This is a genomic window from Moorena sp. SIO3A2, from assembly GCF_010672265.1.
Lineage (GTDB): Bacteria > Cyanobacteriota > Cyanobacteriia > Cyanobacteriales > Coleofasciculaceae > Moorena > Moorena producens.
This window is the reverse complement of sequence record NZ_JAAHHC010000023.1, coordinates 57,672-115,342: the sequence shown is the minus strand read 5'-3', so window position 1 is coordinate 115,342 and position 57,671 is coordinate 57,672. Positions and strand designations below refer to the sequence as shown.

The 57,671-nt window shown below is 43.6% G+C and carries 49 protein-coding genes and 1 pseudogene (2 of these 50 cut by a window edge); 31 read left to right on the top strand and 19 right to left on the bottom strand.

The annotated features are described in order from the left end of the window. The 6 genes from F6K64_RS23530 to ispE all read left to right on the top strand — a co-directional run. Nucleotides 1–369 carry the final stretch of a DUF3086 domain-containing protein gene (locus F6K64_RS23530; RefSeq protein WP_008178445.1) on the top strand. The gene continues 873 nt to the left of window position 1, outside the view, so 369 of the gene's 1,242 nt are visible here — the last part of the coding sequence; its start codon lies beyond the left edge, outside the window; the stop codon is at nt 367–369. A 221-nt stretch (nt 370–590) separates the two neighbouring features. Beyond that, nucleotides 591–1,262 carry a glycerol-3-phosphate 1-O-acyltransferase PlsY gene (gene plsY / locus F6K64_RS23525; protein WP_044492085.1) on the top strand — a complete coding sequence of 224 codons (672 nt, stop codon included), beginning with the start codon at nt 591–593 and terminating at the stop codon, nt 1,260–1,262. Nucleotides 1,263–1,579: 317 nt separating this feature from the next. Beyond that, nucleotides 1,580–1,945, top strand: coding sequence for a dihydroneopterin aldolase (gene folB, locus F6K64_RS23520; RefSeq protein ID WP_008178448.1), 366 nt, complete (start codon nt 1,580–1,582; stop codon nt 1,943–1,945). A gap of 37 nt (nt 1,946–1,982) precedes the next feature. Then, nucleotides 1,983–2,948, top strand: coding sequence for a CBASS cGAMP-activated phospholipase (locus tag F6K64_RS23515; RefSeq protein WP_008178450.1), 966 nt, complete (start codon nt 1,983–1,985; stop codon nt 2,946–2,948). Nucleotides 2,949–3,347: 399 nt separating this feature from the next. Next, nucleotides 3,348–4,196 carry a 16S rRNA (adenine(1518)-N(6)/adenine(1519)-N(6))-dimethyltransferase RsmA gene (gene rsmA, locus F6K64_RS23510; protein ID WP_008178456.1) on the top strand — a complete coding sequence of 283 codons (849 nt, stop codon included), beginning with the start codon at nt 3,348–3,350 and terminating at the stop codon, nt 4,194–4,196. Next, nucleotides 4,165–5,115: a 4-(cytidine 5'-diphospho)-2-C-methyl-D-erythritol kinase gene (gene ispE, locus F6K64_RS23505; RefSeq protein ID WP_008178458.1), complete on the top strand. Its 951-nt coding sequence runs from the start codon at nt 4,165–4,167 to the stop codon at nt 5,113–5,115. The genes rsmA and ispE overlap by 32 nt, the downstream gene beginning before the upstream one ends. 212 nt (nt 5,116–5,327) lie before the next feature. Here ispE and mrdA read toward each other — a convergent pair whose 3' ends face one another. Continuing rightward, nucleotides 5,328–7,106 carry a penicillin-binding protein 2 gene (gene mrdA, locus F6K64_RS23500; protein ID WP_008178460.1) on the bottom strand — a complete coding sequence of 593 codons (1,779 nt, stop codon included), beginning with the start codon at nt 7,104–7,106 and terminating at the stop codon, nt 5,328–5,330. A 540-nt stretch (nt 7,107–7,646) separates the two neighbouring features. Here mrdA and F6K64_RS23495 point away from each other — a divergent pair. The 4 genes from F6K64_RS23495 (at nt 7,647) to F6K64_RS23480 (ending at nt 12,487) form a co-directional block, all read left to right on the top strand. After that, complete coding sequence (locus tag F6K64_RS23495; protein WP_008178464.1) at nt 7,647–8,801, top strand: ABC transporter ATP-binding protein; 1,155 nt, start codon at nt 7,647–7,649, stop codon at nt 8,799–8,801. Between the two features lie 221 nt (nt 8,802–9,022). Further along, nucleotides 9,023–10,147, top strand: coding sequence for an ABC transporter substrate-binding protein (locus tag F6K64_RS23490; protein WP_008178466.1), 1,125 nt, complete (start codon nt 9,023–9,025; stop codon nt 10,145–10,147). 327 nt (nt 10,148–10,474) lie between these two features. Continuing rightward, nucleotides 10,475–11,338 carry an ABC transporter permease gene (locus tag F6K64_RS23485; RefSeq protein ID WP_044492088.1) on the top strand — a complete coding sequence of 288 codons (864 nt, stop codon included), beginning with the start codon at nt 10,475–10,477 and terminating at the stop codon, nt 11,336–11,338. A gap of 300 nt (nt 11,339–11,638) precedes the next feature. After that, nucleotides 11,639–12,487 (top strand): ABC transporter permease, encoded by an 849-nt coding sequence (locus F6K64_RS23480; protein ID WP_008178470.1) that lies wholly within the window; start codon nt 11,639–11,641, stop codon nt 12,485–12,487. On the opposite strand, the gene F6K64_RS23475 is transcribed toward F6K64_RS23480, so the two are convergent. The 5 genes from F6K64_RS23475 to F6K64_RS23460 all read right to left on the bottom strand — a co-directional run bounded on the left by F6K64_RS23475 (nt 12,441) and on the right by F6K64_RS23460 (nt 15,646). After that, entirely contained in the window at nt 12,441–12,629 is a 189-nt protein-coding gene (locus F6K64_RS23475; RefSeq protein WP_131826969.1) for a hypothetical protein, read from the bottom strand. The two genes, F6K64_RS23480 and F6K64_RS23475, sit on opposite strands and share 47 nt — an antisense overlap. A gap of 36 nt (nt 12,630–12,665) precedes the next feature. Continuing rightward, complete coding sequence (locus tag F6K64_RS23470; RefSeq protein WP_008178472.1) at nt 12,666–13,607, bottom strand: polysaccharide pyruvyl transferase family protein; 942 nt, start codon at nt 13,605–13,607, stop codon at nt 12,666–12,668. Nucleotides 13,608–13,659: 52 nt separating this feature from the next. After that, entirely contained in the window at nt 13,660–14,052 is a 393-nt protein-coding gene (locus tag F6K64_RS38370; RefSeq protein WP_008178474.1) for a Uma2 family endonuclease, read from the bottom strand. Beyond that, nucleotides 14,040–14,372: a Uma2 family endonuclease gene (locus F6K64_RS38365; protein WP_008178476.1), complete on the bottom strand. Its 333-nt coding sequence runs from the start codon at nt 14,370–14,372 to the stop codon at nt 14,040–14,042. The genes F6K64_RS38370 and F6K64_RS38365 overlap by 13 nt, the downstream gene beginning before the upstream one ends. Nucleotides 14,373–14,584: 212 nt before the next feature. Next, complete coding sequence (locus tag F6K64_RS23460; protein WP_008178477.1) at nt 14,585–15,646, bottom strand: hypothetical protein; 1,062 nt, start codon at nt 15,644–15,646, stop codon at nt 14,585–14,587. A gap of 476 nt (nt 15,647–16,122) precedes the next feature. On the opposite strand from F6K64_RS23460, the gene F6K64_RS23455 reads away from it, so the two are divergent. The 3 genes from F6K64_RS23455 (at nt 16,123) to F6K64_RS23445 (ending at nt 21,537) form a co-directional block, all read left to right on the top strand. Further along, nucleotides 16,123–17,637 carry a hypothetical protein gene (locus F6K64_RS23455; RefSeq protein ID WP_202799137.1) on the top strand — a complete coding sequence of 505 codons (1,515 nt, stop codon included), beginning with the start codon at nt 16,123–16,125 and terminating at the stop codon, nt 17,635–17,637. Beyond that, a complete protein-coding gene (locus F6K64_RS23450; protein WP_008178479.1) occupies nt 17,630–18,964 on the top strand; it encodes a DUF1822 family protein in 1,335 nt (444 codons plus the stop codon). Before F6K64_RS23455 ends, F6K64_RS23450 begins: the two co-directional genes overlap by 8 nt. A 95-nt stretch (nt 18,965–19,059) precedes the next feature. Continuing rightward, nucleotides 19,060–21,537 (top strand): CHASE2 domain-containing protein, encoded by a 2,478-nt coding sequence (locus F6K64_RS23445; protein WP_008178480.1) that lies wholly within the window; start codon nt 19,060–19,062, stop codon nt 21,535–21,537. Nucleotides 21,538–21,938: 401 nt separating this feature from the next. Here the strand turns inward: F6K64_RS23445 and F6K64_RS23440 are convergent, their stop codons facing one another. Continuing rightward, nucleotides 21,939–22,070 carry a hypothetical protein gene (locus tag F6K64_RS23440; protein ID WP_267871970.1) on the bottom strand — a complete coding sequence of 44 codons (132 nt, stop codon included), beginning with the start codon at nt 22,068–22,070 and terminating at the stop codon, nt 21,939–21,941. Nucleotides 22,071–22,258: 188 nt separating this feature from the next. On the opposite strand from F6K64_RS23440, the gene F6K64_RS23435 reads away from it, so the two are divergent. Then, nucleotides 22,259–22,831: a helix-turn-helix transcriptional regulator gene (locus F6K64_RS23435; protein ID WP_008178483.1), complete on the top strand. Its 573-nt coding sequence runs from the start codon at nt 22,259–22,261 to the stop codon at nt 22,829–22,831. 251 nt (nt 22,832–23,082) lie between these two features. On the opposite strand, the gene hpsE is transcribed toward F6K64_RS23435, so the two are convergent. Further along, nucleotides 23,083–24,030: a hormogonium polysaccharide biosynthesis glycosyltransferase HpsE gene (hpsE, locus tag F6K64_RS23430; protein ID WP_008178484.1), complete on the bottom strand. Its 948-nt coding sequence runs from the start codon at nt 24,028–24,030 to the stop codon at nt 23,083–23,085. Nucleotides 24,031–24,186: 156 nt separating this feature from the next. Next, nucleotides 24,187–27,501 (bottom strand): choice-of-anchor I family protein, encoded by a 3,315-nt coding sequence (locus F6K64_RS23425; RefSeq protein ID WP_287266407.1) that lies wholly within the window; start codon nt 27,499–27,501, stop codon nt 24,187–24,189. Between the two features lie 1,899 nt (nt 27,502–29,400). Here F6K64_RS23425 and F6K64_RS23420 point away from each other — a divergent pair. Continuing rightward, nucleotides 29,401–29,583, top strand: a complete 183-nt coding sequence (locus F6K64_RS23420) for a hypothetical protein (RefSeq protein ID WP_131826968.1) — start codon at nt 29,401–29,403, stop codon at nt 29,581–29,583. Here the strand turns inward: F6K64_RS23420 and F6K64_RS23415 are convergent. Both F6K64_RS23415 and F6K64_RS23410 read right to left on the bottom strand, forming a co-directional pair. Continuing rightward, on the bottom strand, nt 29,573–32,404 hold the full coding sequence (locus F6K64_RS23415) for an esterase-like activity of phytase family protein (RefSeq protein ID WP_287266404.1): 2,832 nt from the start codon (nt 32,402–32,404) through the stop codon (nt 29,573–29,575). The two genes, F6K64_RS23420 and F6K64_RS23415, sit on opposite strands and share 11 nt — an antisense overlap. Nucleotides 32,405–32,659: 255 nt before the next feature. Next, the gene (locus tag F6K64_RS23410) at nt 32,660–35,584 is read right to left on the bottom strand and encodes an esterase-like activity of phytase family protein (RefSeq protein WP_287249301.1); all 2,925 of its coding nucleotides are present in this window, start codon (nt 35,582–35,584) and stop codon (nt 32,660–32,662) included. Between the two features lie 843 nt (nt 35,585–36,427). Here F6K64_RS23410 and F6K64_RS23405 point away from each other — a divergent pair. Continuing rightward, nucleotides 36,428–36,850, top strand: coding sequence for a helix-turn-helix domain-containing protein (locus F6K64_RS23405; RefSeq protein WP_044492020.1), 423 nt, complete (start codon nt 36,428–36,430; stop codon nt 36,848–36,850). Between the two features lie 80 nt (nt 36,851–36,930). Here the strand turns inward: F6K64_RS23405 and F6K64_RS23400 are convergent, their stop codons facing one another. Then, nucleotides 36,931–37,182, bottom strand: a complete 252-nt coding sequence (locus F6K64_RS23400) for a hypothetical protein (RefSeq protein ID WP_287266401.1) — start codon at nt 37,180–37,182, stop codon at nt 36,931–36,933. A gap of 167 nt (nt 37,183–37,349) precedes the next feature. Here F6K64_RS23400 and F6K64_RS23395 point away from each other — a divergent pair, with 167 nt between their 5' ends. Then, nucleotides 37,350–37,772, top strand: a complete 423-nt coding sequence (locus F6K64_RS23395) for a hypothetical protein (RefSeq protein WP_008178498.1) — start codon at nt 37,350–37,352, stop codon at nt 37,770–37,772. A gap of 33 nt (nt 37,773–37,805) precedes the next feature. Here the strand turns inward: F6K64_RS23395 and F6K64_RS23390 are convergent, their stop codons facing one another. Beyond that, nucleotides 37,806–40,022: a caspase, EACC1-associated type gene (locus F6K64_RS23390; protein WP_287266398.1), complete on the bottom strand. Its 2,217-nt coding sequence runs from the start codon at nt 40,020–40,022 to the stop codon at nt 37,806–37,808. A gap of 28 nt (nt 40,023–40,050) precedes the next feature. Between F6K64_RS23390 and F6K64_RS23385 the strand changes: the two genes are divergently transcribed. Further along, nucleotides 40,051–40,218 carry a hypothetical protein gene (locus F6K64_RS23385; protein ID WP_154659651.1) on the top strand — a complete coding sequence of 56 codons (168 nt, stop codon included), beginning with the start codon at nt 40,051–40,053 and terminating at the stop codon, nt 40,216–40,218. Nucleotides 40,219–40,318: 100 nt separating this feature from the next. Here F6K64_RS23385 and F6K64_RS23380 read toward each other — a convergent pair whose 3' ends face one another. Continuing rightward, nucleotides 40,319–41,251 (bottom strand): hypothetical protein, encoded by a 933-nt coding sequence (locus tag F6K64_RS23380; protein ID WP_287266396.1) that lies wholly within the window; start codon nt 41,249–41,251, stop codon nt 40,319–40,321. Between the two features lie 801 nt (nt 41,252–42,052). On the opposite strand from F6K64_RS23380, the gene F6K64_RS23375 reads away from it, so the two are divergent. The 3 genes from F6K64_RS23375 to F6K64_RS23365 all read left to right on the top strand — a co-directional run bounded on the left by F6K64_RS23375 (nt 42,053) and on the right by F6K64_RS23365 (nt 43,506). After that, nucleotides 42,053–42,220: a hypothetical protein gene (locus F6K64_RS23375; RefSeq protein WP_154659652.1), complete on the top strand. Its 168-nt coding sequence runs from the start codon at nt 42,053–42,055 to the stop codon at nt 42,218–42,220. Between the two features lie 399 nt (nt 42,221–42,619). Then, nucleotides 42,620–43,042 (top strand): helix-turn-helix domain-containing protein, encoded by a 423-nt coding sequence (locus F6K64_RS23370; RefSeq protein ID WP_044492023.1) that lies wholly within the window; start codon nt 42,620–42,622, stop codon nt 43,040–43,042. Nucleotides 43,043–43,242: 200 nt separating this feature from the next. Further along, complete coding sequence (locus F6K64_RS23365; protein WP_287266395.1) at nt 43,243–43,506, top strand: hypothetical protein; 264 nt, start codon at nt 43,243–43,245, stop codon at nt 43,504–43,506. Here F6K64_RS23365 and ftsY read toward each other — a convergent pair. The 3 genes from ftsY to F6K64_RS23350 all read right to left on the bottom strand — a co-directional run bounded on the left by ftsY (nt 43,414) and on the right by F6K64_RS23350 (nt 46,963). Beyond that, complete coding sequence (gene ftsY / locus F6K64_RS23360) at nt 43,414–45,333, bottom strand: signal recognition particle-docking protein FtsY (RefSeq protein WP_287266393.1); 1,920 nt, start codon at nt 45,331–45,333, stop codon at nt 43,414–43,416. The genes F6K64_RS23365 and ftsY overlap by 93 nt on opposite strands. 231 nt (nt 45,334–45,564) lie before the next feature. Further along, complete coding sequence (gene nusB / locus F6K64_RS23355; RefSeq protein ID WP_008178519.1) at nt 45,565–46,194, bottom strand: transcription antitermination factor NusB; 630 nt, start codon at nt 46,192–46,194, stop codon at nt 45,565–45,567. Nucleotides 46,195–46,234: 40 nt separating this feature from the next. Continuing rightward, nucleotides 46,235–46,963 carry a DUF502 domain-containing protein gene (locus F6K64_RS23350; RefSeq protein WP_008178521.1) on the bottom strand — a complete coding sequence of 243 codons (729 nt, stop codon included), beginning with the start codon at nt 46,961–46,963 and terminating at the stop codon, nt 46,235–46,237. Nucleotides 46,964–47,065: 102 nt separating this feature from the next. On the opposite strand from F6K64_RS23350, the gene F6K64_RS23345 reads away from it, so the two are divergent. Both F6K64_RS23345 and F6K64_RS23340 read left to right on the top strand, forming a co-directional pair. Next, nucleotides 47,066–47,206 (top strand): hypothetical protein, encoded by a 141-nt coding sequence (locus F6K64_RS23345; RefSeq protein ID WP_154659653.1) that lies wholly within the window; start codon nt 47,066–47,068, stop codon nt 47,204–47,206. Between the two features lie 152 nt (nt 47,207–47,358). Then, the gene (locus tag F6K64_RS23340) at nt 47,359–47,598 is read left to right on the top strand and encodes a hypothetical protein (protein WP_131827010.1); all 240 of its coding nucleotides are present in this window, start codon (nt 47,359–47,361) and stop codon (nt 47,596–47,598) included. A 420-nt stretch (nt 47,599–48,018) separates the two neighbouring features. Here the strand turns inward: F6K64_RS23340 and F6K64_RS23335 are convergent, their stop codons facing one another. Both F6K64_RS23335 and hpsJ-B read right to left on the bottom strand, forming a co-directional pair. Beyond that, nucleotides 48,019–48,918, bottom strand: a complete 900-nt coding sequence (locus F6K64_RS23335) for a glycosyltransferase family 2 protein (protein WP_287251762.1) — start codon at nt 48,916–48,918, stop codon at nt 48,019–48,021. A 52-nt stretch (nt 48,919–48,970) separates the two neighbouring features. Continuing rightward, nucleotides 48,971–49,789, bottom strand: a complete 819-nt coding sequence (hpsJ-B, locus tag F6K64_RS23330) for a hormogonium polysaccharide biosynthesis protein HpsJ (protein WP_008178528.1) — start codon at nt 49,787–49,789, stop codon at nt 48,971–48,973. Nucleotides 49,790–50,216: 427 nt separating this feature from the next. Here hpsJ-B and pgl point away from each other — a divergent pair, with 427 nt between their 5' ends. The 8 genes and pseudogenes from pgl to F6K64_RS23290 form a co-directional block, all read left to right on the top strand. Further along, the gene (pgl, locus tag F6K64_RS23325; RefSeq protein WP_008178529.1) at nt 50,217–50,939 is read left to right on the top strand and encodes a 6-phosphogluconolactonase; all 723 of its coding nucleotides are present in this window, start codon (nt 50,217–50,219) and stop codon (nt 50,937–50,939) included. Between the two features lie 293 nt (nt 50,940–51,232). Next, nucleotides 51,233–52,120: a double zinc ribbon and FHA domain-containing protein gene (locus F6K64_RS23320; RefSeq protein WP_008178531.1), complete on the top strand. Its 888-nt coding sequence runs from the start codon at nt 51,233–51,235 to the stop codon at nt 52,118–52,120. 272 nt (nt 52,121–52,392) lie between these two features. Continuing rightward, a complete protein-coding gene (locus F6K64_RS23315; protein WP_008178534.1) occupies nt 52,393–52,806 on the top strand; it encodes a hypothetical protein in 414 nt (137 codons plus the stop codon). 259 nt (nt 52,807–53,065) lie between these two features. Continuing rightward, nucleotides 53,066–53,536 (top strand): annotated as a pseudogene (locus F6K64_RS39055) (IS1 family transposase); the annotation flags it as partial. Nucleotides 53,537–54,072: 536 nt separating this feature from the next. Continuing rightward, complete coding sequence (locus tag F6K64_RS23305; RefSeq protein ID WP_229414261.1) at nt 54,073–54,549, top strand: FHA domain-containing protein; 477 nt, start codon at nt 54,073–54,075, stop codon at nt 54,547–54,549. Between the two features lie 894 nt (nt 54,550–55,443). Continuing rightward, on the top strand, nt 55,444–55,995 hold the full coding sequence (locus F6K64_RS23300; RefSeq protein WP_008178542.1) for a sterol desaturase family protein: 552 nt from the start codon (nt 55,444–55,446) through the stop codon (nt 55,993–55,995). A gap of 145 nt (nt 55,996–56,140) precedes the next feature. Beyond that, complete coding sequence (locus tag F6K64_RS23295) at nt 56,141–56,764, top strand: Crp/Fnr family transcriptional regulator (RefSeq protein ID WP_008178544.1); 624 nt, start codon at nt 56,141–56,143, stop codon at nt 56,762–56,764. 296 nt (nt 56,765–57,060) lie between these two features. Beyond that, a protein-coding gene (locus tag F6K64_RS23290) for a cyclic nucleotide-binding domain-containing protein (RefSeq protein ID WP_008178547.1) crosses the window boundary here: on the top strand, nt 57,061–57,671 show its start. It continues 1,084 nt past the right edge of the window; the window shows 611 of its 1,695 coding nt (coding positions 1–611); it begins with the start codon at nt 57,061–57,063; its stop codon lies off the right edge, out of view.

Here is a 57,671-nt window from a genome sequence, read left to right as displayed (position 1 = left end):
ATGGGCAGCCGCTTACAAAATGTTTTAATTGCCTCAGCGGTTATATCCGTGTTGCGGACACTATATGACAATCGCCTAAGTACTCTTGTGCTGGCCAACACCCCAGAACGACTGGGAGAATGGCGTAGAGGATTACAGGACTGTCTCGGAATCTCCCGCAGTGATTTTGGTCCAGAACGGGGAGTTGTTCTATTTGAAGATCCAATAGCCCTGGTTCAAAAAGCGGAACGACTGATCAAGCGGGATAAGTTAGCGTTAATCATTGTTGACGAAACCGAAGATAAGATCAGTTTGTCATTATTGCAATTTCCCCTATGGTTGGCTTTTGCACCTGATCCTCGGCAGATGTATACCTATGACGATTATTGAATTACTTAGTTTACTGGCTTGAATTTTAGCAAAACAGGCGCGAAACTGCTGCCAATCGGGAGGTTCAGCGAACTGAAAAATCGATGTAGTTGCTCCGACGGGGGTTTCCCCCACTTGCGCTTTACATCAAAACAGTTAGCAATGTTACAGCCGAGCTACCCGTCGCGGTGGTGATCGGGGAATTCTTGCCGGATCTTGTCACAATCTTCAACATGACACCAATGGTACTTAACTTAACTTGGAGTGGGCTACTAGTCATCTCAGCCTATTTATTAGGTTCCCTGCCTACTGGTTACCTAGCAGGACGCTGGCTTAAAGATATTGATATTCGCGAGCATGGCTCTGGATCAACTGGTGCCACCAATATATTGAGAACTGTGGGCAAAGGACCAGCAGTGGTGGTATTACTGATTGATGCCTTGAAAGGAGTAGCGGCTATTAGTCTAGTCAATGGCTTTTATACCCTGACAGACGTTTCCCTACTGCCACTAACCTGGCAACCCTGGTTAGTGGCATTAGCTGCGTTTGCTGCTATCTTTGGTCATAGTAAATCCATTTGGCTAAACTTCACCGGAGGTAAATCCGTTGCCACCAGTATAGGTGTTATCTTCACCATGTCTTGGCCTGTAGGCTTAGGAACCGTAGGTGTATTTGCAGTAGTCTTGGCAATTTCTCGTATTGTCTCTCTCAGTTCCATTGCTGGTGCGATCGCTGTTTCCCTACTGATGTACCTTACCAAAGCTCCTCTTGCCTATGAGTTATTTGGTATTGCTGCTGGCATATATGTCATCATCCGTCACCGCAGTAACATTCAGCGTATAGTTAGAGGTACCGAACCCCAAATCGGGAAACCCCTTTCTCCAGCAGTATCCTTAGAGACTGGAACAGACTAGAACTGTTAAACACAAATCCCTGGTCATGGATTGCTTGAGTAGAAATCTAATAAAGGAGCGGACTTACGCAGCGGTGCGACCCCGGTCGGGTTTACCGACAAGCGTGAACGCGCACCAATAGAGCGAAGCGTGAAAGCCAAGCAAGAGATATCTTTGTATGCTAGGGGTTGAATTGAGACAACAATTCTGGTAAAAGACTCCAGCAATTCTAATTTTTAAACATTAGCTTTGAAAAGCGATTAACCCAAAGTAGTAGCGCTAAGGACAATCGTTTACCTTGGTGATAAAGCATAGATGAGGGAAAACTTGACATAATGATGGACTGTATTAAACTAAGCAATATTCGCTGCTACGGCTACACTGGCTACCTACCCGAAGAACAGACCCTAGGACAGTGGTTTGAAGTAGACCTGACCATGTGGCTAGATCTAAGCCCTGCGGGAGAAAGTGATGACCTTAGCGATACCATGGATTATCGGCAAACTATTGATACTGTCAAGCATTTGGTTAAAACCTCAAAATGTGCCCTGATCGAAAAATTGGCAGTACAAATTGCTAATGCGATCCTAGAATTCGATCAGGTGCAGCAAGTCCAGGTGCAGTTAAGCAAACCTGGTGCCCCAATTCCGGATTTTGGAGGTAAGATCACCCTGGAAGTGACTAGAACCCGTCACAATAGTTAGGAGGATTAATTCAACATCGTGGGTTTTTAGGGGGATCATGACTTTTCGCATACTCAGCTTAGATGGCGGTGGTATTCGGGGCGTTATTGCAGCAGTAATCTTGGCAGAATTGGAAAAAGATATTAACCAGCCCCTCAACAAGTATTTTGATTTAATTGCAGGTACCTCCACTGGTTCAATTTTGGCTGCCGGCATTGCCACTGGCATCCCTAGCCGGGAGATGATTAAACTTTATGAACAGAAAGGGGAAAGAATTTTCCGCTACACCAGCCGTTTTTCACTAAAGCGGCTCAAGGTTATCCTTAAGTATGGTCTTTCTGCTCCTAAACACTCCAATCAGGGGTTAATTGAGGTGATGAAAGAGCAGTTTGGGACGACCAAGCTGTCGGATATCTACGATTCACCTCGGCTGTTGATCACAGCCTATGACACTATGAGTCGGATGCCGATTATATTTAAAAGCTGGCGTGAAGACAAAGATTATTTCCATGTTCCCTTGTGGGAAGCCTGTGTCTGTTCCGCATCTGCCCCCACCTATTTTCCAGCCCATCAGCTCAAGACTCAAAGCAAGACTTACTCAGCGATTGATGGTGGAGTTGGGGCGAATAATCCCTCAAGCTGTGCATTAGCTGAAGCGATCCGGTTAAATCATTCCCTTAAGGAAATTTCTATCATCTCGATTGGCACAGGAGAATCCAACCGCCCCATTCCTTGGGAAAAAGCTAGAGGCTGGGGATTGGGACAATGGGGATGGCAAGGACGATTGATTGAAGTGCTATTTGATGCTCCTTGTGACATTCACCGGTATATTACCAAAGAGTTGATCGGTAGCTTAGAATCTGAGGATGCAACAGTTTCTCGTTACCTGCGTCTACAACCGCAAATCACTAATGACACAATGGATGATGCGACTCGGAGCAATATTGCCCAGTTAAAGCGTGTTGCCAAGAATTACGCCTGGCAAAACCAAGGTTTGTTCCAGAACTTCCTGGAAATAAATTGATGAACCTTTGAGCTCCTGTTCGTCGGTTTACTACTGATAATTCAAGGAACTTGCTTACTTGTTACTGGTTAATTAAACACTAACATTTATGGGATAAACCTGATTAGACGTGATGTAAGCAGTCAGCAGTCAGCAGTCAGCCGTTGGCCGTTGGCAAAGCTAATTGAGGTGCTTTCCGTAACTCAGCATTATTCCAATGCTTACCTCTTTTATTCTAAAGACGTAACTCAGCATTATTCCAATGCTTACCTCTTTTATTATTAACGGTTTCCTACTCAATAAGCTTGCCCATAGCCCATAAGCTGAGAGCTGAGAGCTGATAGCTGTTGGCGTAGCCTGCGCGTAGGGCATATGCTTAACAATTGGGTACTGAATTGAGAAATGCTATAAAATTGGGCAATGACCTTAAAAGCTCGTAAAAAATTTGCTCAACATTGGCTGCGTAGCGAGGAGGCACTGAACCAAATCGTGACAGCTGCTAATTTACAAAAAAGCGATCGCATTCTAGAAATTGGTCCGGGTACTGGCATTCTTACCCAGCGCTTACTGCCTTTTGTTCAGTCTGTAGTGGCCGTAGAAATTGATCGAGACTTGTGCCGATTATTAGTTAAAAAACTCGGTAAAATAGATAATTTTTTACTGCTGCAAGGGGACTTTCTATCCCTAGACTTAGATACCTTGTTAGCTAACTTTTCCAATTTCCAAAAACCTAATAAAGTGGTTGCCAATATCCCCTATAATATTACCGGTCCGATTCTGGAAAAGTTACTAGGTACCATTACTCAGCCAGCTGTGCCAGGGTTTGATTTAATCGTGCTGCTAGTGCAAAAAGAAGTAGCTCAGCGGTTATATGCCAAACCCAGTTCTAGACAATTCGGGGCATTATCAGTGCGGGTGCAGTATCTCGCCGAATGTGAATTGATTTGCGATGTACCTGGGTCGGCCTTCTCTCCTCCCCCCAAGGTCGATTCCGCTGTCGTGCGGTTACATCCGAGCCTAGCCGAACCACCAGCTTCTGACCCCAGATGCTTAGAGACACTATTGAAACTGGGCTTTGGCAGCAAACGTAAAATGTTGCGCAATAATTTAAAATCTGTAATTGAACGCGATCGCATCACCCAATTGCTGGAACAATTAGAAATAAGCCCTCAAGCCCGAGCCGAAGACCTTAGTGTTGCTCAATGGATAGCCCTAGCTAATCAGATCACCATAAAGAATGCATTCTTATTCCCTAAATGCCCCAGCTAAAATCAATCTGTATTTGGAAATCATCGGTGATGCGGGTGATGGTTATCACGAACTCGCAATGATTCTCCAAAGCATCGAATTAGCTGATCAAATCGATATCCGTGCCATTGGTACACAGGAGATTAAAGTCCACTGTCATCATCCCGAAGTGCCAACGGATGAAAGCAACCTCGCTTATAAAGCAGCTGCCTTGATGTGGGAGGAGTTTCCTGAGTATTTTGCTAACTTGGGCGGTGTAGAAATTACTATCCACAAGCGAATTCCTGTAGCCGCTGGACTAGCTGGTGGCTCCACGGATGCAGCGGCTGTGTTAGTAGGAATCGATATGTTGTGGCAATTGGGATTAACCCACCCGGAATTAGAACAATTGGCAGCACAGCTTGGATCGGATGTGCCGTTTTGCCTTGCTGGTGGCACTGCTCTAGCTCTGGGCAGAGGTGAACGGCTGTCTGCCCTACCGGGACTGGATTCTCTATATGTCGTCTTGGGGAAATACCGCAGTCTGATGGTTTCTACTGCTTGGGCTTATCAGACTTATCGGGCTCAGTTTGGGGAAACCTATATCCGGGAGCTTGAGGACTTAGAATCCCGTGCTAATCGTTTTCATAGTGGTCCGATGGTTAAGGAAATCCTCAATAAGGATGGGGGAAAGATCGGAAAACTATTGCGCAATGATTTAGAGAAAGTGGTGTTACCCAATCACCCCCAAGTCTTGGAACTACGGAAAGCCTTTGAGAATAGCGGTGCCATAGGAACCATGATGTCTGGTTCCGGTCCGACGGTATTTGCCCTGTGCGAGTCCCAGGAGCAAGCCCAGGAAATTCAACAGAAAGTAAGCATTGATATTACTGACCCAGATTTGGAATTTTGGGTGACCAAGTTATCGACTCAGGGAATTCAGATAATGTCAACACCTTGAGTCAAGTCGCTTCGCTCCAATTCAAAATTATAAATTCAAAATTCAAAAATACCCCAGGAATTAATTCGGGGGTTTGAAACATCGCTTCGCTCCAATTCAAAAATAGGGGCTTGTATCCGGTGTCAACAATTCAAAATTATCAAGCTATTCATTTTGAATTCAAAAATGGTGGTTAGTCCTGATTCAAAAGTGACTAACCAGAGTTTCAATCACTAATTATGCTTGAAATAAGCCTCCATCACCTGGCGCACAATCGGTCCTGCCACTGAACCTCCACCGCCGCCGGAATGTTCCACAAAAGCAACAACCGCAATCTCGGGTTTATCATAGGGTGCAAAACCACCAAACCAAGCATGAGCTTTGCCAGGAGGAGCCTCTGCTGTTCCACTCTTACCAGCGGCAGGAGGTAACTCTGGCACCCTCAATGCCGCTCCTGTTCCCCCAGTAACCACAGCTCGCAATCCTCGGCGCAGGGTTTGAATCGTTGATGGCTTCATATTAATCGACACTCGCCCTTTGATGGCATCCTGATTGTTCTTGAGCAAGTGAGGTTTAACCCGATAGCCGCCATTGGCAACTACAGAAAACATCACTGAGGATTGTAAGGGTGTTCCTAGGGTAAACCCTTGACCAATAGACATATTGATGGTATCTCCCACGGTCCATCCCCAATTGTAGTTTTTCCGCTTCCAGGCATCATCCACTATCAAACCACGGGATTCCCCAGATAACTCAATACCAGTTTTTTCACCAAAGCCATATCTACGAGCCCATTCAATCAGGGTTTTCCCCCCAACCCCTCGACCGATTTGACCAAAGAAGGTGTTACTGCTCCAAGCCATAGCACCCACAAATCCCATTGGACCAAATCCGGCTCGGTTCCACTCCCCAAAGGCATGACCACCCACATAAAGGTAAGGATAAGTCTGTAAAACAGTTCTGGGAGAATACCGACCAGATTCCATACCCGCCGAAGCCGTGACTACCTTAAATGTACTGGCTGGAGGAAACCCTCGCATTGCCCGGTTGATAAACGGATTCCCTCTGCCTTGTAGCTTTCGCCAGGTTTCTGAGGTGATGCGAGTCGAGAAAATATTCGGGTCAAAGGTTGGACGAGAAACCATTGCGAGGACAGCACCGGTGTTGGGGTCTATAGCCACGACTGCCCCTTTGCGATCGCCTAATGCTGCCTCGGCTGCCTTCTGCACGTCTAGATCGATGCTTATATGGATAGGTTTACCCGGTTTTGCCTGTTTCTGACCCAGAACCCTGACGACTCGTCCAGCACCATCAACTTCTACTTGCTGACCGCCCCATTCTCCCCGTAGCAGATGCTCATAGGACTTCTCCACCCCCATTTTGCCAACCACATCACCGAGGCGGTAGCCGTCCGCTTTACGCCGTTGCAGCTCTTCATAGTCTAACTCTCCAGTATAACCTAGAACATGAGCCGATAGCTTCCCATGGGGATAGTACCGCACTGCATCAATATCCACCTCTATCCCCTGTAATTCATTGCTGTACTCAGCCAAGGCAGTAACTTGAGCGGGAGTAACACCACGGGCAATCCGAAGTAGGTAAGGAGAGTTATAGCCCGCTTGTTCCAGACGCTTTTGAATCTCAGCGTCTGGTATCTTCAAAATTTGGGACAGGCGTTTGCGAGTTTGGGGCCATTGCTCCTGCCTAAGAACCATCGGCCATACAAATACCGAGTGAGACAACCGATAGCTAGCTAATACTCTTCCCTTACGGTCAAAAATATTGCCCCGTATAGGGGGCTTGGGAATCAGACGAATCCGATTATTTTCTGCCAGCTTTTGGTTGCGTTCCCCTTGAACTAGCTGTAAATAAGCTAAACGGGAACCAATTCCCCCCAGCAAGAATAGGCTCATCAGTACCATAATCACTACGGATTGGTATTTGCGTCCGACAGTGCGGGAATTAGATCGATATACTGCAAATGGAGATAAGGAAGGCTGAATTAATGTCATCGTGAGAGGTCTGAGAATGGGGAATCGGACTTGGAGAACACGGGATTGGGCAATTAAGGCGAATAGTCACCTGATCAATGCAGTAACCTATTGGCTTGGATTCCCAATACGTCCCCCTTTTCAATTAAGAATTAAGGATTGACAATTGACAACAAAACAACAGGACTCACGCCCCAAGCTTGTCGGTTAAAACTGGATATGGGGTTTACGGTGACCGGGTGTAGTGAGCAAAATTGGAACATGCCCGATTAATTGCCCACACCGGTTAGCCTACAGCCGCCCCAAATCCTTGATTAAGGAGGCTCTGATTTGCCCCTGTTCAATAGCTCTTACCATTAGCCTAATATCTCCTAGTCAAGCCTAATACCCAGCAATTTACTTCCGCACCTCAGCTACTGGATCAGTGCAGATCTGTTTAGCTACTGCAGGAGTATTTTTAGGTTCGAGGATAAAATAAACCCAAGGAGAGAAACCGTGTTGCACAGATGCAGACAGACGAGGCATGACTCTGGGGGCATCACTACTGCTGAAATAACCACCATGTTTCAAACGACTGTTAAAGAACCACGTCCGACTGCTACGACTACAGCTAAACTTGATGTTGAACTCCGCAAGGTTTTTAAAGTGTTCGACACCGAGACCGTTGTCCGTGGTGTTGACTTAAGTATCCGTCAAGGAGAATTTTTTAGCATTCTTGGTCCGTCTGGCTGTGGCAAAACTACAACCTTGCGTTTAGTAGCAGGATTTGAGATGCCTTCAGCTGGGGAAGTAATGATTCAGGGACGCTCGATGAATCATATTCCACCACACCGCCGACCTGTCAATACGGTCTTTCAAAGTTATGCTCTATTCAATCACCTGAGTGTATCCGAAAATATTGCCTTCGGTCTACGGCTAAAAAAGCTACCCTCATTGGAGGTTGAGGAACGAGTCAAAGCAGCCCTCAAACAAGTGAAACTAGAGGGATTGGCGAATCGGTATCCCCCTCAACTGTCTGGGGGTCAACAGCAACGAGTGGCATTGGCCCGAGCGTTAGTTAATCGACCAGCGGTACTGTTGTTGGATGAACCCTTGGGAGCCCTAGATTTCAAGCTACGCAAACAGATGCAGGTGGAACTTTCAAATCTCCATCAAGACCTGGGGTTAACCTTTGTGATGGTGACCCACGACCAAGACGAAGCCATGAGTCTTTCTGACCGTATCGCTGTGATGCGTGCAGGTAAAATTGAGCAAGTTGGTTCCCCCAGAGAAATCTATGAAAATCCTCGGACAACCTTTGTGGCGGACTTTATCGGTGATACCAATTTATTTAAAGGTCGTCTGCAACGGTCCGATGCCGACTCACTCGAAATTACCACCAAGACTGGTATCAAGATTGTGGTTGAGTCTCCATCCGTTAGAGAAGTCCTGGATAATTCTAATCCTCAGGATATTGTAGTAGGTGTACGACCAGAGAAAATTCGCCTGAGTCTTTCCCCGCCAACAGTAACAACAACTACTACTACTATGAATTGCTTTGAAGGACGTCTCAAACACGCGATGTACCTGGGTACTCATATTCAATGTGTGGTGGAGTTACTCAGTGGCGACTGTCTCAGAGTCATACTTGCCAACACCAATAACAAGTTACCAGACCCTAACACGACAATTTATGCTCGTTGGGCACCCACGGATTGTCGCGTGTTGGCGGAATAATTTAAAGATTTCGGTAGTTTTTGAGCCTAGTTTGCTGGCAAAATAGTGCTCAGGAAAGCCAGATATTTTTAGTTGTTTACTAAATCAATTTTGGTGGATTAATTATCCTATCCATTTTGGGGTAATGGGTAATCGGTAATCGGTTTTGAATAACTTTATTAAACCTACCCTACTTCGGACGCCTGGGCAACAACAAACCTCAACCTTAAACCTTTTCAATCGTGCTTTCTAAGGATCGACAATCATTCCTAAAACGCCCTACAAGGCGCAACTTTTTACAGCTAGCCACTGTCGCTACCCTATCAGGTCTAACCCTGTCTGGATGTGGCTGGACTCTAGCTAAGGTGAAACCAACACCTCCTTCACCAGGTGACAGAAATAAACTATTTATCTACACTTGGACTAACTATACCGATGATGAGCTACTAGACCGCTTTACCGAAATAACTGGAATCAAAGCTTTAGTCGATGTCTTTGATTCCAACGAAGCTATGCTTGCTCGACTTCAGGCTTCTGGGGGCGGAGCCTATAGCATTATCTACCCGTCTGACTACATGGTGCGGAAGATGGTTGAGTTGGATCTGTTGCTCAAACTGGACTTTGAACGCATCATCGGAATGAATCGACTTTTTTCTAAGTTCCTCAATCCTATATATGACCCCAACAATTTGCACAGTATTCCTCTGAGCTGGGGAACAACGGGTTTGATTTACAACTCCAAAAAACTATCTAAAGTACCGGAGGATTGGAGCTATCTTTGGCAAGATAAAGACAAATTATCGAGACGGATGACTTTGCTCAACGATGTGCGAGAAGTGATGGGTGCCACTTTGAAAATGTTGGGTTACTCGTACAACTCTACCAATCCCCAGGAGATTAAAAAAGCCTATGAAACGTTGGTGGACTTAAAACCAAGTATTGCTTCATTTTCTTCTGATGCTTGGCGATCGCAAATTCTGAGTGGGGATTTATGGATTGCGATGTGTTACTCCTCGGATGCTGCTGAAATCATGGCAGAAAACCCAGATTTGCAGTATGTGCTACCGAAAAGCGGTTCTTCCTTGTGGACCGATACCTTGGCAATTCCTAAAACAGCTCCCAATCTTGAGGGTGCCTACGCTTGGATTAACTTTATGTTAGAAGCAGATGTTGCTGCTCAAATTTGTGAACGCTTGAGCTTCGCCACACCAAACCAAAAAGCCTTTAAGCTATTGTCCCGTGAAATCCAAGAGGATCAAAGTTTGTTTCCAGAATCATCAGCGTTAGAACGTTGTGAAGGTCTTGCACCTGTTGACGAAGTTAGCGAACTTTATGACCGCTACTGGACTAAGTTGACCAGTGGTTAGGAGTTAGGAATTAGCCCTTTTTAACACCCTAAAGTTTAGGAAACTAGTACGGAACGGCAGAAATAAACATACCATTCAAAATACCTCTAAAAAAGAGCGTAACGCTATTGATAATTGCTAGAGATAACAAATAACATTCCAAGAATTAGAGTGATAAAATCCTAAAGAATCAAGCACATTTTGAATAGTTTTCAATTTATATATCAAATATACCATTTTTATTAAAAAATGGTATATATCTTGGAATAATGACTAATAACTAATGACTAATAACTAATGATAAATAACACTGAAAGCGTTACTGATAACATTGCTGAGTCCCCAGTTATGCAAGATAAGAGACACTTACGATGGCAGTGGTTAGAACCCCTAGGATTGCTCAGTCCAGCAGGTATATGGTTAGCTTTGTTGTTGGTGCTGCCAACCCTAGTCATTTTTGAACTAAGTTTGGTACCCAACATTAGACCAGGAGATGTGGTCAATCCCTCTGGTATTGATAATTATTTGCGGGTATTTGATCCAGTAATCTTGCAAGTGATAGGGCGATCGCTTTTTTTGGCCATGGGAACCACTGTGATTTGTCTTCTGCTAGGATTTCCTGTGGCTTATTGGATTGCTCAGCTAGCACCCAAGCGGTGGCAAAATTTACTGCTGCTTGGTTTTATCTTACCGTTGTGGACATCTTCTCTACTGCGTTCTTATGCCTGGATTACCATTCTGCGACCGACTGGGGTTCTCAATACAGTCCTGACTAGTCTTGGACTACCAGGGTTGGATTTGCTCAATCGTAGTGCTGCTGTATTGATTGCCATGGCTTACAGCTTTCTGCCATATATGGTGTTGATTCTCTATGCGTCTATAGAAAAATTAGACAAACGTTTGTTAGAAGCGGCGGCAGATTTAGGGGCAAATCCCTATCAAACGTTTTGGAAGGTAACCGTACCCCAAACTCTACCAGGAATTGCTGCAGGTTCTTTGCTGGTATTTATCTCTGGATTAGGGGATTTTGTTAATCCGGAATTGCTAGGGGGAGCATCGAGTATGACTGGAGCAAGATTGATTTATAACCAGTTTTTAGGAGCTACTCAAAACTGGGGATTTGGGTCAGCTTTGAGTATGATGTTAATTTTGGTGGTGAGTATAGCGATCGCACTTTTGATTAAGTATGGTGATCCAAAAGCACAGCCCTAGCACTATAGTAAAGGGAGTAGGGAGTAGGGAGTAGGGAGTAGGGAGTAGGGAGTAGGGAGTAGGGAGTAGGGAGTAGGGAGTAGGGAGTAGGGAGTAGGGAGTAGAGAAATTCGGATCAACAATTCTCACAATTCCTACAGGGATCCCTATCAAAAGAAAATGTTTGCATTCATAAAAATGGAAAATTTTAACTATAAACTTAAAATTAATTAACAAGTAACAAGTAACAAGTAACAAGTAACAATTTACGAATAACAATTGACGAATAACAATTGACGAATAACAATTGACGAATAACTAATGACTAATGAACAACTATACCATCAGCAGGAGGAGCTTACCCTAGACATGGTAAACTCTCAACCAAAACTCCGGGTTTCTTGGCAAGGTATTTTCTCCCTGGTGATGTTCTTTTATATGTACCTACCCCTGCTGGTACTGACGTTTTATAGCTTCAATGACTCTAAATACAGCGCCCAGTGGCAGGGATTCACGTTTAAGTGGTACCTAAAACTATGGGAGGACGAGAGTGTAAAGACCGCACTATTCAATAGTCTCACGGTAGCGCTAGTGGCAGTAGGGATTTCTGCGGTATTGGGTACCATGATGGCAGTCGGTTTAGCCCGTTACCACTTTCCAGGGAAACGCTTGTATCGAGGGATATCCTACTTACCCCTGATTATCCCAGATATTGCGATCGCAGTGGCAACTCTCATCTTTTTGGCAGTTATGGCTATTCCTCTGAGTCTGTGGACTATCATAGCAGCTCATATAGTTTTCTGTTTGGCTTATATTGCCATTGTTGTTTCCTCCCGTATCACCCAGCTTGACCCTCACCTAGAAGAAGCAGCCCTCGATTTAGGAGCAACGCCTCTACAAGCTTTTATAAAAATCTTACTACCGGAATTGATGCCAGGGATTATTGCTGGTTGTTTATTGTCTTTTGTCCTAAGTATGGATGATTTTCTGATTTCTAGTTTTACCGCTGGGACTGGTGCAACTACCCTACCCATGGAAATCTTTAGCCGCATCCGCACTGGTGTTAAACCAGATATAAATGCTCTTAGTGTTTTGCTAATCCTGGTATCAGGTGCAGTTGCTTTTATCGCTGAATGGCTCCGTTATCGGAGTGTGGAAAATCGGCAATAATCGGGAATCGGGAATCGGAACCCACCCCTAACCCCTCCCAGGAGGGGAACGGGAATCGGGAATCGGAACCCACCCCTAACCCCTCCCAGGAGGGGAACGGGAATCGGGAATTTTTCACTGATAGAAGGTTACTTGATATCATTACATTCCTTAGTTCAGCAACCCCAAAATTGATAATTCATTCTTGATAAGTCATCCTTGATTTCAATTTATCTAATTTTTCTTCCAATTGAGTGGTAAGTTGCTCGATCCGATGGTCATTACTTAAGTAGGGAGATGTAGTTTGAGCGATTCTGAATAGTTGAGTAGCGATTAATTGTTGTTTTTCACCCCAAAGTGTCTTGACTGAACGCAACTGATCTTGTTTGAGCCAATTAAACCAAAAGTGAGCATAACGGATTGAGGAACGAATTCCCCGTGCTGTTCTAGGATATAAATCCCAAAGAGGCATGATATATTGGGGTTGGTATTTCAAACCAACGGATAAGCACCAATCCTGCCATTTAAATGCCAATATAGTTGGATTAGTGCAGATGGGAATCCAAGGAATTCGTAGGGCATCGGCTACAATGGCTCCATGCATAGCTTCTGTTAGTAAGATGTTGGTTTTGCTGATGGCAGATAATACTTGCTCGACAGGCAAACTAGGGTCAATATACTTAAAGCCGATTTGTTCACAAATTTGATGCCAGGCTTGACCGCCATATCTGGCAGATTTAGCATGGGGCATAACGGCAAATTGATGGATTTTTTGACTGGTTGGATGGAAGAGTCGTCTGACTAGCACTGCTCCATCGGTAACGGCTAATTGAGGGGAAATGTCTAAGGCTTTGGCGGAGAGGGGTCCTCTTACACAGTAAATTGTCCAGGAATCTTGGAGTTTTGGTAACTTTTCATAACCGACTCCGCTACTAAAAATGATGATTCGGCTAGCATTGGGTAAACGCTTGGGGAGTAAATTATTTAGGAGGGTACCGATTCCAACAAAGGCGGTGCTTTCATCCTCATCTAGTAAGTTAGGGATTAACTGTTGCCATAGCCAAGGGTTTAGGTCATCGCCGAAGTTATTGAGACCACCAGGGAATCGTTTCGATGAATATTGGTAGTAGAATAGTTTCATTATTGTTATCCCCTAATATGTCGTATTTTACTTCGGTAGAGCCACTAAAGATTTATGTTCCGGCCTTGACCAGCTGGTCAACAGTTAGTTTTAGTTCTGGGAAAGTTGGTGATTCAATAGATTCACAGCCTGTAAAGGTTTTGCCTTCTTTATATTCATTATCAGCTAACTCGTATATCCAAACTGTAGGAATTTTAGGAGACCCAATGTATCGGGTTCCTCCCAGAGCTTTATAGTCAACAATCCAGTATTCTGGAATGCAAAATTTTTCATATTCAGCCAGTTTGGTTAGATAGTCATCTTGCCAGTTGGTACTAACGACTTCCACGATTAACTTAGCTGATTTACCGATTGAGATACTTGACCTGTCTTGATGCAGTCGCTCATGGGGGGGACCCCCAAGACCGCTTAGGTGCGCTTTCCGTAGGCGAATTAAATTCGCCACGGGTCGCACCTCTGCATCGCTTTTTTCCAGTATGGATCTTCCGCAACAGTTTGTTTATCCAATACAATGATATCTGGTAAATAGCCTTCTCCCTCTTGATAGGGTTTGACAAGACAAGTTCGAGGAATAAAGTAGGGTAGTGAAAGTCTCTCAATGTCAACATCTATCTTTCTGGCGATGAGAGCTGCTACTTGTTCGTGGAAACCGGTGGGACGCATAGCTACAATTCTACCATTCCGAAGTTCATAGTTTCCTCCATCCTCTGGGTACTGTTCTAAGAATTCATCAAAGGTTAATAGTTTTGATACTGCTTGAACCATAGTTGGGACTGGTTAATAAGTAGTATTGGGTTAGTATCTAGTTTAAGTATAGCGTTTTACAATGATAGGTTAAACTATTGGTTGCTAAAAAAGGGCTGCATCTATACTCCCTATTCCCTAAAAACCAGCGGTGTAAGTACATCAGCAAATTGATAAATGTTATATAATAAGGAGATAAAACCCATGTACCAAAATCCATTTGCCATCGACTTTTATATGGAATTGTTGCTAGCCAATAAAACTCTTGTTAGTTTATTTTTAACTCGATTTCCCTGAAAGCCAATATAACCCTGTCCCAAGGTAATCTGTTGAGACCAATGAGATTGATTGCACCAACGATAATAGGCAGGTAAGGCAATAGTTTCTAAGAAATAACGCCACTTCTTGGTAGTACTTGAAGGGGTAATCGCTTTGGCACGAATTCGACCATTATTAACCATAGCGCTACGTAAATTAGGCTCTTCTTTCAACCGCTTAAGGGCTGAAATTAACGCGCTAGGGGTAGCCACTTCCAGATAGTCTAGTGGGCTATAGCGTTCTACTTGATAAGCAGCTTCACATCCGAGAATAGCAGGAACCCCCGCTAGCCAAGCATTGTAGAGTTTGGTAGCTGGTTTGGTCAGGTAATTGCGGTGGAGGCAGCCTGTGTTGCCCTCAAAGCTACGCACAGCCACAATAGCATCAATCTGACTGTAGTCATGCCAGCGATTGTCTAGGTTGCTATAGTCATGCCAACGATTGCTATTGATTACTGGTTGCCAAGATAACCCTAGTGCTTGGAGTTGTTGTTGCCAGGAGGGATGCTTTAACTGTAGCGCGAGATTAAATTCATGACCAAAGAAGGCGATGGTTTTAAAGCGATCGCATCGTGCTGGATGGCGCTGAATTAACCCTGGCTGAGTCCAGTGGGGTAGGTAGTAACTATTGCGCAAATGCATTGTTTCCAGAGGATTTTGTACCACATGGAGTTGAGCATAGGGATAGGGTCTTTGTTCAGCTTTAATACAAATCAGCAATAACTTTGGTCCTGGCTTGAGCTGGTTTTTGTGAGCTCGTAAGCAATTGCGGTGGCTCAGGACAATCCCTTCTCTGGGCAATTCTGCTACTAGTTCGCAAGGGAAACCATCGGCTTTCAGGCGTAGATAGGTTTGTAAAGTCCAGGCATAGATACCAATCCCAAAGCCTTTCCAGTTCTCATCGGCACTTTTGGGCATGGTGTCCGGCCAGAAACCCTGAGGAATGTAGAAGTAAATTGGTGGTAATTTATCGGTCATGTGAGGTACTTTTATTCTTGGTTTTAGGAAACAGGGAGTCGGGAGTCGGGAGCGGTGCGACCCGTGGCGAATTTAATTCGCCTACGGAAAGCGCACCGAGGGAGTCGGGAGCGGTGCTACCCGTGGCGAATTTAATTACGGGTCAAGGGCACCGAGGGAGTATAAAAAAAAATTTTTTTGTGCCTCATTAGACTAGTAATCCTAGCAATAATGATTAGCCATTAGGGATTACCCTGACCCAAAAATCCAGGGACTATTTGATAAGTGATTAACGGAACTTGATCTCAACTTTGGCGTCAGCTATCAGCGTGTCGCGTATCAGCCCAAGGCCAATGGCTGACGGCTGACAGCTGACAGCTGAATGCTTACACTTTGTCTTTATCTTGTGGCCAAAAAAAGCGCAATTTTACCATATCATCTTTTGGAAAAAATTACCCGTTTGGGTACTGCGAACCTAAGGATCTGTATGAGACAATATGGCACAGCTAAGCAAAAGTGTAAGGATGGTGCCTCTATCGAGATATTGGGAAATTTTAAGACTTGATCCTGCTAGTGTTGGGTGTGGTTACAAAAAACTGTTACTACCGCTGGCATGGGAGTTTTTTCAACAGAAGTGTCTAGAATTAGATGCTCCAGAAACGCGAACGCATTTGTCGGTGGAGCAGCATCGGGACATTCAAACCTCCCTATACGCCTGGTTTCACCCTGAGGCGTCTGGGTCACCCATAAGTCGTGCTAGAGCAGGACTTTGTCTTCGTTGCTATGTCTCTTACCCAATCCTGAAAGCTTGCAAGAAACTCGCTAGTTTATATAGCGCTAGTCATCACTTCACCTATCGGGATTTGCTGCCATTTGTGCTTGATGATGATGGTAAAGTACTCATCATCTTAGATCAGGATGGTACAACTCAACTTATCCTGAATGGCGATAGGGAAACCAAAAAAACCGATTACCAATTTTTTACCGTTGAAGTATTACGAAAATATAATCTGAATTCCCCATCCAAGTCTAGGTTAGATGATTGGGTCTACTATCAAACCAAACAAAATCCCAAACTCAAAGACTTCTTATCGGAGCGGGGACTTTGTTTTCTCAGTGACTGGGCGCTGCTGAATCGAGCTAGACCGACACAATTTGAACAACTCTTGCCACGCGATCGCAATATCCTAGAAGCCTTTCATGGGGTGTACCGTAGGGACAGACGCCAACAGCCAACAAAAAAAGCTAGACGTTGTCCGGATCCCACTCAGTCTCAACTTGAAGAAATGAGACACCTCTTGCAGGAAAAATCGGTAATTGTCAACTCTCTAGTACAGCTGAGGGATGAACTCAAACATCTAGCCAGACTGCTACGGCAATATGACATATGGATTCGCAGCGGATTTCCGCCATCGGAACCCCTAGAGGTGTCGGATCCGGATACTGGACGGAACCGAGAGTTACCAGACCGAAATTTTACCAACCCTTTAGATGCGATCGCACGACAAGAATTACAGCAATTCTGTGGTCAGCAACTCATAGCCTGTTTGGATTTGGGGATAGAGCAAGGGCTAACGGACCACATTACCAAGCTACAGCGCAGTCGAAGTTATGCCCGTTTTGCATCAAAGGTTATATCAGGTCTTGAACTGATCTACTGTCGCGGTAAATCTCAAGCCGAGATTGCCTCTATTTTAGGAATGACCAATCAGTCCCAAGTGAGCCGGGTGCTAAATCCAAAGGATCTGCTCAATCGGGTGCGGTTTTGGACAATAGACAAACTTTTCCACATTATCTCCCATGCAGCACATCAGTTTAATCTAGCAAATATGTCTAGGGATCCAGACTATTTTAAAAACCTAATGGAACACCTAGAAGCTTTCGTGGATGCTGAAGTCTTCCAAGAAGCAGCTGCAGAAATCATGACAGGGAAAAACCGTTCTACTAATAGCCTATATACCCAGCGACTATGCCGCTACCTTGAGAAAGCGATCCAGGAAAATCATGACTAGTTATTCTGTTAATTCCACCGACCTCAGGCTTGTGCAACCAGAATGTATTTGGTTAGAGTCCGAACAGTTTGAGCAAGCAGTACAAATGAGCAATCAAGTCATCTCAGAAGCACGCCAATGGCAAACCTATCTGAATGGACTAGGATTACTTAGTTTTACACAATGGTTAGAGGAAAAGTTATCTAATATCCTGATATCTCATAATTGTTGTTCTTTACGACAACCTAAATACGCTAATGTGATTGAAGCGGTATGTAATCTTATCGTAGGCGAATTTAAGATTTGTTTACTTACCAGTGAGAGTTTAATTGATGAAGTAGTCACTGTACCGATAGCCGCCATTGATTTACCAGAATTTGCTGCTCATTTCTATGTTGTAATTGAAGTGCAAGAAGAGCTAGAAACTGCTATTATTCGAGGCTTTATCCGTTACGACGAACTGGTTAATTATCGACAAGTTTGTAATTTACATCCTGAAGTTGATTGGAACTATAGTTTACCTCTATCATTGTTTGATCCTGAGCCAAATCACCTACTCTTTTATTTACGTTTCTTGGATTCCGCTGCCATTGAGCTACCAGTAACTTCCCCTAATTCACTCCCTAGGCTATCTCTGAATCAACCTGACTTGGAAACATTAGAAACATTATTAGATCGCCTACAATATCCTGAGCAAACTCTTTGGCAAACCTTAACTTGGGAGCAAGGGCTGACTATACTCCAAAGTCCTGAATTACTGGATTTGTTATATCAGTGGCAACTAACTTCCCACAGAACAAAGTCCCTTTCGATTCGGATTACAGAAGTATTTACTATCCTAACTCAAAAGGCTATCAATACCCAGGAATGGTTGGAGGGTAAATTAGACGAATTGGCTCAAGGTTTAGGATTGTTTATCCCTGAAACCATTACTGCGAATTCATCGGTATTTCGGTCAATTGATAAATTCGATAATGTGATTAATGAGCTTAGATATCAAGGAATGGACATTCCTCCCGAACCAGGTCGATCCTATCAGGACATTGATTTAGGTGAAATTGCTTTACGACTATGTGCCGTCACCTGGCCGATTGACTCTCCAATTCCTCCCCCAAAATGGTCATTGCTGCTAATTTTAGGAACCCAGCTTGGTACTCCTTTACCTGATGGATTCAAGCTACAAGTTAGCAATCTAAGGTCTATTATACATGAGCCTGTATCAGCGCTTGATGATCCATTTTTGTTTGCCCGTGTGGAAGGACGCTCAGATGAAAAATTTGTTGTAACTATTATCCCACCGGATAGTTCAGCACAGACCTTATCTCCTTATGCATTCGATCCTAGTTAAACAGCATTTTCAGTTATTGATTAAAAATGAAACAGGGAACATCGAATCTGTCAACAGGGAAATTTCATAAAAATATCCGAGGATTATTTTGGGTAATGACTACAGTTTTTGAAATTAAAATTTGGGATAAAAAAGATGATAATTCTTGTTTCTTTTTGCTGCTATGGGATGACAGAAGAAGGCAGCTATCTGCCAGCCTGAACTATTGCCAGGAAATACAAAGATGTTATCAACGGTGGCGACAGCGCTACACTAGGTTTTACGAATTTACGTCAGTGAAACCTATAGGAGATAGTGGCAGAATTAATCCTGGTTCAGGTGACCCATGTTATGATTTGATGGAGGCAGAAAGAGAGTTCCTCAATGCTTTCCAGCGTTGGTTAGGAGAAGGCGAGGTTCGTAAGATTCAACAGCGGATTCGAGACGAATTCACTCGTGTTGCTCACTTGATATCGGAAGACGGCAAGGGGATTGGTACTCACCCCAGTGTTGATATTTTCGTAGCTTGTGACTCTATAGAAATGGAACGGTTACCATGGGAAACTTGGGAACTTGCTCCTGAAGGCACACCCCTGGGGAGGGTTCGCATTTTCAGAAGCGCTATGGATAATCCGGATCCCATTGCTTGTACTAAGCCCCTGACAGCTTGCAGTGCGACCCCGCGCTTTTTCAAAGCGCTAGGGAACGCGCACCTTAGAAAAACCCGCATTCTAGCTATCTTCGGAGATGATCCCAGACTACCGTTGCAGGATGATTGGAAAGCTGTGCGATCGCTTAAGTCTATTGCTGAGGTCGAGCGAGTAACCTGGCAACCCCATGAAAACCATGTCGATATCAAAACCAAAATTGCTAATGCTATCTGTGATCAACGAGGCTGGGATGTGCTGTTCTTTGCTGGACATAGCGATGAAACCACAACCACAGGAGGAAGACTTGCGATCGCTCCGAATATATCCCTGTCGATTAGTGAACTCGAAGAAAAATTAACTCAAGCTAGAGAACATAGATTGCAGCTGGCCATTTTCAACTCCTGCAGTGGTCTGAGCATTGCCAACTCTCTGATTAAACTTGGGTTACAGGTAATAGTGATGCGGGAACCCATTCGCAATGATGTGGCTCAGAGTTTTCTCCAGCAGTTCTGTAAGCCCCTAGCTGACCATAGAGATGTTTACGATGCACTACTCGAAGCCTGTCAACATCTCCAATCCGTAGAGAAATTTGCCTATCCCTCTGCCTATCTGCTGCCCTCTTTATTTAATCCTCCCGGTTTGATTCCCTATCGCATTGAGCGGTTTGATTGGAAGAAAATGCTGCTGCAGTGGTTACCGACAAGACCAGAAGCGATCGCATTGGGAACAGTTTTACTGCTGAGCGTCATCCCAGCTATTCAAGTAGAATTATTGTTCGATATCCGAGCGTTAGTTCAAGCTGTCTATCGTAATTTGACGAATCAAGTACCAAAGCATACCTTAGCGCCTGTTTTGTTAGTTGCCATCGATCAGGAATCTCTAGATCAAGCTGATGAAGCAATAGAAAGCACACAAGGTAAGTTGATTGATTCCGAATACTTAGCCAAGTTGGTAAGACACCTATACGCCTTGAATGCTCAAGTAATCGGCATTTACTACAGTCGGCATATCTACCAACCTAGATACGAAAACCTTGATCAAGCCATTCGCTCTGCTGTGGAAAAGCAGAATACTTGGTTTGTGCTAGCAACAGATAAACAAGATAAAGTCGCTAGTCGCAAATGGAGTTTAGAAGGGTACATAGACTTTGAGCCTTGGACTATTGAACAGCCTCTAGATCCCACCTGTATAGACGAGTCATGTCCGTTTGCCTATCAGCTAGCAGTAGCTCATCTGCTCAATCACCAGTCATCTTCAGATAGTTTACCCCAGCCAACATTAAACAGTACAGTAGATTTTCAGTCCCAAGTCAGTGATTATCTAAAGCCAGGAAAGACTCACAATCAAGGGCTGATTCCTTTCAATCAATCTGCTCCTCCTTTTGGACTAGCTTCCATTATTGACTTTTCTATTCCTCCTAGACAAGTTTACAAATCTATTACAGCTAAGGAACTTCTCAATTTTCCTGTGCCTAATCCAGAACTCCAACACCATGTGATGCAGCAAGTTGTTATCATCACCCATGGTGACTACAATGACACCGAAGATGACTTTTACTTTCCGTCAGTTGCTGGCTATTGGTGCCATTACTATCAACCTGTTGAACAGGATCTAAAGCAGTGCCTCGAAGTATTAACTAGAGGAGAAGTATTTGCTTATATGGTTCACCATATAATCCGGCAGCATCGGGTAGTTTTTATTCCTGATCATTGGGTTATTTTTCTAGGGGCATTCCTAGGAAAATGGACTACTATTATCCTGGTCAAAAAAACATTACTACAGCGACATGAACAGGTATTAACCTTGGGAAGTATAACAGGAATATACGGATTATTTGTATTGCAGGTTTATATCTCAGCATTAGTATTGATTCCGTGGTTTTTACCGTCAATACTAGTTTGGTTTTACTATAGTTTCGCTATCCAAAAATATTATTTAAGGTAGGAGTGATTTTGAATAAGATATATTCCATGACTAAGCTAAGATCAAAACTTACGAATACTAATACCCAAGTGCCAATGACTCAAACAGAAAAACATCCACGAAAAAGACAAAAAAGACCATGGTGGAAGAAGCCCTTAGATAATTCCATTTTTCAAAACATCGTTAACTCGACAGGGAATGAATTCGAACAGGAAGATAGCTTGACATTAAAGTTATTCATGATTTTAATTATCCTTATTAGTTTTTTTATACTCCCTTTTCTAACTCAGTTTCTAGATTTTCAATGAATAACACTAGTGCTGAGGTAAGCATTCAGCATTCAGCTATCAGCTATCAGCTATCAGCTATCAGCTATCAGCTATCAACTATCAGCTATCAGCTATCAGCTATCAGCTTATGGGTTAGGTCCGATGCGTCGAAGCCTGCCCCACAAGGCTGACCACTGACCGCTGACCACTGACCGCTGACCACTGACCGCTGACCACTGACCGCTGACCGCTGACTGCTGTTGGCGTAGCCTGCGCGTAGCGCATATGCTTACAACTCAACACTGACGCCCTCAAATGAACAAGTGATACCAGAACTGGATAGCTAACTGCATAAGCTCAAAGCCGCTACACCTATGGATTGTAGTAGGAACCTGTAGTAGGGACTTGTAGTAGGTACCTGTAGTAGGTACCTGCTCTGTTGCAGATTCGTAACGTTCACATAGGTCTAGAGGATGAATACTCAGGTAAGACAGTTTAACGGTGTTCTCTTACAAGGGGTAGTAGAAGGATTAATGGATGGTGTCTTGATTCTGAACGCTCAGGGAGAGTTAGTTCATAGCAATTGCTATGGTCGCTTTATTTGTGCTCAACTGGCAGTGGATAGGTCAAAATCTAACGTTGTTCCCAAAGAAATCAGGCGTGTTTGCCAAGCTGTGCTCGACAGCTGTGAGTTATATCCAAATCAGTCAATAATTATCGAGTCTGAAATTATTACTGAACCCTCAACATCTTTTCGGATTCGAGCCGTTAAGCTCACCTTAGACTCCTTTGAAAATCCCTGCATTTTAGTAACACTAGAAAATCACGATCAATATGCTGGGAGTTTTGCGATCGCAGAGGTGAATAAATATGACTTGACTCCTCGTGAGGCCGAAGTTTGGTTACTGCGTCGTGCTGATTACAGCTATCAGGAGATTGCTGATGAATTGCTCATTACTCTCAACACGGTTAAGAAGCACTTGAAAAATATTTATGCTAAAATTAAATTTTACCAATTTAAACAGCAATTTTTAGAAGCTAATTAAATTATTTAGTTATAGCAGCCTAGGGAGTCGGGAGTCGGGAGCGGTGCGACCCCGCACTTTTTTAAAGCTAAGCGTGAACGCGCATTCCCTGGGAGTCGGGGTCATAAAAATGTCTTTAACTATACCCAATTATCGAAAACTACTTCTTCGCTCTCCCCACACTAGCCACACTAACCCCTCTCCCCACACTCTCTTCCCTGTTCCCTATTCCCTTTTCCCTTTTCATACATGCCAGCATTTTGTCTTATTATTTATGACTGATTTCCAAAAATCCAATGATAAAATGGACTAAAGAAGCTATTCACAAAAAGTTCCAGTTCGCAAGCTGCTACTAAATCTGTCTTGAGGTGTTGGCGATATCTAATCAGGTGAAGGATAGTCTTGCCCAAATCATTGATTAGGTAAACTAGAATCATGAAAGGCTTTTGCCAATGTTGAAAGCGCAACATGCGAGTGGGATACCGACTTAAGCCCACACCTCGAAATAATTTCAATAAATAGTCTTTTTCCAAACGCCATTTGGGAATTTGATGCTCAATACACATTTGAGGGTTATGCCAAATTTCCCAACCGGCTTTTTGAATATAGGATAAGGTTTCTATATCTTCTCCTTTAGCAGATAGGGATGTCGCACACACCCCCTTGAGCCAAGGCTGTTCAGGAACATTATTTAACCAGGCTTGCTTACGAATCACTAACCCCGCACCCACAGGAAATACCCCTTGACGAGGCTGATAACAAAATGGCTCTTGACCTCGTTCTATGATAGCGATAAAACAAGCAATTCGGTTAAAGTTTTCCGGTGGTTTAACTTCATAGTCTCCATAAATTTGACTACCATAAGCACCAGCTTGGGGATGGGAATTACCAAAATTATAGGCAGCACTAACCCAATCAGGAGTAGGGAGATTATCATCATCTAAAAACCCGACATACTCACCTTTAGACTCCTGGATAGCACGGCGTCGAGCAAATGCTATCCCCTGTTTTGGTTCAAAGTAATATCGGATCGGATAAGCTTCTGGATGGGATTGATACTCCTGAACAATTTTGCTGGTATTATCAGTGCTGTTATTGTCAATAATTATAATTTCCCAAGCAAAATGGTCAGTTTTAATTTGAGACAGTAATCGTTTTAGAACCTTAGGTAGACGAGTTTCGCCGTTATAGGTACAGATAGCAACTGTGAAATCAATCATGGGTAGTCAACCATTAGAGTCCCTTTTGAATTAAGAATGTAGAATTAAGAATTAAGAATTAAGAATTCTGCATTCTGCATTCTACATTCTGCATTCTGACAGACAACCTACCCTACACCGAATCGCCTTGGGCGAACAACCTTCAACTGCTCTGCCTTAAGCAACCAATATAAAAGTCGTAGCAGCATTATCGATCAGGGTTTCAGCCTGCACCTGATTCAGGATTGCTAAGGTTTCATCACCGAAGCTAATCACAGCGTTGTTACTTTCTTGAGTAACCGATAACTGACCAAAGGTTAACCCATCTGCTAAACCGATGAAGTCTTCACTGACTTGGAAATCCCCAATCGTATCAGTTCCTTCACCAGCGGCCAAGATGAAGGTATCACTACCATCACCACCAGAGCCATTATCACCAAATAGGGTATCATTGCCAAGACCGCCTCGCAGTAGGTCATCCCCAGCATCACCCCAGATTTGGTCATCACCTTTCTGACCAAACAGGGAATCATTACCGGCTTTTCCACCAATGCGATCGCTTCCAGCACCCCCGTAAATTACATCATCCCCTCCAAGGGTATTGTCAGAGGAACGGCTGTTGAAGTCACCTCGTAATACATCATCTCCATTCCCCCCAAAGATAGTATCATTACCTAAAGCACCAGCAACTGTATCATTGCCAGCTCGGGCAATGATTGTCTCATCAGCTTCGGTGCCAACTAGTTCATCATCTAATGGGGTTCCCGGACCGGGGTTGACTGAAAAGATAGTAATGGTTTCACTGTCTTCTTGAGCCACTATCAGCAGGGGTTCACCATTGGGGCTGTCTTCCACAGGAATAAATGTTAGCCCCTCAGGCTCACGGTCTACTGGCTCATCTGGATTGCCACCATTATCATTGGGCAGATATTGGACAAATTCAGGAGCCGTGGGATTAGTGACATCGTAGACAATCACCCCGCCTATTCGTTCGAGGCCGATAAACGTGTAAGTGCGATCATTAATGACCCCGGTGACAATTCCTTCCGGTTCTGGTCCTTGATTGTCACTGCGATCGTCAAAGGTATCAGGAGTGCCGCTAGAATTAAATAGTTCAGGAACTTGCTGAGCTGTAATTCGTTCAAAATCATCACCACTATCAAACACTAGGTTGCCAAACTGATCCCAAATTGAGAAAGAGCGCCCACCGTAGGAGAATAGCTGGTCAAAATCACCATCATTATCCAAATCCCCATCAATGGTAGATATTCTCAAACGACCCAGTTGAGACTCTTGTTGCAAGGTTTCAGCATCGGGAAACGCATCTGGGTCGAGGGTCAAGTTTGCAATCCGTTCCTCTTCATCCCTGATATCCCCTTCATTGGCAGTGACGTAGTAGGTTTGACCGTTTGCCTCAAAAGATGCGATCGCATCTGGTTGGTATAGACCGAAAACCGGCCAATTTTGGATGTTGATGGCATCATCCTCATTACTAGCATCCAGGGCATTGTTCTCACCCAGGTCGATCAGACCTAAGACCACAGGAGTTGGATTGGGGTTCAGAGGAACCGAGCCATCCACCGGAATCTTCTGTTCGAGTACTCCAAAGTCATTGTCATTGAGTACAGCCAGTTTGCCATCATCCAGTAGCGCTAGACCTTCTGGTTTATCACCAGCGAGATACCCAATCGAAGGCAGGTTTGTCACTTTTATCTTATTGACCGCCTGAATCCCAAGAGCATCTAGGTCATCCGCACTCAACTGCTCTAGAGTAGAGTCAGTGGGTAGTGTGGGGGCATCCGGAGCAAGCAAATTAGTGGCTTTTGTCAGGTCTATTTGGAAGATAAACTTCTTTGCTTTATCACCAACTGCGGAATCTCGCTCAATGACAAATAATTTTCCATCCTCAGCGTATACCGCATCACCAATCTTATCTACTCGTCCTCCACTACGTAAAGCAGGGTCTTCGAGCAAGTAAACATACTCAGCAACGGCATTACCTGTGGTAGTATCAATTCCGAGAATCCGAATCACATCCGAGCTATTAGACGTAGCACGGTCTGGATTCTGTAAAGGAGTTTGAATAAAGGCGTAGAGGATATTATCGTCTGGATCCAGAGCTACGGCCTCAAAGCCACGGTTACGGCGGCGATTGGCGTACTCCTCAGGTAAGGACTCAGTGCCAAAGCTTCCCACTGCTGCACCAGCCAAGGCAGCTGTTCCTTGGGGAACAAAGCGGTCAATCAGGACACCATCGGTATCAAAGTGGTAGATAGCTGGACGGTACTCATCCACCATCCAGAAGGTGCCATCCGCAGCGATTACTACCCCTTCCAGGTCAGCACCAAACTCATCTAAGGGCAGCAAATTGCCAGATAAGTCTACTGGTTCTTCATCCACCCCTGCAATATTGGGTAGTCCTGTGATTGGTGTGGTGCTATCTTGACGGGTCAAGAAAATGGTTTCGGTAATGGTGATCTCGCCAGAGCTGGGATTTAACTCAAAGCGGATCACGCGAGCTTGGTAATCCGGTAAGGCAAAGGGTCGTTCTTTACTCCCATCCCCATCCACATCAGTGGGTTCACCATTGGGTCCCCGGTCAGGAACCGTTACAAACTTCAAGTTGCCAGTTGCTGCATCCGTCCCTTCGTAGAATAAGCCAGACAGTCCGCCCAGTTTAATCTCCTGACCCCCTTCGGTAGTACCAAGTACAGGCAAGTCATTGAACTCAAATAGCTCTAGGGTGGGCTGACCTTGGCTGTGGTCTTTCACACCCAGAGGCAGGATATCCACCACTGTAGCGGACTCCAGGTCTAGCACCGCAAAGGCATTGTTTTCCTGGAGGTTGACAAAGGCTGTAGTACCATCGCTTGAGACAGCAATGAATTCTGGTTCCACATCCTCAGCAACAGTCTTGTCTGGGAAAATACGTACACCTTTTGCCCGGAATTCCGCTTCACGACCATTGAAGGCGCTGAAGTCTGCTGTAGCGACATTGTCTTGGGTTAGAGTTGCTAACCCACTCGACACATCAATGATACTGATCGATCCTTCAGGATCAATGCCATCATCCGCTACTCCTTCATTAGCAACCAGTATTTTGGTGCCATCAGGGGTAAACATGAGCATATCGGGTAGGGGCCCCGCTTGCACTACCTTCAGGGCATTGGGGTCAGCGGGATTTGTCCGAAACGCCGCAATATCTATAATTGCTACCTTCCCTGGATCAGTAGAGGTGCTAGCTTCTAAGGCTAGCGCCAGTAAACCATTGCTATAGGCTACGCTATTTGCTCCATCAACGTCAGGTATCAAAGAAGCAATATCAATTGGTGGTATTGCCTGAGTTGGATTGCTCGGATCACTGAGGTCTAGCACTTGCACCTCAGTTCCACCAGATACTACAAATAACTCTTGAGATATGGGGTCGTAGGCGGTAATTTCAGCGCCAATCTCACTAGAAAAGCTACCAATTTTCTCTAATATATCTGCCACAAATTCATCCTAGGTAGTAGACGGCGAGTACCTATATCAGCTATTAGCTATCAACTTATTGAAAGTTTTATAGCAATAATTATGTACTCATTACCCTGTTCCAAAGGAACCGCTTCGCGAATATTAAAATGCCTAATATTTTCTTGATTATCAAGAATTAAACTAATTTATTAGGACTTAATTATTAGGGTTTTGTTGCTCGATTAAATAGGTAGGTTAGTAGCGTTAGCGCTAAGGTTTTATAGTGTTGACTGTCCTTCAGGTTAATTGTTGAGAATCAACAGTTAAACCTCAGCCTATTACGTTAATTTCCTACCTACTTAGTTAGGGGTTGCGTCTGAACTCTACAGCTAGTGTTAATAATTAACCTTTAACCTGGAGATAGTGTGGCGATGGCTGAATAACGCCAACACTGATAGCATCAATATAACATCAATATAACATCAATATAATAGCAAGCTATCTGTGCTTTATTGAACGTTATTGAATAAGCTATTTGCTCAATCTGATCTGCATTCGCGAACGGAACATCCCATTGAGTGTGAACTAATTCAAAAAGAACAGCCAATGGAATTACCCACTCATACTAGGCTTATGACTAGCATGATGCTACCATGATGATAGCTATCACCTTGACTCCCTTCGGGTATGAGGATTTAACTTGATAATCCAGCCACATCAAGGCGGACTTTATTTATCTAGTTACCCATAACCTTGGTCTGGAGTTCAACGGAGTCTACCTAAGCTGATCTTCGATTCATTATCAAGTAGATTTTACCCTTTCCCTGATTTCATTGCAATCACTAGTTCAGCAACACCGACTTAAGGTTTTATTGAATTTTACTGTCTTGGATTTGATACTCTTCGATTAGCAAACTAAATCCAAATCATTGTAAGCATTCAGCCGTCAGCCGTGAGCTTTTAGCTCACGCTATTTGAGGTGCCGTCAGCTTTGTGGCACAGGCTTCTAACCTGTGACTTTCGTTACTATTAAACTAATGCTTACCTGTTTTATTCAAAAGCTGTTCGGTGTAGCGTTCCCATAGCCCATCAGCACATCAAGTAGCGTGCCCATAGCCCATAGCCCATCAGCTGATAGCTGATACGCGACACGCTGATAGCTTACAAATCATTTGTCTTTGATCTAAGCAACTGGGCTATAGATGCCCGCTGGCTAAGCAGCGTCTTCAGAGATGACCAAAGGAATCTGGGTAGCTTTAACCTACCAGTAGATGCTATCGGTCAGACTAATTAAGCCATAGGTTACTTGACTTAATATATTTTTGGATTTACGTAAAACTATACTATAAAAGAGTGTACTATAGTCAACTTTACATAATCTTACATAATTTGGTCTTTTTCTTACGTCACCTTTACTTAAAATTTACATGAGAAGCTACAGGTTTGGGTTTGGATCCAAATTCGGGTGGGTGTAGGGTCTTACCCTCTTGTGCGAAGATCTTCACACTCACTTTTACGCTTCCTAAGCCTGAGATATTACTCCTTCAATTAAACCCTCTAAAATTTAGGATTATAAAGTCATAGCAAAGGTATAGCAGAAGTCAGAAGTCAGAAGTCAGAAGTCAGAAGTAAAACTATTGCGCTTACTTAGCTTTGAGACTTTTGTCATGTCCTAACTGCCCTGGCGACTGCTATAACAGGGAGCAGGGAGTAGGGAGTAGGCAATATGGAGCAAAAATTATCATATCAAAATTACGACATTAATTGGTACATTATCGATTTATTATATTTTTTATAATTAAATTAATGTTATTAAAATCAAAATTAATAAATATAAAACCACAAAAAAATTAACTTAAACTTATTAAGTTAATCAGTTTTATAGCATTTATAAAATAGTTTAATTACACAATTTTTTGATTTTCGGGAACAGGGAACATGGGGAAAAGTGTGGGAAGTATGGGAAGTATGGGAAGTGTGGGAAGATGCGGAAATGGAACACATTTTTATAGTTTTTCCGATACTTACGAGGTACATTTAATTTTCTTACCCCCACTCCCGACTCCCGACTCCCGACTCCCTATTCCCCTACTTCCTAATTTGAGAATTGCTATAAAATAACGAAATCCCTTTCAGCAAGGGTTGTTACTCCTAACACTACTGCTAGGGTTCCATCTCCAACATTGATAAGAGAATTATTACTATCGGAGGTGATAGAAACTTCACCAAAGCTCAAACCATTGCCTAAACCAATGAAGTCAGTGCCCAGCTCGAAGTCTGTAATGGTGTCAGTACCTTCCCCAATCTCTAGGACAAAGGTATCACTGCCACTACCATTAGAGAAGTTATCTCCAGTCAGAGTATCATGACCGAGACCACCACTCAATAGGTCATCCCCAGCATCACCCCAGAGTTGATCATCTCCGAAGCCACCATAGAGGGAGTCATTACCAGATTTCCCGCCAATGCGATCGCTTCCTGAACCACCATAGATAATATCATCCCCACCAGCCTTACCATCTGGGGACCTGCTATTGTTATCTCCGCGCAGGATATCATCACCATTGCCACCAAATAAAATATCATTACCTAGTGCCCCAGCAATGGTATCATTTCCACCAAAGCCATTGATCAGATCAGCATCAATAGTCCCAATCAACTGGTCAGCCCCTTGAGTACCGTTAATCTCAGAGGTGGCTTCTACTATTGCTGTCGGAGATTGAATATGATCGAGGTCTAGCCCAAATGCTAGGAATTGGGTAATCTGGCTGTCATTGAAATTGTTATCGCTAGCAACAATTAGGGATTGTCTGCCATCCGGTAAGGTTGGACCAAATGCGATCGCTTCACTATTGTCGAGACGAATACCTAAGTCATCGAAATCCAACAGTAACCGTTTCTCAGCTACTTGCTCAACCTCTAAGAGTCCACTATCTGGGTCAGTGGGGTTGCTCAATAGGTTATCAACATCACTGATATCTGTAGCGTCTTGGAGCCGGACTTCATATAGCCTGAGATTATTTCCGACACCAACTGCAAAGGATCGCTCTAGGGCTAGTAAGGTTCCGGTATTATCTAGCGCTAGTAATTCTACTAAACCATTGTCAGCAAAACTGCCAGGAGGGTCAGGCTGATTGGGAATGGTGTCAGTGATGTAGAGGAATTCTTTAGCAGGTTCCCCAGTTTGTAAATCATACTGTAAAATCCGAACAGGGCTTTCATCTTCTAGTGTCGAAGCCGGACCATCCTGAATCAGAGCATTCTCTACTGCAGTATAAAGGAAGCGCTCATCTGGGCTAATGGTCAGGCTTTCAAAGGCACGATTGTTACGAATGCCCCTGGTTCCATCTGAGGTAGGTAAGAACTTATCTGGTACCGTCAGCTGATTGAACTCTTGTCCTGCTAGAGAGAATTCATTGACGAAGGGATTAAGAAGATTGTTAGCATCCCCTTCAGAGGATATAAACAAGGTTCCAGCACTAGTCAAGGCAATCCCTTCTGGATCAACACCCCGTTCTGGGAAAGGCTCACCGCTAGCATTCCGTAGAGTGGTGACACCTGTAAACCCTACATCACCGTTGTCTAGACTACCATCACTTAAATCAATATCAATAGTATAGAAACGAGCGGGAGCATTTTGGCTGCGGTCATCAGACAGACCATAGTAGACACCATTAGCAGGATCGTAGGCTAAACCAGAGATACCGCCAACTTCTGTATTCTCAAACTGGAATCCAGTATTAAAGCTAACCTCTCCGAGGAAGTTAATACCAGTGACAACTTTGGAGTTACTATCTACCACTGTAGGCTCTACCTCAACATCAACATATACTAGACGGTGGTCAGAACTAGGAAAGGGGAAATCACCCACTAGCTCAAAGGCAGGGTCATCACTTTTCGGCCAGAAAACCGTTGCGTCAGTGATAGTCAGATTTTGAGAAGGCAACACATAATCCACCCGTAGGTTGCCAGGACCACCAAAGTTTTCCTCACCAAAGTCAGCGGTGTCAAAGGCTGGATTACCTCCATGAGTCAGGTTATTCAATCCCTGGCGGTTGCTAGCATCCACCCCTCCCTCACTGGAGGGTGTAACAGAGGTGTTGACTAATGGGTTATCTAGAATTTGCAGGATGGCATTATCAGTACTATCCCCATCAAAGGGGTCAGCATTTTGGTCTCCCATGATCACAAAGCGATCGCTTGCCAACAGACCACCGAAGTTTCCTTGGTCATCATAAATGTAATCCCCAGCTCCGGGAGTGATATAGTCTGACCAGAACCGAATCTCATCGTGATTACGGGTACCGTTGCGGTCTTCTAGACCATCAAACACTGGAGGAGTAGGATGGCTAGCGAGAACATGAACCGTTTCACCGTTGATATTAATGGGAATATCCCAGTGACTCTTGGAAGAGAGGCGGAATACAGCTAATTCTTCCTCAGAGTACCAGGATTCCCCAGTTACTGGATCTACAGGAAGCAACGCATCTGGCATATCTTTCCAGAGGAAGTTTTGAAAGGTGCGTATATTCTCCGTATCAATCGGGTGTTTGGAGAATAGCACCATCCCAAACTGTCCTGGAAAGAACCCGAAGCCAAACGCATCATTACCCCCGCCAACTTCCCCGTTATTATCTAAGTCAAATCCAGAGGGAATCCCGGTGTTAGAAGGTGCGAGATAAACATAGGGAAAGTCAATCGCTGTCGCACCATTCTGACTAACCGAAAGATAGTTATCTTGGAAAAGTTTGGCCGCTTCTCCATTCTCATCGAAATCAAATTCATTGATTAGCAATACATCCGGATTAGCACGCTGAATAATTTCAGCCACTGCCTTGGCTTGGTTATTATCATAAGTAGATAAATCTTGAATTAAATCCCCTTGATTGGAGCGATTCAAAGAAGCGTTAAAGCTAGAAAAGCGAACGTCAAGATTAGACATATTAATTTTTTTTATACCTAAAGTTCGAGCACCTCAGTCATCAACTTAGTTACCTCAATACTGCGTCGGTTTTGGAAGTTCAATTCCTGGAGATCCCCCCTAACCCCCCTTAGCAAGGGGGGAACAATAGCTATGGCTCCTCTGGCTTCCCCCTTATTAAGGGGGACGGGAGGGGGATCCTTAACCCACGCAGTATTGCGTATTACCAAATAATAAAAACCGGGTAATCCTTTAATTACCCGGTTTTACAACGGATTAGATGATCGTGAAATCAGCCTCTGTTAGAGGATTAGCGATCGCAAAAGTTGCTAATAGTTGATTCTCCAAACTAATGCGAGCATTTTGCGAATCTTGTTCAATGGATAACTGACCAAAGGTCAAACCATCGGCTAAACCAATTAAGTCAACTCCTGCCTGGAAATCGAGAATGAAATCTGTACCTTCCCCAGCAGCTAAGACAAAGGTATCACTACCGCTAATACCAGAAGAGTCATCACCAGTCAAGAAGTCATTACCTAATCCACCTCGGATTAAGTCATCACCTTCATTACCGAAGATAAAGTCATCTCCTGCACCACCGTAGAGTTTGTCATTGCCGAGATTGCCGTTAATCCGGTCATTGCCTAAGCCACCGAAGATAACGTCATCTCCGCCAATGGTGCTATCAGCAAAGTCTCCCTGCAATACATCATCTCCAGCTTCACCCTGAATCAGGTCATTGCCCAGACCGCCATCAACGGTATCATTGCCTTCAGCAGCAGTAATGAAATCGTTACCTAACTCGCCAACAATTTCATCACTATCTGGAGTACCTGAAATAAAGTTGGGGGCTGGAAGACCTAATAAAGGATCTACATCCAGGGGTTGATCTAATTCGATCAGAATAACTTCGTTATTATCAATATCCGGACCCCGTCCTACGGAGAAGGGATAGTTGTTGTCATTGGCAACTAAGATCGTATTCTGATCAATCACCAATACATCTTCGATCGTGACAAATGGGAAGGTAAAGGTGAGTTCACCATCCCCGTTCACATCATCTGGGTCAGGAATGTTGAGCAAGTCAACTACTTCCTCTTTGGCAACAAAGCCATTTTCATCAATCTCAGACAAGTCAATCTTAAAGATTTTCTTGAACTGAGCCTCCGCTCCTTGCTTACCATCCCGCTCTATGACTAAGAACTCGTTGTCATTGATGGGGGTAAAATCCCCAATCGGATGACCGGGAACATCGGTACGGTAAAATCCTACCAGACCTTGGTATTCACTGGAAGCAACATCAAACTCATAGATGCGTAGAGCATCCTCTGGGTCCCCATCTACTACACCTTCGAGTAGGGGATACAAGGTGGTGCGGTCAGGGCTAAATGCCATGCCCTCAAATCCGCGAGACCTAGATAGATTAGGCAGTATAGTTTCTTGGTCAACTACAATTCTTCCAGTTTCTGGGAAGTCTGTAAAGAAACCATCTACTCCAAGCTCAATCAATTGACGGAACTCATCCTCTGGGCTTTGAGGGGTACCATCAGGGTTGAGGGTCAGGAAGCGCTCTTCATTACGTAGGGTGTAGGGGTGAATCTGCATTCCTGCATCATGAGCCCAATCGATGAAAGGACGAACTTCACCAGTGAGCTGGGTAGTGATTTCAGCAATGCCATCACCATTGCCATCAACAGGAGTATCGATCGATTCCCGCAGCAAAAAGCTGTTTTTCCAAGGACCAACACCCTCAGCGTAGTTAGCGCCAATGTAGTCAAAGACTGTCTGAGTGGCTAAATCTTGGTAAGTGGTATCGGGAATACCATCACCAGTGACATCAGCACCAAAGTCGGGAACAATGTCAACTAAATCGCCGTAGGTAGCCCGAGCCTCTTCTGCGGTAAAGTCAGGTTTGCTGAAATTAGCAACAATATCGTAGGGAGCAGAAAAACCGCCACCACCAGCATTTAGGAATTGATCGTCTACATCTCCGTAGAGCTGTACTAGGGGTAGATTTTCCAATCCAGCCCCAGGTAGCAAGTTATTTTGTAAATCAATTAGGTTAGCTACTTCAAAGGATTGGATGAAAATCCGGCTGGGGTCGGTAAAACCAGTTTCTTGTAGGGTTGCGATTAAAGGCTCTTCTAGGGATAAGCCTTGGTCATCGAAGAATGTAGGATGCTTGGTTTCAGGATAGATACCGATTTTTTTACCAGTTTCCGCTTCTACCTGCTGGAGTAGTTCGATAACCTCTTTGAAAGTGGGAATTTCAAACTGACCATCGAACTCATCACTACGGAAGTCACGAGACTGAACAGCACGCAGTTGCTTGATTTCTGCTAAGGTAAAATCTTCAGCAAAGTAACCAGTAATTTCTTCACCATCCAGCAGTTTGGTGGACTTGCGGTCTTCACCAAATACATCAGCTACGTTAGTGGTGTCATCTAGCAACGGTTCGTGACGAGCAATCAAGACACCGTCTTTGGTGATTACTAGGTCAGGCTCAATGAAATCAGCCCCTTGTTCAATGGCAAGAGCGTAAGCTTCTAAGGTATGCTCTGGACGCTCACCGCTAGCACCCCGGTGTGCAATCACTAGAGGAGGATCACCATTGAGGCTATTGAATTGTAAATCTGGGTTTTGAGGCGATCGCACAAATTCCCCTGTGGTATTCCCGGGGATATTGGGAGTAGAAATAGGGGCTTCGAGCAGTTTACCAGTGCTATCGAAGTGAAGTATAAACGGACCGAATTCGTCACCAATCCAGATATCGCCCTTAGCATCAATCACAAAAGACTCGATATCAAAATCCGCCCCGGTCAGAAAGCGTCCGCTACTGTCTTCGTTGACAATCTTGAAAGGAATTTTGCCATCAGGGTCAGACAGTTGAACAAAGCCTTCAATCTCTACACTACCATCTCCATCCTCTGCACCCTTGAAATCAGGGTTAACTTGATAGAGTCTGAGTAGGTAATCCGCACTATTCTGTTGGGCTCCAAAACCGTTATCTGATAGAAACCAAAAAGAGCCACCCCCACTAGGAGCAAACTGAACACCACTAAAGCCTTGAACAGGTTGTCCATCAAACGGACCGGTGCGACCATTGGCAGAAATCGGTTCACCGTTGCCATTGTCTGCACCAGACTGGGGTCCCTCTGCAAAGGTATCAGCTGGTAAAGATGCAAATCCTTTTAATTTCATAAAATCCTGGAATCAACGAGACTAAAACTCTCGAATTTAGCGTTTTTATATCTAGAGACTTAGAAGCACAGAAACTAGCTAAATTGTGTCAGCATTTCAGCTTTCAGCTATCACCTAGTACGTAATTGTTGCCAACCTTAAATCGCCTTGGCCTAGGTTTACGTGATGATTGAAACTGGCTGACCTCCCTTAGTAAGGTTTTCATTTCCAGGTTAAATTTTGATTGTATTTATATAAACATAATTATAAGGTTTGGTTAAAGCTTGTTTTTGAAGTCGCTGTAAATTTTTAGTGTAATTTTATCTGAGTAGGGTATAAATATTTTGTAAAGTTAACCTAGATTTAATATTAACTTAATTTTTTTAGTTTTTTATTAACCTTGAGCCTAGAGATTTTTTATATAATCCCTGACTAAGTAAGGTTTCGGCCAAAAATTTTGTTATCAACGATTTTAACAATTAGTTTTTAGCAAAGGGAGTAGGAAATAGGAAACAGCGGATCTGGAAATAATTATTTTTGATTTTTTTTAAGTAAGTATTCAGCCGTTGGCCATGCAACTTGGTATTAGCATTTAATTGTGAAAATGCAATAGTTTTTGATAACACTTTTATCTCACTCCTCTCACTAATCCCACTAATCCCAGTTGCCCCTACTGCTTGAGATTGTGACAATGCAATAGTTTTTCAGCACTCCCAAACCTCCCAATCCTACCAAATAACCTAAATATCCCAAACCTACCACAAGCCCTGAAATAGCGATAATGCAATAGTTTTACTATATCCTTGCCTTTTCCGAAAAAGTGTGTTAAAGTAATAATATCGTTAAAGCAATGGTTTACGACCCATGATGATTTCCACCGCACAAGCCGCTGAATTACTTGGTGTTTCCGCCACTCGCGTCCGTTACCTTCTGGGCAAAGGCAGAGTTAAAGGGGCTTATAAGGTGGGTAGAACTTGGGTAATTCCTTTGTTTGATGGCATGCCGGTGGTCACTCCTGGCACTCGCGGACCAAAACGGAACTGGTCAAAGCGCACAGAGTACACTAAGGCTGTGATCCACGTTAATCAGAAAGTCATTCGCCAAAATCTCAAGACCGGGGAGCGTAATCCTGTAATTACGGTGAAGCGAGGCACTAAAAATGTTTACGCTCATACGGTGGAGGTCAATGGCCCGTGTCGGGTGATGTATCGTCCAGATGATCCCCTCAAGTGTGGAGCACGGGTGTGGATTGAGACGATTTCTGATTTTGAAGTGATTTCAGCTTGATGGGATGTGAATGCGTTCGCGTAGCGTGACCTACGGTCAATCGCGTAGGGTGGCAGTAGGCCAATCCCATTCACATCAAATTAATCACAAGGTGTCTTTTTGCGATCGCATTCACATCGATCAATCACAAAGTGTTCTTTTGCGATCGCATAAGCGCGGAAGCTTCGCTTGATCGCGTAGGGTGGCAGTAGGCCAATCCCGTAGCGTGACCTACTGCCAATCCCATCAAACCAGTCAATGTGGCGTAAGTCCCCTTTTGCCTTTTGCCTTTTGCCTTTTGCCTTTTGCCTTTTGCCTCTTGCCTTTTGCCTTTTGTCTTTTTCTTCAACCAAAGAATTAACTTACCATAAACATTGAGTAGTGTAAAACACTGTTTTATACGAGTTTACCGCCATTTCATGAATTTTTGGAGATATTTCTTGGTTTCTTAGTAAAATATCCTGATTCAATTTAGAGCTAGCGAAGAGTATAGTAGTCAACCATTACTTTTCTCTTTGCCATGAAAGGAAAAATTTTAAATTACCTTGTTATTATTGGAGTAAGCATTATTCTCCTGCTCGGTATAGTTACAACAGCTGTTGGTCAGGATAATTACAAACCGAATTTTAATGATAAGGTTTGTTTACAATGCTTTTCACCATATGTCCCCCTACATGACATACAACCATCAAATGATGAAGATCCTACTCCGGTTATAGGTTACCTTCAATCATCTATTGAAGTAACTAAGATAAACGATTCCTTCACTAGTGGTGATATCATTTTTGAAAAAATAACACTAGATAATAATAATTATGAATTTGCGATTAATAAAGATTACTTAGAAGACTGCATAAATAAAACCCAAAATCAACCCAATCAACAAAAAAAGATACAGATTTGTAAAATTATTAAACCAAAATCAAGTAATATAAAAATTTAAGTGTTTATAGACCAATATCACTGATAAAATTTATTATTCAGGATTACACCGCCTTTTAAACTCCTGATCATTATAGTACGTATTAGTAGCTTTTTTGTTACCTTTATGAAATCCTTCAATTATATCATTACAATACACAGATTCTTTCTCTAAATAAGCCACACGCAGCAAAACAGAAATCACCACAATAGCGATAACTATAACAAGTTTTGAGAGGATTTTTATAGGTAAGCTAAGTATTATCAAACTATCTGCTTTTGAACTTTCTTTTATCCCCTCTGGGGTAACTAAAGGAGTATCTGAAACAGGGCTATAATCCCTTGGTGCTTTAGCAATCTGAATTTTAGAACCTTCCTGATCAGTATAGATTTTAGGAGTCATGACAGGAAGGGTTTCTTTAATCTTATTTTCGATGTACTCATGTAACTCATCCAGAGAAATCACCCTATCCCCATTCAAATCAGCTTCTCCCGTTTCAATGCCTTGTACCAAATACTGAGTGTAAATTGAGAGCTGTTTGTCCAATTGACTAAAGGAATAGTCAGTTGAAGAGGCGAGAATAGCACGCCCTTCTCCTCCTAATTGATTTTGAAGATCGACGGAGCGATCATCTTTAACCAGTAGGCCCTTACGAAAAGCTGCACTAAAGCAGCAGTCGAGGATAACGACTTGTCGCTTGGAGCGGCTACCATTCATGATGTTATGGATAGCCCTAGCAGAAACGGCTGTTGTCTTAACTAGTTCCCCCTGTGAATTCTTACGAGTAATACGAGTTGTTAAATACAGTTGATTGCTGCTATCTTTGACACCGTGACCTGAAAAGAACAGTAACACCAAATCATCTTTTTCAGAACTAGCGAATAACTCTTCAATAGCCTCTTCCATTTCCTGTCGATCAGGATTGCTGAGAGCTTTGACATCAACAAAATTTCCCAGTTGTGGGGAACTGAGTATTCCTTTGATTTCCTCTAAATCTTTGGTTGCGCCAGGTAGTGGCTTTAACCCCTTTCCATATTTACTGACTCCAATCAACAGCGCTCGTTTGACCCCTTGTGATTGGCGAGCATCCTTTACATGGAGCTGTTTATGGCTTGGCTTGTCTAGCACAACTGGCTGATTTAGACGTTGAAATCCTGACTCATTTTGGGATTGAACTACTGGAGCATCTTGCACTTGCATGAAAATCACAGGTGTGGCAAAATCCCGTTTCCAATACCCTGTTGATTCATGGAGACTAATTTCTCGTCGTCCTTCCTGTACTGCTATATCCTCTGACTTACCTTGAGCTAATTGTTTATAAAAGTGGCAGGCAAATCGGCTAGCTGTGCTGTTAGACACGGGATACTGCATTGCCACGAGTACAGGAATAATTTGCTGCACAACCTTGGAAGCTAGCCCTACAGATACTTTCGATGTAGACTCCATTGCTCCCTGACATGCCTGCAACAAAATAATTCTAGGTCGATGCTGATTCAATAGCTCACTAAAGTCATTGGCGCTAATCCACCGTGCCTGATCAAATTCATCCACCAAGGCAATTTCACCATTTTCATTCTGAAAACGACCATGACCGATGAAATGGAAAATGTGAGGCTTTTTCCTGAGAATGTTATCAATAGCTTTGCGGCTAGCTGGATTCACTACTGGTAACAATTCCACCTGCTCTGGTTGTTCCTGGGCTAGTGTCTCTATCGCCGCCTGTACTTCTTCGTAGGCAACTGGATTTAAATCTGTGGGTGCAGAGACAACTAAGGCAATCCGCATTTTTTCATTTGCCCCTGACTCCATCGGTGGTGCTGAAATCCGCTGTGAGGGCAGGCGCGAGAAGACCAAAGCAGGTGCAGTAGCCAACCACATTGTTCCTGAGTATTTCTTCTCGGGTAAACACATAAATTCCCACGGGAACGCTGCCACTTCAGGCATCTTTCGCTCATCTATATGTAGTTCTACCCGTAGCAGTTGCTGTTTAGTGTGAACAACTTCGTTATAAAATGCTATAAAGTCATCGCAAAGTTCATCATCAAACAAGGTATCAAACAACGCTTCTCCCAGAAACCTCGACTGGTTAGCATCGTTTAATCCGTTTTGACGAACCTTCTCAATCAACTCCTTGACTTCTGGGGTGATCTTATCCTGATAGCGAAATATTCCAGGGATTCGATTATTGGGCTTTCCAGGTTCTTCCTTTTCAACCCGCACTCTACGAGGATTTATCACGCAGATGCGATAAATGTATTTGGCTCTAGTCATAGCGGTCTGATCAGATAAAGCTGATGAATTGGTAAGCATACGCGCTACGCGCACGCTACTTGAGGTGCGGTCAGCGGTCAGCGGTCAGCGGTCAGCCTTCAGCCTATGTGCTACGCGCACGCTACGCGAACAGCCTTCAGCCGTCAGCCGATTTTATTCAAAAGCGTGGCACAGGCTTCGACGCTGTGACGCATAAGCTGATAGTTGATAACTGATAGCTGAATGCTGATAGCTGAATGCTGATAGCTGAATGCTGATAGCTTACCATAGATTTACAACCAAAAGATGCACCCGATTTAAGTCGCTAAATCCTGTTGAAGATTAGCTTTCGGCAGGTTCAATATCCATTCCTTAACATCACTACGACTGAATTTAATTGCTGCCTTATTCTTATTTCGTATTAAGGTTTTTAATCTATCTGCCAGATCGCTGAAAACATCACGGATATCAGCAGTTAACCAGTTCATATCCGGCTCACCCCAGGCGATCCCGCGCAAATTAATAGACTTTATTTCCTTAGGCACTTTAAAGACAATTGCAAATTGGACTGTCAGTATTTTTTGGATTTCCGGCTCTTCAATCCGCCAGTAACACCTTGAGTTACCTTCACCTTGGGAAATAATTTCAAAGTGACCAGCTTCGTAAGCATACTCAGGAATGACAATGAATGCTTTGAGTTCGTTCTTATTTCCTACATTAGCTTTGAGCTCCGCAGGAATAGTTGTAAATTCGGCTAGTTCAGTGCTATCAATCCCGATACTCCAATCAAGATTGCTATTGATACCTAAATTCATGCCCACCCCGAAGTTCATCACAGGTCGCCATTGGCTTTTGGGGAAAATAGACTGAACGATGGGCTCTTTTTCTCCTTTGGGACTGAAGTCAAGCTCACAGCATAATCGCCAAAATATAACCCCTGGTTTAGGACGCAAATCGACAGTCACAGTCATGTAATAGAAATCAAATGCATCACGCATTTGCTGTCGATAAATATTGGTCAATCCCTCTTCAGTTTCTTCAAATAGGTCTTCGGTAAGTAATATCAACTTATCCCTAGGATTGCCAAAGATAACTCTACTTTCCTGCAAGTTTTTAACGGCGGTTCCACCTACACCAAGCTTTGTACTTTCATCCAGGGGACTTTCCCATTTTTTCACTTGCTCAAATAGGTCAGCCAATAAAGTCTCAGCTTCTTGGGGATTCGGTCGGGAAATGTTTTCATCGGTCATTGACTTCAGCTCTCTTTACATTGACAAAGTTACTCATATTTGAAAATCTTGTGTAGGGTGCGTTAGGGGGGCGATCATTTTCTGCCTCGTAGCCAGGGTTATGTTGCTGCCCGTAACGCACCACCGTGTCAAACAGCAAAAACGAGATATACCCGTATAGCACAAGCCACAATCACACAATTATTGATTAAGTTACTGGCAAGCTGCATCTACAGCTTCGATTGATAAGGGGGAAGTTAGAGAAGTTAACAACCCGCCTTTTCAATCAAATCCGTAAATTTACCAGACTATAAACTTATAAAAATTAGTATTATCTGATTATCTAGTATGATGAGCTATCAGGGTTGTAATTGGGGTAACAACAACTTGTCTAGCCAAACCATAACAAATAGCTATATTTTTAAGATTATTTACTTTGAGTATAGTTTATTTGATAATACTATACCACAATCCGGAACAAGAGGAACCAACTAGAGACAATTTTAATCTAATCTTTTATTCTTTCATCAGAGGAAATAACCCCTTTCCAAATAGGTCATGAACACTAAGGCGGATTTCTGATCACATCAAAAAATCCCGGAGTCCTTTGCTAATATTCTCTTTCAGCTGTTTCTTGTTTCCGGTTAGAGCAATTCTCTGTTTACATCTCATTTGAAAACCCTAATGTCCCTGAAACAATCGATAAATTTTAAGACTTATGAATTGACAAAAAAGCAAAAATGTGCATAGGAGAGAATAGAAAAAGCGATCGCATTCCCTATGGTCGAGTAACAAAGGGTTCCAGGAAAGCGTTCCCGTAGCGTGACCTACGGTCAATCGCATTTCCATAACAAAGGCAACAGGGTAACCATTCAGCCGTCAGCGGTCAGCGGTCAGCGGTCAGCGGTCAGCGGTCAGCGGTCAGCTTTCCCTAACTCAGATAAAAAAATGCTTACCTGTTTTATTCAAAAGCTGATGACTGATAGCTGATAGCTGATAGCTGATAGCTTACGCAACAGGCAACAGGCCAGAGCTGATATTTCGATAATGCAATAGTTTTATAGAACCCTTTTATCCTAATCATCCTACAATCTCTACACATCCCATACATCCCACAGAATTAGAAATTGCGACAATGCAATAGTTTTATAGAACCCTTTTATCCTAATCATCCTACAATCTCTACACATCCCATACATCCCACATGATTAGAAATTGCGACAATGCAATAGTTTTTAGCACCCTCTTATCCTGTTTAACTTGCTACACCCACTCATCCCATTCGTTTCTCTTTTAAATTGTGACAGTGCAATAGTTTTACCATGCCCTGGCATTTTCCGAAAAAGTGTGTTAAAGTAATAATATCGTTAAAGCAATGGTTTGCGACCCATGATGATTTCTACCGCACAAGCCGCTGAATTACTTGGTGTTTCTGCCACTCGCGTCCGTTACCTTCTGGGTAAGGGCAGAGTTAAAGGCGCTTATAAGGTGGGTAGAACTTGGGTAATTCCTTTGTTTGATGGCATGCCGGTGGTGACTCCTGGCACTCGCGGACCAAAACGGAACTGGTCAAAGCGTACAGAGTACACTAAGGCTGTGATCCACGTTAATCAGAAAGTCATTCGCCAAAATCTCAAGACCGGAGAGCGTAATCCTGTGATTACGGTGAAGCGAGGCTCTAAAAATGTTTACGGTCATACGGTAGAGGTCAATGGCCCCTGTCGGGTGATGTATCGTCCAGATGATCCCCTCAAGTGTGGAGCACGGGTCTGGATTGAGACGATTTCTGATTTTGAAGTGATTTCAGCTTGATGGGGAATTTGCGATAGCGTAGCGTGACCTTAGGCCAATCGCATTCAAATCGAATCAACCAGAAGCTGGCTTATCCTTGATGAGGGAGACTTTAGCGATCGCGTTTTTTAGCAATTATATTTTTTTGCTTCCATAATAAGTATGGACAACTTAGTCATTACATTACTAAACTGTTGTCCATTTATATTGGATATTATTCAGTGAGAAGCAAAACGAAGCAAAACCGTCAAACCCTATCCCTCTGCTCCCGACTCCCGACTCCCGACTCCCTACTCCCGACTCCCGACTCCCTACTCCCGACTCCCGACTCCCTACTCCCTACTCCCTACTCCCTACTCCCTACTCCCTACTCCCTTGCTGTCAAAACCAGCTTAGCCACTAAGCAAAGCTTCCACAAATTCATAACTAGAGAAAGGCCGCAAATCTTCAATCCCTTCTCCTGCACCAATAAACCGAATCGGTAAGCCCAGTTCCCGCACTACTGCTAAAGCGACACCACCTTTAGCACTTCCATCCAATTTTGTCAATACCACTCCACTCAGTTTTGCCGCCTCTGAGAATACTTGTGCTTGACGTAAACCATTTTGACCCAAAGTAGCATCCAGCACTAGCAACGATTCAACTTTGGCATCCGGGGCTTTTTTAGCAACAATTCGCCGAATTTTCGCCAATTCCTCCATTAGATTTTTCTTATTTTGCAATCGTCCTGCTGTATCCACCAACAGTAATTCGGTATTTCTAGATTGGGCAGCACTAATACCATCAAACACAACAGCAGCTGGATCAGTATTCTTACCAGGATTAGCAATCACTTCAGTACCACTGCGCTCTCCCCAAATCTTAACTTGTTCCACTGCAGCAGCTCGAAAGGTATCTGCTGCTGCAATTAAACAACGGTAGCCTGACTTCTGACCTAAGTTAGCGAGTTTACCAATAGTAGTAGTTTTACCAGCACCATTGACTCCAGTCATCAGCCAGATATTCAAGGTATCGTTTTCTGGAGCAAAGATCCGACTGTAATTGTTACTGTAAGGTTGCTCTAGCAAATCTCTGATGATTTGTTTGAGATATGCGATCGCTTTTTCTGCTGGTAGAGACTCCTCCCGCAACTTAGCTTGTAGAGTATCAATAATATAGTCAGTGGCCTCAATTCCTACATCTGCTTGTAGCAGCAGCGACTCAATCTCCATTACCGCGTCTTGATTCAACGGGCCTTGACCCACAATCGCCTTTATTTGGTTAATCAAGCTACGACGAGTTTTGCCCAATCCCTGACGCAGTTGCTTGAGCCAGCTAATTTCCTCGATCGAGATATCCTCAGGACTTCTTCCTTGAGATGCCAACACTTCTGCTGACCACAAGAACCCATCATCAAAGGCCAGACCCAGCATATCTTGATCTATCTCTGCTTCCCCTTCATCCTCTTCGATCACAGTTGCCACTTCGGGTTCCGGTTCAGGGGTCTCAATAGCTGTTTCCTTAAGACGTTCCAGCCGTGCTAGTCGGTTAGCACTTGCTCGACGCGCCCAGCTTGGGCCAGAAGCAGGCGTTTCTTCCTCTGTTGTCTCAGCTGATGGAGCTATATCAGTTGTCAAGCTATCTGACTCAGGGATTGGTTTATTCTCAACCAAGGTCATACCTATAGATGAGTCATGATTAGATTCTGAATCCGATGGTGTTGATACTACCTCCTCTACCATCTGATCAGAGGATTGCTCGGTTACTGGTTCCACCGTTTCAGCAGTATCTACCGAAGCTTCACTAACTGTAGACTCTTCTACTTGTGATTCTACTTGTGATTCTACTTGTGATTGTGCTTGTGATTGTGCTTGTGATTCTTCTTCAACAGCTATCTGACCTATCTCAGCGACTTCTGTAGTGTCAGTTTCCTCAGACACTTCCAATGTTTCAGCCGCTGGAGATTCAGTAGACGCTTCGGATGTTTCAGCCGCTAGAGATTCAGTCTCCTGAGATTCTTGAGGTTTTTCCGGTTTAGCCGTTGCTGCTGGCTGAGCCGTTGTATCATCTACTGGCTTACTTTCAGTAGTGTCTTCCTCTGGAGATTGATCTACTTGTTGCTTCTGAATATTTTTGTAGGCAGCTTTTGCCCAACTCAGGTAATCATCAGCTGCTGCTGAGGATGACTCTTCGACAGATTTAGAATCAGCTTGGTCTATTGGTTGTTGCTCTGTTGCCTTTTGTTCCGATTCTACTTGAGATGTATCAGAGTCCTTTTTCTCAGCAGACTCTGCACTAGCATCAGACTTTCGGTGGAACCAATTAAAGACCATTACCCTTACTTGACTATGGCGTCAATTAACTATATATATTCAATCTTTGATTTAGGTTTTGAGTGCTTAGCCCTAGGCTAATCCCTAACCTTTTCCCTTAATTTTATCGATATTTGACTTAATATTCTTAATTTTGTGATCTAGCCTGGCCTATTAGGCTAATTTTAGTCTATTCCCGATACTCCTCCTCTCTACTCCCTACTCCCTACTCCCTACTCCCTACTCCCTCCGCTATTGTGGTAGAGCTTGAGTTTTAATCAAGTCATTGGCACGACGCAAGACACCATTAATAAAACGGTGTCCCTCTTCATCACTGTAGCGTTTAGCCAGTTCCACTGCTTCATTAATTGCGACTCGGTCTGGGATACCTAAAAACGCAATTTCCGCCACAGCCATCCGCAGAATATCCCGGTCAATACGAGGTAAGCGCTTCAGTTGCCAATCTTTCAGGGATTGGTTCAACATCTGATCAATCTCAAGCTGTCTACGACTGACAGCTTTGATAATTTCTAGGGTATAGCTACGGACTTCAGCCGTATTAGACAACTGGACAATTTCGGGAATCTCTACCGCACTTCCCAAGTGATTGATCGCTTTCTCGGTTAACTCAATTGCATCCGTTACCATTGCTCTAGCACTACGTACATCAGTAGCGCGAGTTTCACTTTCGAGAATGCGATCGCTACCCCGTTTCAGTTCAGCCGCCGCCGTTTCTAAAGCCTCTTGAATTTCTCCAGTCAGGGTACGAACAGCCGCCAGCACCAGATTATTCAGTTGTTGTGTATCCAACCGCTCTGGTGAGTTGGGCATCTGAGAGATGCTCAAAAGAGCCAGTTCACGGGCCATTCTGCGAGGTTGCATTGTTTGTCCTTAGTTAATTTTGTCCTTTTACCCAAAAAGATTAGGTTTCTTCTGTTGGCAAAACCTGCTGTATCATCTCAGGCAAAGGTTCTTCCAATGGTTGCTTTTCAGGAGGCTGCTGTAGGTTAATTGGGATTGCAGGGCTATCTGGGCTAACAATTCCACCTGAGAGCAATACTTTAAAGGCATCTTCGATGGACATCGAAAGATTAATGACTTCCTCTTCAGGAACCATAGCATACCAGCCACTGGTGGGATTAGGAGTAGTAGGTATGAAAACGCTCAACATCGGACGATTCATGTGGGATTGGAGTTGTGCACTCACAACACCGGTGACGAACGCTATCGCCCAGACTCCTTGGCGAGGATACTCTACCAAAATCACCCGACTAAACTTAGTTTTAGAATCCTGTAAAAGGGTTTCCAAAATCTGTTTAAGGGTTTTGTATACTGAGCCAGCTAAGGGAATCGCTTGCAATATTTTCTCACCCAAATCTAGCAACCACCGTCCAACAATGTTGCGTGCCATCAAGCCAATCAGCATAATAAATAGTAGTGGGACTGTCAGTCCCACTGCTAAATTTAGCAGATTTACTAAGATAGGGTTGAGATTATCAAAAGGGTTAATTTGTTTGGGAATTCTAGTTAAAAAATTTATCACCCAGTTGGCGATTGTAATCGTCAGCCAGATTGTGGTAGCCAGGGGAATTACCACTAGAATCCCCGCAATTAGGTCATTTTTTAGATCCTGCTTCAAGCCCTCGAACACAGAGCACAGATTCTCCTTTTAATAACTGAATAAAATTTTTTACTAGCCACCTAAATCACAACTACTCTCCCAACTTGTTCTAGCCACTTTTTTTTGGAGTGGGTGAAAAAATGCCAAGGTGGCTATAGCCGTTATACACTAGTATACCTCAGTTTCCGTAGCGTGCGCCGTTCCCGTAGCGTGCGCCCATGGGCAATGGGCAATCTAATCAATTTACTCCCTTATGAGGAGGATACAGGATAAAGAATTCAGTTTTCATCATAATAATTCAGCGATGTTAGTGGCACTATACAGAATATTATTGGATTCTTTCGCCAATTTATCGGAAAAGTTCCTTGACAATCAATTAGTCTGAATCGAAGCTCCTGACTTTAGACTCCTCAATGGTCTGATAGTTGGTTAGATTGGGCCTAGGCGCACGCTACGGGAACGAACTCAGTTATTCTACACCAATAGACACTGATTTTGCAGTAGGTGGAGTGGGAGGAAAGTTGGGTTGCTTTCACCCATGGGAAGCTATATCATCGGAAAAATCTACGCTGCGCCTATTAGCTTATCTCGATAGTTGGGTAAGTTTTAACGGTGGAATTACACCTGTTTTACCTTCCCGTTCTAGAGTTTGGAGTTGGCTTTAGCTACTCCAAATCTGGTTTCTAGATACTGCCACAAAACGGTAGCCCGTTCGGATCAATCTAGAATACCACTTCCAAAGTCTGGCGCTAGTTAATGGGTGACAATATGATGCCATTAGGGCGTTATACCCATGACTAGATTTTACCCAGCACTAGCTATAGGGTTATTACTGGCATGAACTAACATCAGACCAGCTTTTTCCCTTTGACCAGATCAATCGGTATTATTCTTTACATATTACCAGAGATAGATTAACAAAGATAGAGAATCGGAATTGACACTCACCGGTGATTAGACGCGGGGATTGCTGCTACCCAGTTTTACTATGAAATGTTTGATTTATCAGTTAGTTAGCCAATTCAGTTAGTTAGCCAATGGTATAGTAATCTCTTTGATTCTACCCTAATCTGACATCAAGACTACTAGGATGAGGATGAAGTGACCTGGGTAGCATCAGAGTCTTTTGAGCCTTGGGAAGTTGAGGACATGACACGGCTACTGGGAGGGTGCATGGGATGCTTGAGTTCCCAAAGTTTGACCAATATCAGATACTCATAAAATGCTTGTAAGGTACACCAGGTAAACCCGGCTTGACCATCCAGGAAGCCTCCCAGTAGGAAATACATGTATATAAAACGCAATACAGGTCGCCAGGGCAAGCGTAAGGACAAGTTTTTGAGGGCACGGCGTCTTTCTACTTCCGAACGCCCAAAAAATAGGTCTGCCCACTGAACAGTTCCTTGGTCCAACTGGCGCAAGGTTTCGAGGGCTTCGTCGCTAGAGTAGCGATTGTGTTTATCAATCCAGCGGGTAAATCCCTTACTGTTGGTGTAGTGAGGATATGTTTCTTTGATGAAACCAGTCGGTCCATCACATACTTCCCGTTCCGTATGACCATAATCATCAAACCAAACATTGTCCTTACGAAACAGCCGTAGTTGGTAACGGGGATACTGAGTAGAGTAGCGAATCCACCGATTCATGAACATGACCCGCTCAGCAACGTAATAAGCCACATGCTCCTGTCCTTGTATTGCTCCCTGGCATTCGGCAAATAACTCAGGGGTCATGCGTTCATCAGCTTCAAGGATATAGACCCATTCGTACTTGGTGGGGACTTCCTTGAGCATCCAGGTGCGCTGACGTCCGTGACTTTCAAAGGCGTGCTGCACAACTCGCACCGGATACTGACTAGCAATTTCTACAGTGCGATCGCTACTGATTGAATCTACGATCATCACATCGTCCGATAGTAGGGCTGACTCGATACAAGCAGCAATATCTAGTTCTTCGTTGTAGGTCAGGATATAGATCGAGAACATGTCTTGGGGATCATCATCAAAAATCTGGTCAGGGTTAAAAGTCTCTACCCTACTAAGCTTGTCCACGACGGGTTACTGGTGTACTTCCCAACCCGCGCAATCCGGTCCAGCCAATGGCAATATAGCCAATTGCTAGGAGTAAGCTACTCAGACCAGTTTTAATGCCCAGTTTGAAAGCTTCAGTGGTGGCTCGTTTCTCTAGTTGAAGTTTCTGACTACGGATTTGGTTAATATTCTGCTCTGCTTCTTGATTGAGTACGTCAGGGTTTTCCTTTATTGCCTGCAATTGTTGTCTAACTCTGTTAGCCTGAGCTTTGGCTTGCTCAAGCTGTTGTGCTGGAATCCTACCACTTTTAATGGCTGCATCTAAATCGGCGAGTCTCTTTTCTACCTGGGCTATACCTTGAGGACTTTTGAGAAGTTCAGTGACTTGCTGAGTGCGGTTTTCCAGTTGAACTTCGGCGGTCTTGGCTCTTTGGTTAATTTGTTCTAGAGCCTGGGAACTTTGCAAACGAAGGTTATTGAGATGTAGGGGTACCATTAGCAAAAAGACCAACCCTAGAAAACTAGAGAGACACAGCACCCAAAATCGGAGATCTTGAACCGAAGATTTTGGCTGTGTGGTAGCGGTAGCAGCACTTTGAGCAATCCAATATCCAGCAAATAAAAACCCAATGCCGACCATAGGGATAATGCCTCGGTCAACAACTTGGGTAGCAAAGTTCAACTGCCACTCTGGCTTTAACAGGCTAGCTCCCTGTGAGGGAATTGCCAAAATGATGTAATCCAAAAGAGAGGAAACGATCATTATCACCCCGACAACCTTAAGAGTCAGAGCAGTAAACGAGGAATAAACAGAATTAGTATTCATGGGCTATGAAGCGCGATTATTAGATTAACTTAATCATCGAATTTAGTACTTGAATGATTAATTCCTCCTCAAATTACTGGCTTACTAGTTTTTGGAGTAGTTTTTGGAGTACTCACTCAAGTGTAAAAATAGAATAGCACGAAGGCCAACCATGGCGCTTTGCCCATATTAACCTATGGCAATCAAGAATCCTAACTCCAACATCCTAGCTGGTGTTAAGTTTTAGAGGGGAAGTCCCGCGCTCTACATTTTAGGTGAGCGTCACCAGCCTTAGCCATTAACCATTAACCATTAACCATTAACCATTAACCACTAATCAAGGTGTTAGGATAATTCGTGGTATTCTTCCTTAATCAGGTAAAGCGATCGCACAATCGCTGATTAACGGTAGTCTTGTGGATGTAGTGTTCCTCGGCAGACAGGTTTTATGAACAAAGTGGTTGAAGTTGTACCGGATAAAGAAGCTTTGATTAGGCGAGCTGTTGATGTTGTCCTCAGTAAAATCGAAGGAGCAATCCAGGCTAACGGTCGCTGTACCATTGCCCTTGCTGGCGGTAGCACCCCCAAGCCTTTATACGAAGCGATCGCTACCTTTGACCTTGCCTGGAATAACATTCATGTGTTTTGGGGTGATGAACGCTATGTTAGTCCCGAGCACCCGGATAGTAATCAAAGGATGGCTCGTCTGGCCTGGTTAGACAAAGTCGATATACCAGAGGCTAACATTCACCCCATGCCCACCGATGGCTCTAGTCCCACTGCTGATGCCGATAAACATCAAGCTCAACTGTATGAGTTTTTTGGCATACCAGTAGGAGAGTTTCCTCACTTTGATGTAATTTTGTTAGGCATTGGTGATGATGGCCATACTGCCTCCCTATTCCCCCATACAGAGGCTCTGCAAGTAAAAGACCGACTAGTTACAGTTGGCAACAAAGATGGTCAACCACGAATCACCTTTACGTCGAGCTTGATTAACCATGCCAACTGCGTTATGTTTCTGGTTGCTGGTGCTGGCAAAAGAGCAGCCTTGGCTCAAATATTTGCCCCCGAAGCTGATCCACAAACCTATCCAGCTCGGTTGATCCAGCCCCAAGGAGAACTTTGGTGGCTTCTAGATGAATCAGCAGGTCAAGATTTGAAACATTGACAAGCGCGGAAGTGTCAAGTGTGAACGATTAAGTGCGAAACAGTAACTTCAATCAAGTCTATTACAAGTGGGGCAGGACGTGTTCCTGACAAGAAAACGCGCCATGATGGAATCCAGTTATTGATAGTTCTATCACTAATAGTACCTCGTTCGCGCAGAGTCTCCAAAGGAGAAAGGAGTTCTGGTAGCCTTAAGAGGTGCATTAAGCCTACACTTGCCCGATCGGGAAGTGTATGATCGTCACATTATCTGAAACTAGATAATAGCTGTTAAAAATAATAAATTAAAGTTCTATGATTGTTTGCCCTAACTGCAATCACCAAAATCCGGAAGGGGCTACCCAATGTGAAGCCTGCTACACTCCCTTACCTTCCACTACCAGCTGTCCTAACTGTGGTGCAACAGTTCAGACTGACGCAAGCTTCTGTGGTCAGTGTGGATTTCACTTGAATGTGGGTGCCAATATGGAGAAAGGGGAGAAATCAGGGTCAAACTCTACCCCAGAGATACCCGACTTGGTATCCCCAGACCCACTTATTGAACCTATACCCATGGCTATGAATACTCAAGTCCCCGATCCAGCATCCAATCCTATCAGTTCTGATGATGCTGAATCTACCACCCCTATGCCAGCTACGGTCGTTAATCCAGCCCTCAACTCAGAAGCATTTCAACCGCAGAATCCTGACTTAGAAACCCTGCCATTGCCGCTACCTACCGTTGGCAATTTAGGGTTTTCTCAGGAAGAATCTAGCCAAAACTCGCCATCACCGTCAATACCAGAAGCTGACTTAGAGAACCCGCCACCGCCCCCTGTACCCAATAGAGGTACTGCCCAAACTCAGTTGCAGGTAATATCAGCTCAACTGCTGCATATGCAAACCAATACAACAATTGAGTTACCGCAGCATATATCGGTGATTCATCTGGGTAAGCCCAATGATAAAATTCCCCCGGATATTGATGTCTCTGGTTTTCCTGACTCAGACATTGTCTCTCGCATTCACGCGGATATCAGAGTGGAGGGGGATACCTACTATATTGAAGATGTAGGCAGCTCCAATGGCACTTATGTCAACCACACGTCTCTAGCACCAGGCAATCGGCATCGGCTAAGAACAGGCGATCGCATTAGCTTGGGGAAAGGTGATAAAGTGACATTTTTGTTCCAAAGTTCTTGAGTTTCCGGTGCTAGGTGGGTGTGACAGCTGGTTGTGCAAAATTGATCTCGGACAAAGCCCCGACCTAAAGCGCTAGCTAGGTCGGGGCAGTTTACTATCGGGGGAGTTTGGCACTGGTTCCGTTAAGCGGGTGGTTGAAAGTCTTGCTATATCTGAATTAGGAGGGATAATAGGTAAGATTTGACCTGTCGCGACTTAGAGGTGAGCAATGGAGTTATTATCCCAAAATTGTCCGTTGTGTGGTAGTCCACAAGTTAAACCCCACGACCGCTATGAGACCCAAAACGGCACACGAACCATCTACCATTGCTTTGAGTGCGATACGTACTGAGCGTGAGACCTTCGCCACCCCCATAGCAGGACTGCGCACCCCCTTAAGTCGCATTATCGAGATTCTCAAAGCCAGAAGCGAAGGGATGGGTCTCCGTGTGGTTCGTACCTTTAACGTTTCCTTGAAAACGGTGATTGATTGGGAAGAACGTTTGGGTGGGCTTAAACCTGTATTGATGCTGTACGCCTTGCTTGATCAGTTTCTGCAACTGGTAATCGTTGGGGATGAACTGTACACATTGGTCAACAAAAACGTCCCACAAAAGCTGAGTGAGGGCTGGACGATCGTCGAGATGGATAGAGCCAGTCGGTTTTTGTGGGAATTACATTGTGGTCAAAAAGAGCAACAACTGTAAGAACCACGCCATCAAGGTGTTAGTTCAAGTTATAGCAGTCGCCAGGGCAGTTAGGACATGACAAAAGTCTCACACCCTTTGTAAGCGATGCAGAGGTGCGACCCGTGGCGAATTTAATTCGCCAACGGAAAGCGCACCTAAGCGGTCTTGGGGGTTTCCCCCACTCGCTATTGCATCAAGAAGCGCAAGAGTTTGACTTCTGACTTCTGACTTCTGACTTCTGACTTCTGCTATATAGAGCAAACCCAAGACCGAGGGCCTGTTTACAGATGGGGAACGCCGCTATGGTAACTTGCTGTTTGAGATTTGCCATGAATTGGTGCGTGATGGCAAGCCGGGTCGTCCACCCAAACGCTTGCCCAAAGGCATACGGGTCAGACTCTTGAATAAGGGAGCCAAAAAGCGGGTCGGTCGTCCTCGCAAGAAGTACCAAGCTCCCGTACCAGAGCATCCGCAAACAAACTCAGAGGTTCCAGAACACGAGAAAAATGCCAATCATATCGATGGATTTAATCCATCGATGCGGCGGCGCAATAGTGCCAATAGGCGTCGAGCCAATACCTATGCTAAGTCCCGTCAACATTTGCTTTGAACCCTGGATGTGTTTTGGGTGGTTCACAATTTTGTTCGGGTACATTTCACAACTAAAGTTGTTCCTGCAGTGAAGTTAGGAATTATGGAAACAGGTCTGTCTTGGTCTGGACTGTTTAGTATTCGATCTGCTCTGTAACCACCTACTAGACAAGGGCTATACCTGTCCCATGCAACGGAACCAGTGCCCCACCTACGCGCCTGTACCTTAAAAACCTGGAATATAGGGTGACCTTCAGAAAAAAGACTCAATAGTTTGAGTTATCTGTGAATGGGTAAAATTCCATAGGTGCGCTTTCCGTCGGCGAATTAAATTCGCCACAGGTCGCACCTGCAGCTACATTGGAGATAGAACTTTTTGTATTGTTCCGGCGCGGAGGGGCATCCCGTGTCGTTAATAAAGCTTATCGAGTATCCGAACGCGCCCCGCGTCGGGCAAAGCCCGATAGGGATAGCTGGAGTTGGTAAGAAGCCCGCGCTGTACCGTGCTTGTCAGCGTCGGTAGTATGTCACTGTTTACAGTAAATTCTATATTAATATAGGTGTGCCTTAATTGGGGTGCATGTCAGTCCTTGCCAATCTAAGCAGATATGACTAACTCTGGCAGCCTTTTTGGCTGTATAAGCAAGGAAATCCCACGTCGTGTCGGTGGGGGATAGTTAACAGTATCAGGCCGTGAGGACAAAATCCTTGAAAGATGTGACACCGGCGATTACCCTAACCCTACTGCATCCTCTCCAGTCTGTGCCTGTTCAAAGTTGGCCCTTTGAAACAGAATCAGTGATTCGGATTGGCCGGTCAACCGATAATCATGTTATTCTCTATAGCGCTGTAGTTTCCCGTCACCATGTAGAACTACGGCGAAATCCTAATGGTTGGGAAATTATCAGTTTAGGTGCCAATGGCACCTATATGGATGGCAAGCGGATTACCCAAATGCCGGTTATCGATGGGATGATTATTCGTCTAGCTAGTTCGGGTCCGAAAATTCAGATTCATATTAATGGAGAAATGCCTTCAGCAAGGCTGAAGACAATTTTGGATAAGCGTGCCTCTGAAGGAAAGCGGAACATCAATTCATTCAATAATACGTTAATAAATGCCGAAAGCACCCAATCCGATCAAACTGAGTCAACTGAAATGGAAGATTGAACTTTTATGGTAATTTATGATAATTGGTAATTTATGATAATTGGTAATTGGTAATTGGTAATTGGTAATTGGTAATTGGTAATTGGTAATTGGTAATTGGTAATTGGTAATTGGTAATTGGTAATTGGTAATTGGTAATTGGTAATTGGTAATTGGTAATTGGTAATTCGTCATTCAAATAGGACTTACCTGAAACTGGGCACTAAATGCGCTTATTTAGTAGGAACCCACGCCGTGGGTTCCTACTAGCTTAGCCAGCTTAATTTGGTGCATTAGAATTATCCTCCTCTTCTTACCATTTAACCTTTTTCCTCTTACTCTCTATTAGACCATGTTTAGCTGGCCACGGGACTAAAAGTAGCGTTACTGGGTCAGTCCTCTCAAAAAACTTTGATAGTTGTGGGATATAATTGTAATTTTTAAAACGAGAAGTCCATACAGACTTGATTTAGCTAATTAAAATTATGGCTAATTAAATTAGCAAGCCCTAGTTAAAGTTAGTATGGTTTTTAATCAAAAAACTGCTTGATATTGGATTCAATTATAGCTCATATATAGACAGATTGATATCCTGTTCGTTTGACTAATGAGCATTGAAAGTTGTTCCTTAATTGTTAAGGGACAATTAACTATTAACTATTAACCGCAAAGGGATATCAATTAATTCAGTAATTCAAATTATATAGCGTAGCGCGTCGTTCAGGAGTGGTACAACTTAGATGAAGTTGAAAAACTAGAAGTCATAAGTCATAATTTTCAAACATTGGCTTAATTGAAACTATTAGATAATATAACGATTATTGTCCAAGAATGATTTAGAATTGCTAGAGTAGCATACCTTCAATAAATAATAAATTTAAGTTTAACCTCTTCTTTGACAAACCTTAACGTTTGTTGACTAAGATCAGCGCATACGAAGAGGAGTTAGATGTGTTTATCATTAAGATATTATTGGTTGCTTTAGTGCAGCTACTACTTGGGGATTTTCTTTCTACTTTTGTGTACCATGTCCCTGAGCACATTTTTGGTAAATTCCATGCCATAGTACACCATAGTAAGAATCGTAGCTTCATTCACTATGCTGTATTAACTAAGAACCCCCTGGTAATCCTTGATGGTTTCGCAGGTGCCTTTCCTTATTTGATGTTTGTGCCTTGGTTCTGGCAGATTTCTCCTCTAGGAACTATCTTGGGACTAGTCTTGGGTGAGCTTCATGTGATCTGGAGGCATGTTTCTGTGATGGAGTGGAAAACTCCCCAGACCCTAGAGCGCCTTTGCAACTTCTTGTGCATTACTACTCCAGAAAAGCATTGGCTTCATCATCAGGATGCAACAGTTGCTTATGGGGATATCTTCACATTTTACGACCAACCAGCACAAGCCTGGTATAGGTTTTTGATGTCAGTTAAGAAGAAATATAAGCTAAGTAGGGAGAAATCAAGTTAGGATGCTGGCTGTTGACTGTTTACTCTTAAGTATATGGTACGGTCAACCCTGGACGGTAAACAGTCAACGGTAAACCAAAACTATTTTGCCTACCCATTATCAAGAGCGTTTAATAGAGCTTTAGAAGCTACAGAACTTATAAACAATGCCTCTAATCCAAAAGGCCTTTCACGGAATATCCCAAGACGGACAAAAACAGCGACAGCGGCTGCGTTGGTATTCAAAGGGGGAAATGATTCCTTTGATTGCACCTGGGATCTGGCAAGTCTGTCAAGGTATTGTTCAACTCAGTAAAATTAACCTTGATGGAGAGGAAGTGCTACTAGGTTGGGCATTGCCCGATACCTCTTTCCGGATTGGGTTGGCTGCTCTAGACACCTATCAGGCTCAAGCTTTATCCGAAGTGCATCTTAAATGGTTTTCGATGATTGAATTGGAAGCGTGCCCTCATCTATCTCATTCCCTATTGAATCAGCTAGGTCACAGGATACAACAGACAGAAGCACTTTTAGCGATCGCTGGACTGCGCCGAGTAGAAGACCGCTTGCAGCAGTTATTATTCTTATTGAAACAGGAAATGGGGGAGCCAGTTCCCGAGGGCACTCGCTTGAGTGTGCGCATGACCCATCAGAATCTAGCTAATGCCATCGGCACCTCTCGGGTCACAGTAACTAAAACTCTAGGAGAACTCCATAACCGTGGTATGATTACATTTGACAGAGACCGTCACATCATTGTCAAACATGGTATAATATGTAATAATCTCTGAAGCTAACTTGAAGCTAGTACTGAGTACTGATTAGTGTAGTGATTAGTGATTGTGTCAGTGTGGCAATGGCTTTTTAGGCTTTGTTGTCAGGTTTGTTGTCAGGTTTTTTACTTGTGCCTGACTCAAAAGTAGTTGTGTTGCTCAAAGCGCTTCATGGTAGCTCGTTCAACGAATTTAACTGGTCTAGGAGTTGCCAGCTGGAAAAGTGGTAAATAGCAACTCTGAGATCTGAATCCTAAAATAATACTAAGATTAAGTGGTATAAATATAGATTCATAGCTGAAAAGCAGTTATTTATGCCTCTTGATCAATTAGTTCCAAAATTCTTAAAAAAATCTCTCTTCCAACTAGGAGAAGTGCCTGTATCTATTTTCACCATACTTCAATTAATCTTTTTATTTTTAATTGCTAAATTTATAATTCAAGATTTCAAAAAATTCCTGAATTATAAACTGCTTAATAAGCTAGTTAATGATCCAAATAAAAGAGAATTTTTATCTAAAATAATTAGTTATGCAATTTTAATCGTATTGGTATATATTATATATTTTATAGGTGGTTTAGATCTAATTAAGTTAACCATTTTTGAAGTAGGTAATACTAAAGTATCTATTAAATTAATAATACAGCTAGTACTGTCTTTAATGATAGTAATTTTTCTGGCTAGTACCCTAAAAAACTTTCTAAAACAAGAGCTACTTCCCCAAATGGGGATTGACGAAGCTAATCGAGCAGTTATCGCTACAATCATCAGTTACGCATTTGGAATATTAGGCATTGTAATTGTTCTGAATAATCACTTTGAATTGGGTTCATTAGCCGTTATTGCTGGTGGCTTAGGGGTTGGAATTGGTTTTGGACTACAGGATATAACTAAAAACTTTATCAGTGGTGTGACATTACTCTT

Bases quoted from the DNA above. Each gene is read 5' to 3' on its own strand.
- ispE (WP_008178458.1), top strand. From the start codon at position 4,165: ATGCATTCTTATTCCCTAAATGCCCCAGCTAAAATCAATCTGTATTTG.
- F6K64_RS23435 (WP_008178483.1), top strand. From the start codon at position 22,259: ATGAATACTCAGGTAAGACAGTTTAACGGTGTTCTCTTACAAGGGGTA.
- F6K64_RS23295 (WP_008178544.1), top strand. From the start codon at position 56,141: ATGCCTCTAATCCAAAAGGCCTTTCACGGAATATCCCAAGACGGACAA.
- hpsE (WP_008178484.1), bottom strand. From the start codon at position 24,030: ATGATTGATTTCACAGTTGCTATCTGTACCTATAACGGCGAAACTCGT.
- F6K64_RS23455 (WP_202799137.1), top strand. From the start codon at position 16,123: ATGGCACAGCTAAGCAAAAGTGTAAGGATGGTGCCTCTATCGAGATAT.
- F6K64_RS23370 (WP_044492023.1), top strand. From the start codon at position 42,620: ATGATGATTTCTACCGCACAAGCCGCTGAATTACTTGGTGTTTCTGCC.
- F6K64_RS23480 (WP_008178470.1), top strand. From the start codon at position 11,639: ATGACTAATGAACAACTATACCATCAGCAGGAGGAGCTTACCCTAGAC.
- F6K64_RS23475 (WP_131826969.1), bottom strand. From the start codon at position 12,629: ATGATATCAAGTAACCTTCTATCAGTGAAAAATTCCCGATTCCCGTTC.
- F6K64_RS23335 (WP_287251762.1), bottom strand. From the start codon at position 48,918: ATGTTCTCGATCTATATCCTGACCTACAACGAAGAACTAGATATTGCT.
- rsmA (WP_008178456.1), top strand. From the start codon at position 3,348: ATGACCTTAAAAGCTCGTAAAAAATTTGCTCAACATTGGCTGCGTAGC.
- nusB (WP_008178519.1), bottom strand. From the start codon at position 46,194: ATGCAACCTCGCAGAATGGCCCGTGAACTGGCTCTTTTGAGCATCTCT.
- mrdA (WP_008178460.1), bottom strand. From the start codon at position 7,106: ATGACATTAATTCAGCCTTCCTTATCTCCATTTGCAGTATATCGATCT.
- folB (WP_008178448.1), top strand. From the start codon at position 1,580: ATGGACTGTATTAAACTAAGCAATATTCGCTGCTACGGCTACACTGGC.
- plsY (WP_044492085.1), top strand. From the start codon at position 591: ATGGTACTTAACTTAACTTGGAGTGGGCTACTAGTCATCTCAGCCTAT.
- F6K64_RS23515 (WP_008178450.1), top strand. From the start codon at position 1,983: ATGACTTTTCGCATACTCAGCTTAGATGGCGGTGGTATTCGGGGCGTT.
- F6K64_RS23410 (WP_287249301.1), bottom strand. From the start codon at position 35,584: ATGAAATTAAAAGGATTTGCATCTTTACCAGCTGATACCTTTGCAGAG.
- ftsY (WP_287266393.1), bottom strand. From the start codon at position 45,333: ATGGTCTTTAATTGGTTCCACCGAAAGTCTGATGCTAGTGCAGAGTCT.
- F6K64_RS23485 (WP_044492088.1), top strand. From the start codon at position 10,475: ATGCAAGATAAGAGACACTTACGATGGCAGTGGTTAGAACCCCTAGGA.
- F6K64_RS23495 (WP_008178464.1), top strand. From the start codon at position 7,647: ATGTTTCAAACGACTGTTAAAGAACCACGTCCGACTGCTACGACTACA.
- pgl (WP_008178529.1), top strand. From the start codon at position 50,217: ATGAACAAAGTGGTTGAAGTTGTACCGGATAAAGAAGCTTTGATTAGG.
- F6K64_RS23415 (WP_287266404.1), bottom strand. From the start codon at position 32,404: ATGTCTAATCTTGACGTTCGCTTTTCTAGCTTTAACGCTTCTTTGAAT.
- F6K64_RS38365 (WP_008178476.1), bottom strand. From the start codon at position 14,372: ATGGTTCAAGCAGTATCAAAACTATTAACCTTTGATGAATTCTTAGAA.
- F6K64_RS23450 (WP_008178479.1), top strand. From the start codon at position 17,630: ATGACTAGTTATTCTGTTAATTCCACCGACCTCAGGCTTGTGCAACCA.
- hpsJ-B (WP_008178528.1), bottom strand. From the start codon at position 49,789: ATGAATACTAATTCTGTTTATTCCTCGTTTACTGCTCTGACTCTTAAG.
- F6K64_RS23460 (WP_008178477.1), bottom strand. From the start codon at position 15,646: ATGACCGATAAATTACCACCAATTTACTTCTACATTCCTCAGGGTTTC.
- F6K64_RS23470 (WP_008178472.1), bottom strand. From the start codon at position 13,607: ATGAAACTATTCTACTACCAATATTCATCGAAACGATTCCCTGGTGGT.
- F6K64_RS23380 (WP_287266396.1), bottom strand. From the start codon at position 41,251: ATGACCGATGAAAACATTTCCCGACCGAATCCCCAAGAAGCTGAGACT.
- F6K64_RS23445 (WP_008178480.1), top strand. From the start codon at position 19,060: ATGACTACAGTTTTTGAAATTAAAATTTGGGATAAAAAAGATGATAAT.
- F6K64_RS23395 (WP_008178498.1), top strand. From the start codon at position 37,350: ATGAAAGGAAAAATTTTAAATTACCTTGTTATTATTGGAGTAAGCATT.
- F6K64_RS23405 (WP_044492020.1), top strand. From the start codon at position 36,428: ATGATGATTTCCACCGCACAAGCCGCTGAATTACTTGGTGTTTCCGCC.
- F6K64_RS23315 (WP_008178534.1), top strand. From the start codon at position 52,393: ATGAGACCCAAAACGGCACACGAACCATCTACCATTGCTTTGAGTGCG.
- F6K64_RS23420 (WP_131826968.1), top strand. From the start codon at position 29,401: ATGGGGAAAAGTGTGGGAAGTATGGGAAGTATGGGAAGTGTGGGAAGA.
- F6K64_RS23390 (WP_287266398.1), bottom strand. From the start codon at position 40,022: ATGACTAGAGCCAAATACATTTATCGCATCTGCGTGATAAATCCTCGT.
- F6K64_RS23320 (WP_008178531.1), top strand. From the start codon at position 51,233: ATGATTGTTTGCCCTAACTGCAATCACCAAAATCCGGAAGGGGCTACC.
- F6K64_RS23440 (WP_267871970.1), bottom strand. From the start codon at position 22,070: ATGCGCTACGCGCAGGCTACGCCAACAGCAGTCAGCGGTCAGCGGTCA.